Source organism: Lysobacter sp. Soil_C_15 (assembly GCF_057657315.1).
The window spans coordinates 1-57,671 of record NZ_JBDGIR010000011.1 but is presented as its reverse complement, the minus strand read 5'-3'; the positions used below and the strand labels follow the sequence as shown (position 1 = coordinate 57,671).

General features: G+C 70.7%; 39 protein-coding genes and 2 riboswitches. Of the genes, 28 read left to right on the top strand and 11 right to left on the bottom strand.

Annotation, left to right across the window (positions count from 1 at the left end):
• The first annotated feature begins 224 nt into the window (after positions 1–224).
• The gene (gene gap / locus AC3A57_RS20525; protein ID WP_221671453.1) at positions 225–1,229 is read left to right on the top strand and encodes a type I glyceraldehyde-3-phosphate dehydrogenase; all 1,005 of its coding nucleotides are present in this window, start codon (positions 225–227) and stop codon (positions 1,227–1,229) included.
• An 897-nt stretch (positions 1,230–2,126) separates the two neighbouring features.
• Here the strand turns inward: gap and metE are convergent.
• Entirely contained in the window at positions 2,127–4,406 is a 2,280-nt protein-coding gene (gene metE, locus AC3A57_RS20520; protein WP_487580596.1) for a 5-methyltetrahydropteroyltriglutamate--homocysteine S-methyltransferase, read from the bottom strand.
• A 189-nt stretch (positions 4,407–4,595) separates the two neighbouring features.
• Positions 4,596–4,849: riboswitch (cobalamin riboswitch) on the bottom strand.
• A 328-nt stretch (positions 4,850–5,177) separates the two neighbouring features.
• Here metE and AC3A57_RS20515 point away from each other — a divergent pair.
• Entirely contained in the window at positions 5,178–6,314 is a 1,137-nt protein-coding gene (locus AC3A57_RS20515; protein ID WP_487580595.1) for a COG3904 family protein, read from the top strand.
• Between the two features lie 23 nt (positions 6,315–6,337).
• Here AC3A57_RS20515 and AC3A57_RS20510 read toward each other — a convergent pair whose 3' ends face one another.
• The 4 genes from AC3A57_RS20510 to AC3A57_RS20495 form a co-directional block, all read right to left on the bottom strand.
• Complete coding sequence (locus AC3A57_RS20510; protein ID WP_487580594.1) at positions 6,338–7,384, bottom strand: aldo/keto reductase; 1,047 nt, start codon at positions 7,382–7,384, stop codon at positions 6,338–6,340.
• A 124-nt stretch (positions 7,385–7,508) separates the two neighbouring features.
• A complete protein-coding gene (locus AC3A57_RS20505) occupies positions 7,509–7,865 on the bottom strand; it encodes an acyl-CoA thioesterase (protein ID WP_487580593.1) in 357 nt (118 codons plus the stop codon).
• 144 nt (positions 7,866–8,009) lie between these two features.
• Positions 8,010–9,026 (bottom strand): ribonucleotide-diphosphate reductase subunit beta, encoded by a 1,017-nt coding sequence (locus AC3A57_RS20500; protein WP_487580592.1) that lies wholly within the window; start codon positions 9,024–9,026, stop codon positions 8,010–8,012.
• A gap of 132 nt (positions 9,027–9,158) precedes the next feature.
• Complete coding sequence (locus AC3A57_RS20495) at positions 9,159–11,510, bottom strand: ribonucleoside-diphosphate reductase subunit alpha (RefSeq protein WP_487580654.1); 2,352 nt, start codon at positions 11,508–11,510, stop codon at positions 9,159–9,161.
• A 416-nt stretch (positions 11,511–11,926) separates the two neighbouring features.
• A riboswitch (cobalamin riboswitch) is annotated at positions 11,927–12,229 on the bottom strand.
• 122 nt (positions 12,230–12,351) lie between these two features.
• Between AC3A57_RS20495 and AC3A57_RS20490 the strand changes: the two genes are divergently transcribed.
• The 9 genes from AC3A57_RS20490 (at position 12,352) to AC3A57_RS20450 (ending at position 25,189) form a co-directional block, all read left to right on the top strand.
• Positions 12,352–15,093 carry a DUF2339 domain-containing protein gene (locus AC3A57_RS20490; RefSeq protein ID WP_487580591.1) on the top strand — a complete coding sequence of 914 codons (2,742 nt, stop codon included), beginning with the start codon at positions 12,352–12,354 and terminating at the stop codon, positions 15,091–15,093.
• 17 nt (positions 15,094–15,110) lie between these two features.
• Entirely contained in the window at positions 15,111–16,487 is a 1,377-nt protein-coding gene (locus AC3A57_RS20485; protein ID WP_487580590.1) for a DUF3999 domain-containing protein, read from the top strand.
• A 797-nt stretch (positions 16,488–17,284) separates the two neighbouring features.
• Positions 17,285–18,460, top strand: coding sequence for a phosphoglycerate kinase (locus AC3A57_RS20480; protein WP_487580589.1), 1,176 nt, complete (start codon positions 17,285–17,287; stop codon positions 18,458–18,460).
• A complete protein-coding gene (locus tag AC3A57_RS20475) occupies positions 18,457–19,104 on the top strand; it encodes an HAD hydrolase-like protein (RefSeq protein ID WP_487580588.1) in 648 nt (215 codons plus the stop codon). The genes AC3A57_RS20480 and AC3A57_RS20475 overlap by 4 nt, the downstream gene beginning before the upstream one ends.
• A 579-nt stretch (positions 19,105–19,683) precedes the next feature.
• Positions 19,684–19,905 (top strand): DUF6289 family protein, encoded by a 222-nt coding sequence (locus AC3A57_RS20470; RefSeq protein WP_487580587.1) that lies wholly within the window; start codon positions 19,684–19,686, stop codon positions 19,903–19,905.
• 148 nt (positions 19,906–20,053) lie between these two features.
• Positions 20,054–20,275, top strand: coding sequence for a DUF6289 family protein (locus AC3A57_RS20465; protein ID WP_487580586.1), 222 nt, complete (start codon positions 20,054–20,056; stop codon positions 20,273–20,275).
• A 185-nt stretch (positions 20,276–20,460) separates the two neighbouring features.
• Positions 20,461–21,330: a PhzF family phenazine biosynthesis protein gene (locus AC3A57_RS20460; protein WP_487580585.1), complete on the top strand. Its 870-nt coding sequence runs from the start codon at positions 20,461–20,463 to the stop codon at positions 21,328–21,330.
• Between the two features lie 515 nt (positions 21,331–21,845).
• A complete protein-coding gene (locus tag AC3A57_RS20455) occupies positions 21,846–23,279 on the top strand; it encodes a collagen-like triple helix repeat-containing protein (RefSeq protein ID WP_487580584.1) in 1,434 nt (477 codons plus the stop codon).
• Between the two features lie 209 nt (positions 23,280–23,488).
• The gene (locus AC3A57_RS20450; RefSeq protein ID WP_487580583.1) at positions 23,489–25,189 is read left to right on the top strand and encodes a ShlB/FhaC/HecB family hemolysin secretion/activation protein; all 1,701 of its coding nucleotides are present in this window, start codon (positions 23,489–23,491) and stop codon (positions 25,187–25,189) included.
• Between the two features lie 61 nt (positions 25,190–25,250).
• Here AC3A57_RS20450 and recQ read toward each other — a convergent pair whose 3' ends face one another.
• Positions 25,251–27,068, bottom strand: a complete 1,818-nt coding sequence (gene recQ / locus AC3A57_RS20445) for a DNA helicase RecQ (RefSeq protein WP_487580582.1) — start codon at positions 27,066–27,068, stop codon at positions 25,251–25,253.
• Positions 27,069–27,398: 330 nt separating this feature from the next.
• Positions 27,399–27,965 (bottom strand): Dps family protein, encoded by a 567-nt coding sequence (locus AC3A57_RS20440; RefSeq protein WP_487580581.1) that lies wholly within the window; start codon positions 27,963–27,965, stop codon positions 27,399–27,401.
• 134 nt (positions 27,966–28,099) lie between these two features.
• Between AC3A57_RS20440 and hrpA the strand changes: the two genes are divergently transcribed.
• The gene (gene hrpA, locus AC3A57_RS20435; protein WP_487580580.1) at positions 28,100–32,230 is read left to right on the top strand and encodes an ATP-dependent RNA helicase HrpA; all 4,131 of its coding nucleotides are present in this window, start codon (positions 28,100–28,102) and stop codon (positions 32,228–32,230) included.
• Positions 32,231–32,416: 186 nt separating this feature from the next.
• On the opposite strand, the gene AC3A57_RS20430 is transcribed toward hrpA, so the two are convergent.
• Together AC3A57_RS20430 and AC3A57_RS20425 are read right to left on the bottom strand one after the other, a co-directional pair.
• Complete coding sequence (locus tag AC3A57_RS20430; protein WP_221671473.1) at positions 32,417–32,896, bottom strand: hypothetical protein; 480 nt, start codon at positions 32,894–32,896, stop codon at positions 32,417–32,419.
• A gap of 42 nt (positions 32,897–32,938) precedes the next feature.
• Positions 32,939–33,460 carry a hypothetical protein gene (locus AC3A57_RS20425; RefSeq protein WP_487580579.1) on the bottom strand — a complete coding sequence of 174 codons (522 nt, stop codon included), beginning with the start codon at positions 33,458–33,460 and terminating at the stop codon, positions 32,939–32,941.
• Between the two features lie 77 nt (positions 33,461–33,537).
• Here AC3A57_RS20425 and AC3A57_RS20420 point away from each other — a divergent pair, with 77 nt between their 5' ends.
• From AC3A57_RS20420 to AC3A57_RS20370, 11 genes are all read left to right on the top strand, one after another.
• On the top strand, positions 33,538–35,709 hold the full coding sequence (locus AC3A57_RS20420; RefSeq protein ID WP_487580578.1) for a RelA/SpoT family protein: 2,172 nt from the start codon (positions 33,538–33,540) through the stop codon (positions 35,707–35,709).
• A 131-nt stretch (positions 35,710–35,840) separates the two neighbouring features.
• A complete protein-coding gene (locus AC3A57_RS20415; RefSeq protein WP_487580577.1) occupies positions 35,841–37,418 on the top strand; it encodes a tetratricopeptide repeat protein in 1,578 nt (525 codons plus the stop codon).
• A gap of 190 nt (positions 37,419–37,608) precedes the next feature.
• Positions 37,609–38,724, top strand: coding sequence for a glycosyltransferase (locus tag AC3A57_RS20410; RefSeq protein ID WP_487580576.1), 1,116 nt, complete (start codon positions 37,609–37,611; stop codon positions 38,722–38,724).
• Entirely contained in the window at positions 38,724–39,725 is a 1,002-nt protein-coding gene (locus tag AC3A57_RS20405; RefSeq protein ID WP_487580575.1) for a glycosyltransferase family 2 protein, read from the top strand. Before AC3A57_RS20410 ends, AC3A57_RS20405 begins: the two co-directional genes overlap by 1 nt.
• A 244-nt stretch (positions 39,726–39,969) precedes the next feature.
• A complete protein-coding gene (mrcB, locus tag AC3A57_RS20400) occupies positions 39,970–42,372 on the top strand; it encodes a penicillin-binding protein 1B (RefSeq protein ID WP_487580574.1) in 2,403 nt (800 codons plus the stop codon).
• 3 nt (positions 42,373–42,375) lie between these two features.
• A complete protein-coding gene (locus AC3A57_RS20395; RefSeq protein ID WP_487580573.1) occupies positions 42,376–42,990 on the top strand; it encodes a hypothetical protein in 615 nt (204 codons plus the stop codon).
• Positions 42,991–43,000: 10 nt separating this feature from the next.
• Complete coding sequence (yoaA, locus tag AC3A57_RS20390) at positions 43,001–45,160, top strand: DNA repair helicase YoaA (RefSeq protein ID WP_487580572.1); 2,160 nt, start codon at positions 43,001–43,003, stop codon at positions 45,158–45,160.
• Positions 45,161–45,191: 31 nt separating this feature from the next.
• On the top strand, positions 45,192–45,602 hold the full coding sequence (locus AC3A57_RS20385) for a VOC family protein (protein WP_487580571.1): 411 nt from the start codon (positions 45,192–45,194) through the stop codon (positions 45,600–45,602).
• Positions 45,603–45,656: 54 nt separating this feature from the next.
• Complete coding sequence (gene tsaB / locus AC3A57_RS20380; RefSeq protein WP_487580570.1) at positions 45,657–46,376, top strand: tRNA (adenosine(37)-N6)-threonylcarbamoyltransferase complex dimerization subunit type 1 TsaB; 720 nt, start codon at positions 45,657–45,659, stop codon at positions 46,374–46,376.
• Positions 46,377–46,405: 29 nt separating this feature from the next.
• Entirely contained in the window at positions 46,406–47,554 is a 1,149-nt protein-coding gene (locus AC3A57_RS20375; protein ID WP_487580569.1) for a hypothetical protein, read from the top strand.
• Positions 47,555–47,665: 111 nt separating this feature from the next.
• On the top strand, positions 47,666–48,298 hold the full coding sequence (locus tag AC3A57_RS20370; protein ID WP_487580568.1) for a hypothetical protein: 633 nt from the start codon (positions 47,666–47,668) through the stop codon (positions 48,296–48,298).
• A 22-nt stretch (positions 48,299–48,320) separates the two neighbouring features.
• Here AC3A57_RS20370 and AC3A57_RS20365 read toward each other — a convergent pair whose 3' ends face one another.
• The gene (locus tag AC3A57_RS20365; RefSeq protein WP_487580567.1) at positions 48,321–49,202 is read right to left on the bottom strand and encodes an energy transducer TonB; all 882 of its coding nucleotides are present in this window, start codon (positions 49,200–49,202) and stop codon (positions 48,321–48,323) included.
• Positions 49,199–50,161 carry a glutathione synthase gene (gshB, locus tag AC3A57_RS20360; RefSeq protein ID WP_487580566.1) on the bottom strand — a complete coding sequence of 321 codons (963 nt, stop codon included), beginning with the start codon at positions 50,159–50,161 and terminating at the stop codon, positions 49,199–49,201. The genes AC3A57_RS20365 and gshB overlap by 4 nt, the downstream gene beginning before the upstream one ends.
• A gap of 346 nt (positions 50,162–50,507) precedes the next feature.
• On the opposite strand from gshB, the gene pilG reads away from it, so the two are divergent.
• From pilG to AC3A57_RS20335, 5 genes are all read left to right on the top strand, one after another.
• On the top strand, positions 50,508–50,906 hold the full coding sequence (gene pilG, locus AC3A57_RS20355; protein ID WP_031372856.1) for a twitching motility response regulator PilG: 399 nt from the start codon (positions 50,508–50,510) through the stop codon (positions 50,904–50,906).
• Between the two features lie 19 nt (positions 50,907–50,925).
• A complete protein-coding gene (locus tag AC3A57_RS20350) occupies positions 50,926–51,291 on the top strand; it encodes a response regulator transcription factor (RefSeq protein ID WP_064747629.1) in 366 nt (121 codons plus the stop codon).
• An 8-nt stretch (positions 51,292–51,299) separates the two neighbouring features.
• Complete coding sequence (locus tag AC3A57_RS20345) at positions 51,300–51,851, top strand: chemotaxis protein CheW (protein ID WP_487580565.1); 552 nt, start codon at positions 51,300–51,302, stop codon at positions 51,849–51,851.
• Positions 51,852–51,903: 52 nt separating this feature from the next.
• The gene (locus tag AC3A57_RS20340) at positions 51,904–53,922 is read left to right on the top strand and encodes a methyl-accepting chemotaxis protein (RefSeq protein WP_487580564.1); all 2,019 of its coding nucleotides are present in this window, start codon (positions 51,904–51,906) and stop codon (positions 53,920–53,922) included.
• 141 nt (positions 53,923–54,063) lie between these two features.
• Positions 54,064–57,671, top strand: a 3,608-nt coding sequence (locus AC3A57_RS20335; RefSeq protein ID WP_487580563.1) for an Hpt domain-containing protein, incomplete at its 3' end; no start/stop codon positions are given.

Sequence of the window (57,671 nt, the reverse complement as noted above, 5' to 3'; positions counted from 1 at the left end):
CCGGATTGTAATCTTGCTGAACGGGGCTTGTGCCACTGCGCACTCTAAAGACGGCCCCGAACATCAAACCTTGACTCCGATCCCAGTCCTTTCCGCCCCCTCGGCCGCCCGTCCGGGCGACCCTTCGCCGCCACGGGACGGGCCGTTCTGCGGGCGGTGGGCCGGGCTTGTTAGAATGATGGTTTCCCCATCGACCCGCCCCGGGGCGGCCGCAGGAGTAGTCAATGACGATCAAGGTAGGCATCAACGGCTTCGGCCGCATCGGGCGCAATGTCCTGCGCGCGGCCGTGCAGAACTTCGGCAACGAGATCGAAATCGTCGCCATCAACGATCTGCTCGAGCCGGACTACCTGGCTTACATGCTGCAGTACGACTCGGTCCACGGCCGCTTCAAGGGCACGGTCGCGGTCGAGGGCAATACCCTGATCGTCAACGGCAAGAAGATCCGCCTGACCCAGGAACGCGATCCGGCCAACCTGAAGTGGGACGAGGTCGGCGCCGAAGTCGTCATCGAGTCCACCGGCCTGTTCCTCGACAAGGTCACCGCGCAGAAGCACCTGGACGCCGGCGCCAAGAAGGTGGTGCTGTCGGCGCCGTCCAAGGACGACACGCCGATGTTCGTCTATGGCGTCAACGACAAGACCTACAAGGGCGAGGCGATCGTCTCCAACGCCTCGTGCACCACCAACTGCCTGGCCCCGCTGGCCAAGGTGCTGAACGACAAGTGGGGCATCAAGCGCGGCCTGATGACCACCGTGCATGCCGCCACCGCGACCCAGAAGACCGTCGACGGTCCGTCCAACAAGGACTGGCGCGGCGGCCGCGGCATCCTGGAGAACATCATCCCGTCCAGCACCGGCGCGGCCAAGGCGGTCGGCGTGGTGATCCCGGAGCTCAACAAGAAGCTCACCGGCATGTCGTTCCGCGTGCCGACCTCGGACGTGTCGGTGGTCGACCTGACCGTCGAACTGAACAAGGACGCCACCTACGCCGAGATTTGCGCCGAAATGAAGGCGCAGTCGGAAGGCGCGCTGAAGGGCGTGCTGGGCTACACCGAGGACAAGGTCGTGGCGACCGACTTCCGCGGCGACGCGCGCACCTCGATCTTCGACGCCGAGGCCGGCATCGCCCTGGACGGCACCTTCGTCAAGCTGGTCAGCTGGTACGACAACGAGTGGGGCTATTCGAACAAGTGCCTGGAAATGGTCAAGGTCGTCGCCGGCAAGTAAGCGGCGTACGCCGGCGCCATCGGCGCCCGGCAGCGATCCGGAAGAGCCCCGCATTCGCGGGGCTTTTTCTTTGTCCGCGGGACGCGCAGAGGAATCAACGCCTTCGTCATCGATCGAAGCCCGATCCCATCGCGCCTGGGGTAGGAGCGGCGCTCCACAGGGATTTCCTTCGGTCACAAGCCGCGACCGCCATCTCTCCCGTTCGCCGCGTCTTTGTCCTGCACCCCCTGTAGGAGCGGCGTAAGCCGCGACCAAGGGACGCGCAGAGGAATCAACGCCTCCGCCATCGATCGAAGCCCGAAACCATCGCGAAGGGTAGGAGCGGCGCCCCACAGGGATTTCCTTCGGTCACAAGCCGCGACCGCCACCTCTCCCGTTCGCCGCGTCTTTGTCCTGCCCCCCCTGTAGGAGCGGCGTAAGCCGCGACCAAGGGACGCGCAGAGGAATCAACGCCTCCGCCATCGATCGAAGCCCGAAACCATCGCGAAGGGTAGGAGCGACGCCCCACAGGGATTTCCTTCGGTCACAAGCCGCGACCGCGCTGTTGCAGTCTCGCGGCGTATGTCGTTCGGCGGCTTCAAAAGCTATAAAGCTCCAAAGGCCAAAGCTTCCGTCCGCAAGCGGCCGGGTCACTTTCTTTGTCCAAGGCGACAAAGTCCCACGGGATTTCCGGCGGTCAAAAAGTAACCAAAGAAAACGCCATTCCTGTTTCGGATCAAGAGCCACTATGGAACGAGGCTCGCGCGGGGCTGCTCCGCACAGGCCCTCCATGGCCTGGCTGCGCACGGCCCGCATCCCTGCGGGCCGCCCTCCGGGGCTGCTTTTGTTCTGGCGAGTCCGTCGCGACGCCAAGCTCAAAAGCAAAAGCAAAAGCAAAAGCGCAAGCTTGCGGGTCGCTCAGGCCGGCGCGGCGAGCGATTCGCGCAGGCCGCGCGCGGCCTGCACCATCGCCCGCAGCGCCGCGCGCACTTCCGGCCAGCCGCGGGTCTTCAAGCCGCAGTCCGGATTCACCCACAACTGCTCCGGCGCCAGCACTTCCAGCGCCTTGTCGAGCAACTCGCGCATTTCCGTCTCGCTCGGCACCCGCGGCGAATGGATGTCGTACACGCCCGGGCCGATGCCGTTGGGATAACGGTAGCGGGCGAAGGCGTCTAGCAGTTCCATCCGCGAGCGCGAGGTCTCGATCGAGATCACGTCGGCGTCCAGCGCGGCCACCGCCTCGATGATGTCGTTGAACTCGGCGTAGCACATGTGGGTGTGGATCTGGGTCGCGTCGCTGACCCCGCTGGCGGCGAGGCGGAAGCTGTCGCCGGCCCAGGCCAGGTAGGCCGGCCAGTCGGCGCGGCGCAGGGGCAGGCCTTCGCGCAGCGCCGGTTCGTCGATCTGGATCGCGGCGATGCCGGCCGCGTCCAGGTCCTGCACCTCCTCGCGCAGAGCCAGGGCGATCTGCCGGCAACTGTCGGCGCGCGGCTGGTCGTCGCGCACGAACGACCACTGCAGGATCGTCACCGGGCCGGTCAGCATGCCCTTGACCGGGCGCGCGGTCTGGGTCTGGGCGTAGCGGGTCCAGCGCACCGTCATCGGCTTGGGCCGCGCCACGTCGCCGTACAGCACCGGCGGTTTGACGCAGCGCGAGCCGTAGCTCTGCACCCAGCCGTGGGCGGTGAAGGCGAAGCCGTCGAGCCGCTCGCCGAAGTACTCGACCATGTCGTTGCGCTCGAACTCGCCATGCACCAGCAGGTCCAGGCCCAGCGCTTCCTGTTCCTTCAGGCAGTCGCGGGTTTCCTGCTCCAGGAAGCGGCGATAGCCGGCGTCGTCCAGGCGCCCGGCCTTGTGTTCGGCGCGCGCGCGCCGCACCTGTGCGGTCTGCGGGAACGAGCCGATGGTGGTGGTCGGGAACGGCGGCAGCCCGAGGCGCTTTTGCTGCAAGGCGATCCGGCGCGGATACGGCGAGGCGCGCCGGCTCATTTCCGGACGCACGTCGGCCAGGCGCCGGCGCACCTGCGGATTGCGCAGCAGCGGCGAGGCCAGGCGCGCGGCGCGCGCGCTGGCGGCCGCGGCCAGCTCGCGCGCCGCGCCCTCGTCGCCGGCCAGGGCGTCGGCGAGCAGGCGCAGCTCTTCGATCTTCTGCCTGGCATAGGCCATCCACTGCCGCAGCGGTCCGGGCAGCTTGCGTTCCAGTTCCAGATCGGTCGGCACGTGCAGCAGCGAACACGACGGCGCCAGCCACTGCGCGCGCGCGCCGGCGCGGCGGGCCAGGCTCAACGCGGCGTCGAGATCGGCGCGCCAGATGTTGCGGCCGTCGACCACGCCCAGGCTCAGCGCGCGCTCGGCCGGCAGCAGGGCGAGCAGGCTTTCCAGTTGCTGCGGCGCGCGCACCAGGTCCAGGTGCAGGCCCTGCACCGGCAACTGCGCCGCCAGCGCGGCGTTGTCGCCGAGCCCGCCGAAGTAGGTGGTCAGCAGGCGCTGCGGCGCGTCGGCCTCGGCCAGCGCGGCGTAGGCGCGGCGGTAGGCGGCGCGGTCGGCGTCGTCGAGGTCGAGCACCAGCGCCGGCTCGTCGATCTGCACCCATTGCGCGCCGGCGGCCTTGAGCCGTTCGAGCAACTGCGCATACGCCGGCAACAAGGCATCCAGCAGTTCGCGCGGGTCGCCGCCGTCGCGGCGCTTGCCGAGCTTGAGCCAGGTCACCGGGCCCAGCAGCACCGGCCGCGCCTGCAGCCCCAGGGCCTGGGCCTGGGCCAGTTCGGCCAGCGGCTTGTCGGCGCGCAGGGCGAAGCGTTGGCCGGGCTCGAACTGCGGCACCAGGTAGTGGTAGTTGGTGTCGAACCACTTGGTCATTTCCAGCGCGCGCAGATCGCGCCGGCCGTCCTGCACGCCGCGGGCGAGGGCGAAGTAGCCGGCCAGCGGGTCGTGTTCGTACAGCTCGCGATGGCTGGCCGGAATCGCGTCGAACAGCACCGACGTGTCGAGCGCCTGGTCGTAGAGGGAGAAGTCGTTGCACGGCACGCTGTCGGCGCCGGCGGCGCTGGCCAGGCGCCAGTGGCGCTCGCGCAGCGCGGCGGCGCTGGCGTGCAGGGCGTCGGCCGCGGTCTCGCCTTTCCAGAACGATTCCAGGGCCTGCTTGAGCTCGCGCCGCGCGCCGATGCGCGGGAAGCCGAGATGGGTAACGCTGATCATGATGAGTACCTGCGATGCGTGGGCATGACGCAGGGCAACGAAGGAGACCACGGCGGCGCCGACCCGGCGTTGCGCGCCCGGTTGCGGTCTGCCCTGGTGTCGACCTTCGCCCCCGCGGGCGAACCGGATCCGCGCAGCGGCCGGCACCGCGAGGCGCGCGACCGGCGCACGGCCGGAGTCGGACGGAAGGCGAACCTTCCGGTCGCGGCAGGTCTTCGGGCTCGGGACTTGAAGCCGGGAACGAGTGCGGAGAAACGAGGAACGAGTAGTCGCTCGTTCCCGGCCGCTCTTTTCTCGCCTCCGGCGTCTCCTACTCAGGCCGCTTCCCAGGCGATCGCCCAGTGCCAAGGCCCGTTCGTTTCCCATACCGCTGCGGGGCAGCTCCGGATTCGCACCGGATTCCCTCTGGCCGCCGCCGGCGGACCGGTGGCGGCGTGTCGCATCGCTTTATCTTTATGAAGCGATGTTCACCGTAACGGTGCCAAGTTACGCAGCGCCGCCGACGGAGTCAATCGGCGCGTGCGCGGGACGTGCCGCTTTGCCCGGTCTGCCGGCTGCGCATCGCCGGCGTCGGCGACCGGCGCGCCGGGCGGATTTCGCCGGCTGGCGTTCATGCGCCGGCGACGAAGATGAAGCGCGCAGCACAGGCGGCCGCCGGCGGCGTCGCGAGGCCGTTGAGTCGGATAATGGCTGCGGCTAACGTGGCAGCGTCGCGACGCTGCGCGATGCGGGCCCGGGACGGCCCGCGATCCCGAATTCGATGGGTGGAACATGTTTTACAGATGGTCGCTTGCGCTGGGATTGTGTCTGCTGGGCCTGGCGGGCTGCGGCAAAGACGCCGCGCCGGCTCCGGCCCGCGCCGAGAGCGTGACCCTGGGCAGCCAGAACGATCCGGCGCGGGCGATGCCGGCGACCGCCTCGGCGCCGCCGAGCGACGCCGAGGTCCTGCGCGGCACCTATTGGCCGCCGGCCAAGCTCGACAACGGCACGGCGCGGATCAGCTGCGGCTACGACTACCTGGCCGACGGCGACGGCGAGCCGCTGAGCGGACTGGATTTCTTCAGCCTGGTCGACGCCTTGGCGCCGTGCCAGTCGGCCGGGGTGGTGCGGGTGCGCTACGAAGGCAAGATCGGCGCCGGCTTCACCGCCCTGGTGCAGCGGGTCGCGGCGATGGCCGCGCGGATGGAGATCCCGGCCCGGATCCTCGACATCGACTCCAGCGGCGGCCACGTCGAAGAGGCGATCCGCGCCGGCGATTCGATCGCCGAGTCGGGCTGGTCGATCTGGGTGCGCGAGGGCGCGGTCTGCCACAGCGCCTGCGTGCTGGTGCTGGCCGCCGGCGACACCCGCTCGGCCGAGGGCAAGGTCGGCATCCACCGGCTGATGCGCGATCGTTCGACCGCGACCTCGCGCGCCGAACTCAGCCGCGAGCTGCGCGCGATCAACCGCGAAGTGCGCGACTACCTGGAGCGCAACGGCGTCGCCACCGCGGTCGCCGACCTGATGATGACCGTCGCCAACCGCGACCTGCGCATCCTGACGCCCGACGAACTGACCCTGTACGGCCTGGACGGCAGCAACGCGGCCCAGGACGACCTCGACCGGATCCGCCTGACCCGCAAGTGCGGCGAGGATTTCGTGCGCCGGCGCGAGCAGGTGCGGCGCGAGGTCGACGCGCAATGCATGGCCTCCGGCAAGCACTTCGGCGCGCTGCCGGACTGCGCGCGCGAAGTGCAGTCGCGCCACGGCTTCCCCGACCGCAGCTGCCCGCACGACAGCCCGGCCGATCTGTACCTGCACGAGCCGGCGCTGCCGCCTCTGGCGGCGGCGGTGGCGGACGACGAGCCGACCGCGGGCGGGCCGGCCAAGCTCAGCGCGCGCAAGGCCGGCGGCAAGCGCCGCGAATAGGGCGCCGGCCGCGGCCGGGCGGATCACCAGCCGCGCTGGATCGGCCGCGCGCCCAGCATGGCCTGGCGGATGCCGGGCATGGCGAGGAAGTCGTGCGGGAAACCCAGGCGCACCGCGCTGGCCTCGTCCAGGCGCTGCAACTGCGCCGGCTCGAACACGACCTCGAGCGCCTCCAGATTCTCCAGCAACTGCGCCGGAGTGCGCGCGCCGATCACCGGCACGATCGGTCGCGGGCCCTGCAGCAACCAGGCCAGCGCGACCTGCGCCGGGGTGCGCTGCATGTCCTGGGCGACGGCTTTGACCACCTCGGCGATGTCCAGCGCGCGCTCGGTCAGCGCGCCGTTGCCGATCGCCACCGCATGCCGGCCGTGGGCGCCGGCCGGATCGAGGTCGGCGCGGCTGTACTTGCCGCTCAGCACGCCCGAGGCCAACGGCGACCAGGCGGTGACGCCCAGCCCCAGCGCCTGCGCCATCGGCAGCAGTTCGCGCTCGCCGTCGCGCTGGGCCAGGCTGGCTTCGATCTGCAGCGCGATCAGCGGCGACCAGCCGCGCAGCTCGGCCAGAGTCTGCATGCGCGCGGCCTGCCAGGCCGGCAGATCGGAGACGCCCGCGTAGAGCACCTTGCCGGCGCGGACCAGGTCGTCGAAGCCGCGCATCACCTCCTCGGCCGGGGTGGTGTCGTCCCAGGCGTGCAGGTACAGCAGGTCGATGTAGTCGCTGCCGAGCCGGCGCAGGCTGGCCTCGACCGACCGCTGCAGGTTCTTGCGGTGGTTGCCGCCGGCGTTGGGGTCGGCCGGATCCATGCTCAGCGAGTACTTGGTCGCGATCACCAGCGCGTCGCGACGGCCGCGGGCGAACTCGCCGAGCAGGCGCTCGGAGCTGCCGCCGGTGTAGAAGTTGGCGCTGTCGAAGAAGTTGCCGCCGCGCTCGAGGTAGAGATCGAACACTTGCCGCGCTTGTTCGCGGTCGCTGCCCCAGCCCCAGTCGTCGCCGAAGGTCATCGTGCCCAGGCTGACCGGGCTGACGCGCAGGCCGGAGCGGCCGAGGGTGCGGTAATGGTCCAGACGCATTCGCAGTTCCTGATGGGGAAAGTGCGCGCAGTCTAGGAAGCGGGGCGCAGGCGGAATATCCGCAGCTTGCGCTGGCGAGCCGTGCGCCGGCGCGGGCCGCCGAAACGCGGCCCGGAGGCTCCGCTCAGCGGGTCAGCGGCGGCACCGGCGTCGGCGCGCCGTTTCCGTCGAGCGCGATCATGGTGAAGCGACCGCGGGTGGCGAGCTGCGACTCGCCCGACAGCAGGTCTTCCTTGTGCATCTCGACTTCGACCTGCATCGAGGTGCGGCCGGTTTCGACCACCCGCGCGACCAGCTCGACCAGCGCGCCCTTGGGCACCGCGGTATGGAAGTCGATCTGCTCCGAACGCGCGGTCACCACGGTGCGCCGCGCATAGCGCGAGGCGGCGATGAACGCGGCCTTGTCCATCCACGCCAGCGCCTGGCCGCCGAACAGCGTGCCCAGATGATTGGTGTGGTCGGGGAATACGATTTCGGTCATGCGGGCTTCGGTCATGGCGGCGGGCGAGTAAGGAGGAGCGAGTGAAGAGGAGCGAGGAGTGAGCCGGATGGGGATAGGAGGGGAGCCTTGCGGCTGCTCACAACTCACTCCTCTGCGCTCGCTTCTCTATGCTGGTTTCTCGGATCAGAACGCTTCGTCGAACGCGACTTCGCCCTGCACGCCGACCTGGTAGGCCGAGACCCGGCGTTCGAAGAAGTTGGTCACTTCCTGCACGTCCTGCAGGTCCATGAAGGCGAACGGATTGGACGCGCCGAAATGCTTGGGCATGCCGAGCTGGACCATGCGCTGGTCGGCGCAATACTGCAGGTACTGGCGCATGTCCTTCAGCGACAGGCCGACCACGCCGCCGGACAATACGTCCTGGGCGAACAGGCACTCGCATTCGACCGCTTCCTCGAACATCTTCACCACCTGCGCGCGCAGGTCGGCGTCGAACAGGTCGGGTTCCTCTTCGCGCGCGGTGCGGATGACTTCGAACGCGAACGCCATGTGGCAGCTCTCGTCGCGGAACACCCAGTTGGTGCCCGAGGCCAGGCCGTTGAGCAGGCCGCGCGAGCGCAGGTAGTAGACGTAGGCGAAGGCGGCGAAGAAGAACAGGCCTTCGATGCAGCCGGCGAAGCAGATCAGGTTGAGCAGGAACTGGCGGCGCTGCTCGCGGGTCTCGATCCGCTTCAAGTCCTGGATCGAGTCGATCCAGCGGAAGCAGAACTCGGCCTTGGCCCGGATCGAGGGGATGTTCTCGACCGCGGCGAAGGCCTTGGCGCGCTCGTTCGGATCCGGCAGGTAAGTGTCGAGCAGGGTCAGGTAGAACTGCACGTGCAGCGCTTCCTCGTACAGCTGCCGCGACAGGTACATGCGCGCTTCCGGCGCGTTGATGTGCTGGTACAGGTTCAGCACCAGGTTGTTGGCGACGATGCTGTCGCCGGTGGCGAAGAACGCGACCAGGCGTTCGACCAGGTGCCGCTCGGCCGGGCCGAACTTGTGCTTGAGGTCGTTGACGTCCTGCGAGAAATCGACTTCCTCGACGGTCCAGGTGTTGCGGATCGCGTCGCGGTACATCTCGTAGAAATGCGGATAGCGCATCGGCCGCAGGGTGAGATCGAAGCCGGGATCGAGCAGGCGGGGCGGAGCGATGGACATGGCGGTTCCTTGATGCTTTTCCCTTCTGCCGCGCGCGGCAGAAGGTGCCCGAAGGGCGGATGAGGGCGGTGCGGGCGCGCGGCCCTCACCCCAACCCCTCTCCCGCATGCGGGAGAGGGGCTTTGCGGCGCGTTACTGGCAGGCTTCGCAGGCTTCCGGGTTTTCCAGCGAGCAGGCGATGGCCTCGCTGGGCGTGTAGTCCGGCTTGGGCGCGGCCGCAGCGGCCGGGGCGCTGACCGTGGTCTTGGCGATCTTGGTCGCCGGGCGCGAACGCAGGTAGTAGGTGGTTTTCAGGCCCTTCTTCCAGGCGTACATGTACATCGAGCTGAGCTGGCCGATGTTCGGGCTTTCGATGAACAGGTTGAGCGACTGGCTCTGGTCGATGTAGGCGCCGCGGTCGGCGGCCATGTCGATCAGCGAGCGCATCGGCAGCTCCCAGGCGGTGCGGTAGACCTGGCGCAGCGATTCGGGGATCTCGTTCACCGCCTGGATCGAGCCTTCGGCCATCTTGATCCGGTCGCGCATGTCCGCGGTCCACAGGCCCAGGCGCTTGAGCTCTTCGACCAGGTACTTGTTGACCACCAGGAAGTCGCCGGACAGCGTCTCGCGCTTGAACAGGTTCGACACCTGCGGCTCGATGCATTCGTAGCAGCCGGCGATCGAGGCGATGGTCGCGGTCGGGGCGATCGCGATCAACAGCGAATTGCGCAGGCCGTGCTCGGCGATGCGCTTGCGCAGCGCGTCCCAACGCTCGGGCTGCGAAGGCGTCACGCCCCAGGCTTCGAACTGCAGCTCGCCGACCGAGGCGCGGGTGTCGGCGAAGGCCGGGTGCCGGCCGTGCTCCATCGCCAGTTCGTTCGACGCCGACAAGGCGTGGAAGTAGATCGCCTCGGCGATCTCCTGGGCGAGCTTGCGCGCCGGTTCCGAGTCGAACGGCAGGCGCAGCTTGAAGAACACGTCCTGCAGGCCCATCGAGCCCAGGCCGACCGGGCGCCACTTGAGGTTGGCGCGGCGCGCGGTCTCGATCGGGTAGAAGTTCAGGTCGATGACCCGGTCGAGCTGGCGCACGGCCAGGCGCACGGTCTCGGCCAGCTTGTCGAAATCGAACGCACCCTTGCCGTCCTCGTATATCTCGACGTGGTGCGAGAGATTGATCGAGCCCAGGTTGCACACCGCGGTCTCGTCCTGCGAGGTGACCTCGAGGATCTCGGTGCACAGGTTCGACAGATGGATGACGTTGCCGTCGCGCAGGGTCTGGTTGGACGCGCGGTTGGACTTGTCCTTGAAGTTCATCCAGCCGTTGCCGGTCTGCGCCAGGGTGCGCATCATCCGGCCGTAGATGTCGCGCGCCTTGACCTTCTTGGTCGCCAGGCCGGCGGCTTCGGCGGCGCGGTAGGCGCGCTCGAACGCCTCGCCCCACAGGTCGGTCAGCTGCGGCACCTTGGCCGGGTCGAACAGCGACCAATCGCCGTCGGCTTCGACCCGGCGCATGAATTCGTCCGGAATCCAGTTGGCCAGGTTGAGGTTATGGGTGCGGCGCGCTTCGTCGCCGGTGTTGTCGCGCAGTTCGAGGAATTCCTCGACGTCGGCGTGCCAGGGCTCCAGATACACGCAGGCCGCGCCCTTGCGCTTGCCGCCCTGGTTGACCGCGGCGACCGAGGCGTCGAGGGTCTTCAGCCACGGCACGATGCCGTTGGACAGGCCGTTGGTCGAGCGGATCAGCGAGCCGCGCGAACGGATCCGGGTATAGCTCAGGCCGATGCCGCCGCTGAACTTGCTCAGCTTGGCCACGTCCATGTAGCGCTTGTAGATCGCTTCCAGCGAATCGTCCGGCGAGTCCAGGAGGAAGCAGCTCGACAGCTGCTCGTGGGTGGTGCCGGCGTTGAACAGGGTCGGCGAGGACGGAATGTAGTCGAGCTGGGCCATGCGCCGGTACAGCGCCAGGGCGTCGCCGACGTCCTCGCTGAGCGCGCAGGCGATGCGCAGGAAGAACTGCTGCGGGGTCTCGATCACGGTGCGCGCGGTCGGGTGGCGCAGCAGGTAACGGTCGTAGAGGGTGCGCAGGCCGAAGTAATCGAAGCGGGCGTCCAGGCCGCGGTCGATCGCGTCGTTGAGCTTGCGCGCATGGGCCTGGACGAATTCGAGCAGGCGCTGGTTGATCAGGCCGAGCTCGTGGCCGCGCTGGATCGACTGCGAGAAAGCGTGGATCTCGACTCCGGCGACTTCCTTCTCGATCACCCCGGCCAGCAGGCGCGCGGCGAGGCGGCCGTACTCGGGCTCCTCGGCGGTCAGCAGGGCGGCGGTGCGGATCGACAGTTCGTCGAGTTCGCGGGTGGTCGCGCCGTCGTACAGGCCGGAGATGGTGCGGGTGGCCACGCGCATCGGGTCGACCGAGTACAGGCCTTCGCCGCAGCGGGTCACCGCGCGCACGATCTTGTTCAGGTCGACCGGTTCGCGGCGGCCGCTGCGCTTGGTCACGCTCATGGTGAGGTTGGCCGCGGGCGGCGTCAGGGCGAAGCCGGGCGCGGCGGAGGCGTCCTGGCGGGTCGGGGCGGCGCCGGCGGGGGCGGCGGCGACGGAAGGATCGGTGGCGAGCGTGGTCATGGGCGTCTCCGGGGCATGGGCGCACGGGTCGCCGTCCTTCCCGCGAAGGGCGGCGTGCGGAAAGCGCGGACGCGCCATCGCGACGGGCCGCGCGCGCGGCGTCGCCGATGGCACGGCCGTGCCCCCGCGGGCGCGGAAACTCGGGAGCGTGCTGGCAGGGTGTCGCACGCGCCGAGACGGGCGCGGCCCGTTCCGCGCATGGCGCCGAAACGGACGGACGCGGCGGCGGCGAGGCCCTCGCGTTGCGACACCGGCCGTCTTCCCCCGAAGACTCCTGGGCCGGTACCGCGCGGTGTGCAGGCGCGCGGCTGTCGGCAGGTCTTCGGGCTCGGGACTTGAGAGCGAGAAAAGAGCGCAGAGAAGCGAGGAGTGAGTAAAGCCCTTGGGGCCGCTTGTCTCACTTCTCGCTGCTCTGCGCTCCACTCCTCGCTCTTGCCTACTAAGGCCGCTTCCCAGGCGCTCCGCCCAGTGCCATGACCCGTTCGTTTCCCATACCGCTGCGGGGCAGCGCCGGCTTCGGGCGGCGTCCAACGCCTTGCCCCTACCGGCTTCCCTTTTCGGCCGATCTCGCGACCGGCACCGACGGGCACAACATAGTGTGGTTCGCTCGATCCGTCAACGCGATATATGGTGAGGCAGTGAGATGCGAGGAGAGTCAAGCCCCTTAATCGCCAAGCCCGGCATGGTGTAACGTGCGCGCCATAAGGACCGGGAAAGCGTGATGGAATCACTACTCGTGTTGCTGGCGCTGGCGGTGCTGCTGGTGCCGGTCTTGCTCGTGGTCGCCCTGGTCCAGATCGCCGGGCTGAAGTCGCGGGTGAGCGAACTGGAGCGCGTGCTGACCGGCCTGCGCAGCCAGGCCGAGACGCGCGAACCGACCCTGGCCGAACGCATGGCGGGCGAAGCGCCGCCGCGGCCGGTCCCGGCCACTGCGCCGCCAGCGGCCGTCGCGGCCCAGGACGGTCCGGCGTCCGCATCGCCGCCGCCGCCGCCGTTGCCGTCGGCCCCGCCGGTGGCCGCGCGCGCCGCGCCGCCGCCCTTGCCGCCGCGCCCAGCCGCGCCGCGGGCGCCGGCCGCACCTCCGCCGCCGGACGTGTTCACGCTCGGCTTGCGCTGGCTGCGGCGCTGGTTCAGCGAAGGCAACGTGCCGGTCAAGGTCGGCGTGCTGGTGTTGTTCGCCGGCGTCGCCGCCCTGCTGAAGTACGCCAGCGACCAGGGCTGGATGCGCCTGCCGATGGAATTGCGCCTGAGCGGCGTGGCCCTGGCGGCGATGGCCGGCCTGGTGTTCGGCTGGCGCCAGCGCGAACGCAAGCGGGCGTTCGCCTTGAGCCTGCAGGGCGGCGCGATCGGCGTGCTGCTGCTGGTGGTGTTCGCCGCGTTCAAGCTGTACGGGATGATCCCGGCCGCGGCCGCGTTCGGACTCAGCGTGGCCCTGGTGGCCGGCGCCGGGGTGCTGGCGGTGCGACAGAACGCGCTGGCGCTGGCGGTGTTCGCGATCCTGGCCGGCTTCCTCGCGCCGATCTGGCTGTCGACCGGCTCGGGCAACCACGTCGCCCTGTTCGGCTATTACGCCGTGCTCAACGCCGGCATCTTCGCCATCGCCTGGTGGCGGCCGTGGCGGGCGCTGAACCTGCTCGGCTTCGCCTTCACCTGGGGCATCGGCACGCTGTGGGGCGTGCTGCGCTACCGCGCCGAGCACTTCGCCAGCACCGAACCGTTCCTGCTGCTGTTCTTCGCCTTCTATCTGCTGATCCCGGTGCTGTACGCACGCCGCCGCGCCGCCGGGCGACGCGACCTGATCGACGGCTGCCTGGTGTTCGGCACGCCGTTGATCGCGTTCTCGCTGCAAGCGGGTTTGCTGGAAGGCGAGCGCATGCCGCTGGCGTTCTGCGCGCTGGGCCTGGGCGCGCTGTACGCGCTGCTGGCCGCGGCGCTGCGCCGCGATGCGCGCTTCGTCGGCCTGGCCACGCCCTATGCCTTGCTCGCGGTGGGCTTTGCGACCCTGGCGATCCCCTTGGCCCTGGCGGCCGAAGCCACCGCCTGCGTGTTCGCCCTGGAAGGCGCGGCCTTGGTCTGGCTGGGCCTGCGCCAGCACCGCCTGCTGCCGCAGCTGACCGGCGCCGGCCTGCAACTGGCGGCCGCCTTCGCGTTCGCGATCGGCGCCAGCGATGCGGTGTGGGACGCGCAGCGTCCGCTGCTCAATGCCAGCTTCGCCGGCGCGCTGCTGATCGCCGTCGCCGGTTTCGCCAGCGCCTGGAGCCATCGCCGCAGCGCCGCGCCGCGACTGGCCTTGCCGTATTACGTTTGGGGGCTGGCCTGGTGGCTGGGCGCGGTCGGCAGCGAGATCGCCGAGTTTGTGATGGCGCGCGAACGCGTCGATGCGGTGCTGATGCTGATCGCTGCGACCGGCCTGGCCGCGGCCGAGGTGTTCCGCCGCCACGATTGGCGCGCGCTGTCGGCGACCGCGACCTTGGCCCTGCTCGCGGCGGTGCCGCTGGTGTTCGCCCAGGTCGAAGCGCACGGGCAGCCGTTTGCCGCATTGGGCGGGCTGGCCTGGGCGGCGTATGCGCTATGCGGCGCGCGCAGCCTGGCCGCGCTGCGCGAGCGCGCCGGAGCGGAACTCGGTTTCGCCCATGCCGGCTGGCTGTGGGCCTGGACCTTGGCGATCGGCATCGGCCTGCACCGCTGGCTGCGGCCCGACGGCCGCACGGTGCCGGTCGACGAGGTCTACGGCAGTGGCTGGGGCGCCGCGGCGGTGCTGTTGCCGGTGCTGGCGAGCGCGGCCCTGCTGCTGTGGCGTCCGCGCGCGATCGGCTGGCCGGTGGCGGCGCAGTTGCCGCGTTGGCGCGCGCCGTCGCTGGCCTCGTTCCTGCTGGCGGCGTGGCTGGCGATCGCGCTGTACGCTTTCGACCCGGCGCGGTCCTCGCCGCTGCCGTGGTTGCCGCTGTTGAATCCGCTCGGCCTGCTGCAGTGGGCGGCGCTGGCGATCGCCGGCGTGTGGCTGGCCTCGCCGCTGGTCGAGGCCGGCCTGGGCAGGCGCCGCGTGCCGTTGCTGGCGGCGGCCGGGTTCGGCCTGATCACCCTGGAGGTGCTGCGCGCTGCGCATGCCTGGGGCGCAGTGTCCTGGGGACCGTCGATGTTCGACACCAGCCTGGTGCAGACCAGCCTGACCGTGGTCTGGAGCGTGCTCGGCGTGGCCGGCTGGATCGCCGGCTCGCGCCGCGGCCAGCGCGGCCTGTGGCTGGCCGGAGCGGTGCTGATGGCGGTGGTGCTGGCCAAGCTGGTGCTGGTCGACCGCGGCCACCTCGGCAATCTGCTCGGCATCGCCTCGTTCATCGCCTACGGCCTGCTGTGCACCGTGGTCGGCTACTTCGCGCCGGCGCCGCCGTCCGCTGCGGCGCCGGCAGCGCGTTCTTCGTCCTCGACGGCAACCTCATCCGACTCCGCGGAGACCGGCGTTTGAACTTCCCGACTGTTGCGTTGCGTTCCCTGCCGCGCGCGTTCGCCGCGCTGTGCCTGCTGCCGCTCGCCGCCGTCGCCGCGCCACGCGACGACTACGCGCGCCAATGGCCGTTGCGGCTCGGCCGCGACGACGGCGGCGCCTACCGGGTGGTGCTGGACGAGTCGGTGTACCGCCAGGTGCGCGATGCGCGATTGCGCGACCTCGACGTGCTCGACAGCGCCGGCAGGCCGGTGCCGGCGGCGGTGTTCGCGCCGGAACAGCCGCTGGCGCGCGCGCCGCAACGCGCCAGCCTGCCGTGGTTCGCCTTGCCGGCCGCGCCGGCGGACGCGGCCGGCGCGGGTTGGGAGCTGATCAGCGAGGTCGAAACCGACGGCCGCCTGCGCCGGGTCGAAGCGCGCAGCACCGGCGGCGCGCGCGCGCCGCAGACCGCGTTGTTGATCGATGCCAGCCGGCTGCGCTCGCCGATTCTGGCGCTGGAACTGGAATGGGCGCCCGGCGCCGCGCTGGAGGCGACGTACCGGGTCGAGGCCAGCGACGATCTCGACCGATGGCGCGCGGTGCCGAGCAGCGGCCGGCTGATCGACCTGCAGCGCGGCGGCCAGCGCTTGCTGCAGCGGCGCATCGTGTTCGATCCGGTCGGCGAGCAGGCGCGCTATCTGCGCCTGACCCCGCAGGATCCGAACGCGACGGCGCCGATCAGCGCAGTGATGGCCGAACTGGCCGCGGACGCGGCGACCGCGCCCTTGCAATGGCGCGAGCTCACCGGGCGTCGGGTCGAACAGAGCGAGGGCCGGGTCGAGTTCGAGTTCGAGCTCGACGGACGCTTTCCGATCCAGCAGGCCGACGTGGCCCTGCCGGGCAATCACGCCCTGGAGTGGCGGCTGAGCAGCCGCGACACGGCCGAGGGGCATTGGGTCGCGCGCGCCGGGCCGTGGATGGCGTACCGGGTCGATGGCGAAGGCGCCGGCGACCGCTCGGCTGCGCGCCAGTTGGCGGCGACGGTGCGCGACCGCCACTGGCGGCTGCGCGCCAACGGCGCGGTGCCGGGCGAGCCGGTGCTGCGCCTGGGCTACCGGCCCGAAGTCGCGGTGTTCCTGGCCCAGGGCGAGCCGCCGTACGCCCTGGTCGCCGGCAGCGCGCGCGCGGCGCGCGCCGATTCGCCGTTGGCGGAGTTGATCGAGACCTTGCGCCAGCGCCGCGGCAGCGACTGGCAACCGGCCGAGGCCAGCCTGGGCGCCTCGGCGGCCTTGGCGGGCGAGGCGGCGCTGGTGCCGCCGGAGCCGAAGCGGGATTGGCGTTCGTGGGTGCTGTGGGCGGTGCTGGTGGCGGGCGCGCTGATCGTCGCCGGTTTCGCTTTCAGCCTGCTGCGCTCGGGCCCGCCGCCGGCGGCGTGAGCCGACCGTCGTCTCTGCACGCGCAGGAAACCCACCGCCGTTGTCGTGGACCGAAGCCCGAAACTGTCGCGTGGGGTAGGAGCGGCGTCCCACAGGGATTTCCTTCGGTCACAAGCCGCGACCACGGGACGCGCAGAGAAGCCAAGACCGTCGTCAGCGATCGAAGCCCGAAGCTATCGTCTGTAGGAGCGGCGTCCCACAGGGATTTCCTTAGGTCACAAGCCGCGACCACGGGACGCGCAGAAAACCCAAGACTGCCGTCAGCGATCGAAGCTCGAAGCTATCGTCTGTAGGAGCGGCGCAAGCCGCGACCGCGTTCTTGCGGTCGCGGCGTTAGTCGTTCGCAGGTCTCTGAAGCTCCAGAGCTCAAAGCTCAAACCAAAGCTTCCGCCCGCAAGCGGCCGGGTCACTTTCTTTGTCCAAGGCGACAAAGAAAGTAAGCAAAGAAAACGCCATGGCTGTTTCGAGTCAAGAGCCACTATGGGACGACGTTTGCGCGGGGCTGCTCCGCACAGGCCCTCCCTGGCCTGGCTGCGCACGGCCCGCCTCCCTGCGGGCCGCCCTCCGGGGCTTCAGAGCGTTCTCGCGAGATCCAAGCGGCGCCAAGCTGTTCACGGCAAAGGCGGCGGCTTTGACGTCCTAATCCCGAATCCGAATCCCCATCCCCATCCCCATCCCCGCCATTCAGCCCCGAAGGTTCCTTTCGGCTCCCCGCGCCGCGACAATAGCCGGCCCAGCGCCGGCTGCCGCCGGCCGCGTCCCCCGCCCGCATTCCCCGCATCGCCCCAGGAGGCCCCGTGTCCATCGTCCGCATGACCGATCTCGATCTCGCCGGCAAGCGCGTGCTGATCCGCGAAGATCTCAACGTGCCCATCGACGATGGCCGGATCACCTCGGAGCAGCGCATCCTCGCCGCCCTGCCGACCTTGAAGCTGGCGTTGGAGAAGGGCGCGGCGGTGATGGTCACCTCGCACCTGGGCCGTCCCAAGGAAGGCCAGTGGAGCCAGGCCGATTCGCTGGCGCCGGTGGCCCAGCGCTTGTCCGAGCTGCTCGGCATCGAGGTGCCGCTGGTCAAGGATTGGGTCGGCGGCGTCGACGTGCAGCCGGGCCAGCTGGTGCTGCTGGAGAACTGCCGCATGAACGTCGGCGAAGGCAAGGACGACGAAGCCCTGTCCAAGCAGTACGCGGCGCTGTGCGACGTGTTCGTGATGGACGCCTTCGGCACCGCGCATCGCGCCCAGGCCTCCACCCACGGCGCGATCCGTCATGCCAAGGTCGCCGCCGGCGGCCCGCTGCTGATGGCCGAGCTGGATGCGCTGGCCAAGGCGCTGGACAACCCGGCGCGGCCGCTGCTGGCGATCGTCGCCGGCTCCAAGGTTTCGACCAAGCTGGAACTGCTGTCCTCGCTGGTGTCCAAGGTCGACCAGTTGATCGTCGGCGGCGGCATCGCCAACACCTTCATCGCCGCGATGGGCTTTGCGGTCGGCAAGTCGCTGGTCGAGACCGACCTGATCGACACCGCCAGGAAGATCATGGCCGATGCCAAGGCGCGCGGCGCCGATATCCCGGTGCCGACCGACGTGGTGGTGGCGCCGGCCTTCGCCGCCGATGCGCCGGCCACGGTCAAGGCGGTCGATGCGGTCGATGCCGACGACATGATCCTCGACATCGGCCCGGACACCGCCGCGCGTTACGCCGAGCTGATCAAGAACGCCGGCACCGTGGTCTGGAACGGCCCGGTCGGCGTGTTCGAATTCGACGCCTTCGGCAAGGGCACCGAAACGCTGGCGCGCGCGATCGCCGCGTCGAAGGCGTTCTCGATCGCCGGCGGCGGCGACACCCTGGCCGCGGTCGACAAATACGACATCGCCGGCGAGGTGTCCTACATCTCCACCGGCGGCGGCGCCTTCCTCGAATTCCTGGAAGGCAAGGAACTGCCGGCGGTGGCCGCGCTCAGGCAGCGCGCGGCGTGAGCGCTCGGCGCGCGCTGTTCTTCGATCTCGACGGCACCCTGATCGATTCCTCGCTCGGCATCACCCGCTCGATCGCTTACGCGTTCGAGCGGCTGGAGCATCCGGTGCCCGACGACGCCGCCCTACGCGGCTGGATCGGGCCGGCCTTGCGCACCAGCTTCGCCCCCTTGCTCGGCGACGCGGCGCGGGTCGAGCAGGCGGTGGCGTTGTACCTGGAGCGTTATGGCCGCGAAGGCTGGACCGAGCACACCGTCTACGACGGCGTGTCCGAGATGCTGGATGCGGCGCACGCGGCGGGGCATCGACTGGCGGTGGTGACCGCCAAGAACGAGGACAATGCGCGCAAGATCCTCGCCCACCTGCCGTTCGGCGAGCGCTTCGACGACGTGATCGGCTCGACCGTCGACGGCCGCCTGACCCACAAGGTCGATCTGATCGGCGAAGCGCTGCGGCGTCTGGAAGTGCGCGCGCAGGACTGCCTGATGATCGGCGACCGGCGCATGGACATCGAAGGCGCGGCCGAGCACGGCATGGGCAATATCGGCGTGTTGTGGGGATTCGGCAGCGAAGACGAACTGCGCGAAGCCGGCGCGCAGCGCCTGGCGCACACGCCGGCGCAGCTGCCGGCGTTGTTCGCGGCCTGAGTGCGGCGCGAGCGAGGCGTCCCGCTTCGAAGAGGGTAGGGCGGGGGCTTGGTCGTTGTCACGACCAGCGACAGCAAATCCCCCGCGCGCCATGCGCTGCTCAGCCGTCGGTCTTGCGCCGGGCGCTGGCCCCCTTTTTCAAAGGGGGCGGTCGATGACGCGCTCGGTTCTCGGTAATCCGATGATCCGATGGTTCGACGGTCCGACGGTCCGACGGTCCGATGGTCCGATGGTCCGATGGTCCGATGGAGCTGCCTTTGCAGTTCCCCCCTTTGAAAAAGGGGGGCAGGGGGGATTTGCTCTTGCCGCTGCATCCAGTGCGCGGTTTCGATGTGCGAGCTCGTAATCGGCATGTGTTGCCAGTTCCGCGTCGCGGCTCACGCCGCTCCTACGGGCGGCGAGGCCGTGCTCCAGGCTGGGGCGACGGCTGCGTTTCGCCGCATTTCGCGGCAATCGCGATAGCAATCACGTTTGCGAAAAGTGGTCACAATCGCTTAACGCCGGTTTTATGCCGGTGCGACAGGGCTGGCCTATGGTGCGCGAGCGGCGAATGAGCGCCGCACCAAAGGGAGAGACTGCATGCGTCGTATCGGAATGTTCGCTGCCGTGTTCGCGGTGGCGCTGGCGGGTAGCGTGTCGTTCAATGCACTGGCCAACAGCTGGCAGGGCACCTGGTACTACTACGACGCCGAAGGCGCGCAGGTCGGCAAGTGGACCGCGGGCTGCGGCGCCGCCGACGGCCGCTGGGGCGTGGTCACCGAGAACAAGCGCTTCGTGCAGGGCTGCGCGGTCGAGAGCTGAGTCCCGCGCGCCGGACCCATGCCGGCCATTGCGACGGTCGCGTCGCCGGAGGGCCCGCCTGCGCGGGCCTTCCGTCCGCGCAAGCGGTCGCGCGCGCCGCATGGGCGCAGTCGTCTTATCGATCGTCGTCACGACAGGAGAGACTCACATGCGTCACTTGATCACCGCCGCGGCCGTGGCCGCGTTCGCCGGCGCGCTCGCGCTGGCCGGCAACGTCTTGGCCGCGCCGCCGGGCGAGGGTTATTCGATCACCTATTTCGGCCCGGACGGCGAAGTCGTCGGCGGCGCGACCGCGCACTGCAGCGGCGAATACCTGTCCTGGGGCGACCGCACCGCGACCTACGACAAGCGCACCTGGTACTGCGATTGAGCGACGGCGGACGGTGCGGCCGGGCCGTTAGGCCGCGCCGTCCCTTTTTGCCGCGAGGTGCGGCCGTTCGGCCGCGCCTTCCCTCTTGTCGCGCAGCGCGGTTTGGCTGCGCGGCACTTGAGCATGCAGCGCGTACCGATCGCCGATCTCCGGCGAGCCGCGGCGATAACCGTTAGGCTGCGCGCATGAAGCCGCGCCGCTATCTGCAACTGGACGTATTCGCCGAACGCATCGGCGCCGGCAATCCGCTCGCGGTGGTGCTGGACGCGGACGATCTGGACTCGGCGCGGATGCAATCGTTCGCCGCCTGGACCCATTTGCCGGAAACCATCTTCCTGTTGCCGCCGGGCCCCGGCGCCGACTACCGCGTGCGCATCTTCACCCCGACCCAAGAACTGCCGTTCGCCGGCCATCCCAGCGTCGGTGCGGCCTGGGCGGCGCTCGATGCGGGATTGGTGCCGGCCGATGCCGACAGCCTGTTGCAGGACTGCGCAGCCGGCCGCCTGCCGGTGCGCGTGCGGCGCGACGAGAACGGCATTCGCATCGCCGTGCGCGCGCCGCGTGCGCGGCCTTGCGCCGCCGACCAGGCGCGCCGATTCGCGCTCGAGCGGGCCTTCGCCGGCATCGCGCGCGGCGCGCTCGGCTTGCGTTTGTGGGACAACGGGCCGCGCTGGTGGCTGCTGGAACTCGCCGACGAAGCCGGCGTGCGCGGTCTGCGCGCCGACTTCGCCGCGATCCGCGCCGCTACCGACGGCGATGCGCTCGGAGTGGCGGTGTTCGCCCGCAGCGACGGCGCCGACGGCGCGCACTACACGGCGCGCGCGTTCTGCCCCAGCGACGGCATCGACGAAGACCCGGTCACCGGCAGCGCCAATGCGGCGATCGCCGCGGCCCTGCTCGACGCCGGACGCATCGCTTCCGGCAGCGCGTATCGGGTCAGCCAGGGCCGCGAAGTCGGACGCGACGGTTGGGTCGAGGTGCGCGTGGAAGACGACGGCGAGGTCTGGATCGGCGGCGCGGTGCAGGCGACGATCCGCGGCGAACTGGTGTGGTGAGCGCGGCCGTCCGTGCCGCGGTGAGTAAAGCGATTGCCGACGATGCGTAGTTGATGCGCAAATTGCGTAATGAATGCCTGGAAAGTTTCGCTGTGCCGCTTCGCGGGCGGCGTTGCGGCCTGCCTGCGTACGTACACGCATGGAGCACGTTCGGGTGGTCGTTGATCCGCCGACGCTCGACGCGGGCCGAGGGCTAGGGATCCGGCCGAGCCTCTGCCGTCCCGACGGTGTCCTGTCGCCCGGGAAGTTCGCGTTTCAGCGCGTGAAAATGAACGAAAATCACCTTCGCTCACGACAAATGCCGGCTGTCAGAAAGCGAAGTGCTTCTATCTATAAATGTGGCTTTCGTCACGTTTTATTTGCGATGAATGGGAGCAGGCTAAATCGCGATACACACCTAAAAGCACCCCGAACGTGTGTTATCGATGCCTGGCCCGATGACGTGCCCCCAGCGAGCGCGGCCTGGCTGACCATCTCAGGCACGAGGCGGCCGCACGCCGCCACAGGAGGACGTGATGGACTCTCAGACCTTGCTCAAGGCCCTTTCCTATAGCCTGCTCGCCGCGTGCATCGCGGCGGCGACGGTATCGACCACCGGCTGCTCCGGTTCCGGCGGCGTCAAATCGAGTTTCAACCCCGGTGCGGGCGGCGGCGACGGCAGCGGCTCGGGCGGCGGCGGCTCCGGTGGCGGCGGTTCGGGCGGTGGCGGCTCCGGTGGCGGCGGTTCCGGCGGCGGCGGCTCGGGCGGCGGCGGTTCCGGTGGGGGTGGCGGTGGGGGTGGCGGCGGCGGGACCCCCGGCGGTCCGGGCAGCCCCGGCACGGGCACCTCGGTGCCGGGCAATCCGATCGGTTCGGTCGCGACCACCGGCGGCAACCTGCTCAACAGCGTCGGCGGCGCGATCAGCGGCCTCAGCGGACAGATTCCCAACCAGGCCCTGCTCGGCGGCAGCACCCCGACGACCAACGGCTTGGCCACGGTCGTCGACGATCTCGGCAAGACCGTCAGCAGCCTCGGCACGGCGACCAGCGGCGGCCTGGGCCAGACCGGCAACATCGCCAATCCGGTCGGCGCCACCGCGGCCGGCCTGGATACGGTGGTGATCAACGCCGGCACCACGGTCGACGATCTGGGCAAGACCGTAGCCACGGTCGGCGCCTTCCAGGGCTCGCCGATCCAGCCGCTGACCAGCGCGGCCGGCAGCCTGGTATCGACCGCGGGCGGTGCGATCAAGACCACCGGCGGCAAGGTCGGCGGCTTGGTCGAAGGTCCGACGGGTACGGCCCTGACCGGTGCGGTCAGCGGCATCCTCAATCCGGTCGCCGGCATCGGTCAGGCCAACGGCGGTACCACCGGCGGCAACGGCGGCGGCAATCTGGTCGCCAATGTCTCGCGCAGCGTCGGCGGGGTGACCTCGGGCGTGGCCGCCGCCGGCGGCACGCTCGGCGGCCAGATCGCCGCGGCGCCGGTACCGGGCGGCGCGGCCGGCCTGGTCGGCGGCGCGGTGCAGGGCGTCAGCGGCAACCTCGGCACGGTCGGCGCCGGCATCACCGCGGGCATGGGCAATGCCGGCAGCATCGCCAATCCGGTCGGCATCACCGTCGGCTCGGCAGCCGGCGGCGTCGCCGGGGTCGGCGGCACGGTCGGCAACCTCGGCGCCGCGGTCGCCAGCACCGGCGCGTCGACGCCGTTGGCGCCGGCGACCAGCGCGCTCGGCGGTGCGGTATCCAGCGTCGGCGGTGTGGTGACCACGGTCGGCGGCACCGCCGCGGCGGCGACCAACGGCGGCGTGCTGCAGCCGGTGACCCAGGCCTTGAATACGGTGGTCAACGGCGCGGCGGCGGCGACTCCGCTCAACAACCAGAACGGCGGCCTGCTCGGCGGCGCGGTCAGCGGCACCGACGGCAAGGGCGGCCTGCTCGGCACCGGTCTGTTGGGCCGCAAGAAGTAACGAATGAGCAGGGGAGCGTGCGCGCGGGAACGGATGCCGAGTCCGTTCCCGCGTCGCGACGCCGGCATCACGCTCGCTCGGGAACGATGCGATGCAGCCATCGGCTGCATCGCGACGGCGCCGCAAGGACCACGACGCGGCGTCGCGCACGAGGAAGGTGAGGGCGGCACGGCATAGCCTGCGCCCGGCGCAACGAACAGGGGTCGTGCATGCGGACGAGTGCGTGGGAGCGGCATTGCTTACTCGCGTTGGCGCTGGCGGCAGGCGGCGCAGCCCCGGCGTATTCCCAGACCCGATTGCCGACCGGCAATCCCTTGCAGACCCTGCCCCAGGCGCCCGCGCCGCGCGCCGAACCGGCGGTGCGCACCACCGTGGCGCCGCAACAGAACCCGGAAATGGAGGCCTTGCTGGCCTTGCAGCTCACCCCGAGCCGGTTCGACGTGTCCGGGGTCAAGTCGGTTCCGGCCGACAGCATCGCCGCCTTGTTCAGCCCGCTCGCCGGCAAGACCGTCACCGTCGCGCAACTGCTGACGGCCGCGCAGTCCTGCAGCGATCTGTACCGCAAGCGAGGCTATGCGCTGTCGTTCTGCTACGTGCCGACCCAGGATTTCGCCGACGGCGTGGTGCGGATCATCGCGGTCGAGGGCTATGTCGCCCAACTGCGCCTGAGCGGCAAGCCGGGCAAGCTGGAGCGCAAGATCCGCGCGATCGCCCAGCGCATCCTCGACGACCGTCCGCTGCGCCAGGCGACCTTCGAGCGCTACACCCAGATTCTCGGTTTCCTGCCCGGGGCGACCCTGGGCATCAACGTGCCGGCGCCGACCACCACCGACGGCGCGACCACGCTGGAACTGAACGTCGCCGCCAAGCGCTACGACGCGACCTGGGCGCTGGAGTTCAACCATCCCGGCACCCAGGGCCTGGTCAATCTCAGCCTCAATGCGCTGACCCCGCTGGCCGAGCAATGGACGCTGTCGGCGCTGTACCCGGACGGGCGCGGCGACGAGCGGTTCTACGGCGCGGGCTATTCGCAATTGTTCGGCAGCGACGGTTGGACCGGCCGCGCCGACGCCTCGCGCTATCGCGGCGAGCCGGCCACGCGCAGCCCGCTGCCGGCGTTCCTCGATCATCGGGTCGAGCAGGACCGGCTGGCGCTGGGCGCGCGCTATCCGATCCTGCTGCGCACCGAGCGCTCGCTGTTCGTCGGCGCCGGCCTGTACGGCGCCAACCAGTCCGACCTCTATCGCAACCTCGACAACGGCGTCTGGCTGGACCAGCGCTCGCGCACCCGGGTGGCGCAGGTGTCGCTGGACTACGCCCAGGCCAAGAAGGACCGCGCCAGCCAGGTCAGCCTGGCGGTCGGCCGCGGCTTCGACGCCTGGGGCGCGCAATCGGCGGCCCTGACCAACCTGCCCGGCGTGCAACTGCCGGCGCCCAGCGACGTGGCCTTCACCCGTTACAGCCTGGGCCTGGCGCACAGCCGCAGCTGGCAGGAGCAGCGCTACCTGGCGGTGCTGCGCGCGACCGGGCAGTACAGCCGCGACCGGCTGCCCTCCTCGGAACAGATCAGCTTCGGCGCCTCGCGTTTCGCCCTGGCCTACGACCCCGGCGAAGCCACCGGCGACAAGGGCTGGGGCGCATCGCTGGAGTTGAGCCGCAACTTCCGCCCGCAGGCGCGTTGGATGAAATCGGTGGTGCCGTACCTGGTGGTGCAACACGCGCGGGTGTCGTCGAACGCGGGCACGCCGCCGATCGACGACCTGGGCTCGGTCGGCCTGGGCGTGCGGCTGTCGGACAACCGCCACTACAACGTCGATTTCGCCTACGCCAAGCCGACCGCGGATCTGCCTTTGGAAACCGACGACCGCAAGCCGCGCTGGAACCTGACCTTCTCCTACCGGCTGCAGTGAGCCCGCGAAGGGACGGGGTTAAGCCCTGCTTAACCCCTCCGTCCCCTTAGCCTGCTTAGCCTCAGCTGTGGTCGAACAGGTGCTGCAGCACCGCATCGCCGTAGCGCTCGAGCTTGCTGGCGCCGATGCCGGGGATGCGGCCGAGTTCGTCCAGGTCTTCCGGTGCGTGTTCGGCGATCGCGCGCAGGGTGGCGTCGTGGAAGATCACGTAGGCCGGCACGTTCTGCTCGCGCGCGGTGCTCGAGCGCCACTCGCGCAAGGCGTTGAAACGCACCATGGCGTCCTCGTCCAGTTCCATCGCCGCGGCCGCCGCCGCGCCGCCGCCGTTGCGCGAGCGGCGCGCGCCGCCGCTGGCCTTGGCGGTTTCGGCGCGGAAGCGCAGGCTGCGCTCGCCGCGCAGCACCGGCGCGCTGGCCGCGGTCAGGCGCAGCGCGCCGTGACGTTCGATGTCGGCCTCGAGCAGGCCGGCGGCGACCAGTTGGCGGAACACGCTGCTCCACTGGCGCGCGTCGAGGTCGCGGCCGATGCCGTAAGTGCTCAGCGACTGGTGGCCGAAGCGCGAGATCTTTTCGTTCTCGACTCCGCGCAGCACGTCGATGACATGGCCGGCGCCGAAGCGCTGGCCGGTGCGGTAGACGCAGGACAGGGCCTTGCGCGCGGCTTCGGTGCCGTCCCAGCTGCGCGGCGGATCCAGGCAGTTGTCGCAATTGCCGCAGGCGCCGGCGTGGGCTTCGCCGAACCAGCCCAGCAGCGACTGCCGCCGGCACTCGGTGGACTCGCAATAGCCCAGCAGCGAGTCGAGCTTGCGCAGCTCCAGGCGCTTGCGTTCCTCGCCGGCCTCGCCCTGCTGGATCAGCTGGCGCAGGTTGACCACGTCGCCCAGGCCGTAGCACAGCCAGGCTTCGGCCGGCTCGCCGTCGCGGCCGGCGCGGCCGGTTTCCTGGTAATAGCCTTCGATCGACTTGGGCAGGTCGACGTGGGCGACGAAGCGCACATCGGGTTTGTCGATGCCCATGCCGAAGGCGATGGTCGCGACCATGACCACGCCGTCCTCCTGCAGGAAGCGGCGCTGGTTGCCGGCGCGCAGCGCCGCGTCCATGCCGGCGTGGTAGGGCAGGGCATGGATGCCGGCGGCGACCAGTTGCTCGGCGACGGTTTCGACCCGGCGCCGCGAGAAGGCGTAGACGATGCCGCTTTCGCCGCGGTGGCCGGACAGAAAGTCCAGCAACTGGCGGTTGCCGTTGTCCTTGTGCACCACCCGGTAGCGCAGGTTGGGGCGGTCGAAGGAGCTGACGAAGCGGCGCGCATCCTCCAGGTTGAGGCGCTCGGCGATCTCGCGCTGGGTCGGCGCGTCGGCGGTCGCGGTCAGGGCGATGCGCGGGATCTGCGGCCAGCGCTCGTGGAGGATGGTGAGTTCGCGGTACTCGGGGCGGAAATCGTGGCCCCATTGCGATACGCAGTGGGCCTCGTCGATTGCGAACAGGGCGATCCGGGCGCGGTCGATCAGGTTCAGGCAGCGCGCGCCCAGCAGCCGCTCGGGCGCGACGTAGAGCAGGTCGAGCTCGCCGGCCAGCAACTGCCGTTCGACCTCGGCCGCGGCGGCCGCGTCCAGGGTCGAGTTGAGGTAGGCCGCGCGCACGCCGAGCTGGCGCAGCGCCTCGACCTGGTCCTGCATCAGCGCGATCAGCGGCGAAACCACCAGGCCGCAGCCCTCGCGCAGCAGCGCGGGCAGCTGATAGCACAGCGACTTGCCGCCGCCGGTGGGCATCAGCACCAGGGCGTCGCCGCCGTCGGTCACGTGCTGGACGATCTGCGCCTGCTCGCCGCGGAACGCGGTATGGCCGAAGACGCGGTGGAGCCGTTCGAGTGCGGGGGACATGCGCGCTAGTTTAACGGCTGCTCCGGCGGCGCCGGTCGGCACCAGGCGCGCGGCGGGGTCGGAATCCGGCCCGATCCGGCGTCGGTGCGGGCTTCGGTTCAGGCTGGGGGCAGCGGATGGGGTGCCGCGGCCGGGCCGGGCGAAGCCTTAAACAACGACGGACACGGCCGGTTCGCGGCCGGTATGATGCGCGGCTGCCGGCCGGCGCGAGGCATGGCCGGGCCCGATGGGGTGTCCGGGGCGCCTGCGATGCAGGCGCCGGCGGCCGCGATCGCGGCCGCCGGCAATACGCTGCGCGGTCCCGTTGCCGCGACGGCGGGATTACTGTGATTACTGCAGCAGCGAGCGCAGCATCCAGGCGTACTTCTCGTGGGTCTGCAGGCGCTGGGTCAGCAGGTCTTCGGTCGGCGCGTCGTCGACGTCGTCGGCCTGGTCGAGTACCTTGCGCGCGGTGCGGCACACGGCTTCGTTGCCGACCACCAACTGGCGGACCATTTCGCGCCAGTCGGCGGCGTCGGTCAGGCCCGGTTCTTCCGGAATCGAGCTCAGGCGCACGAATTCGGCGTACGAGCCCGGCGCGTTGTAGCCCAGGGCGCGGATGCGCTCGGCGATCTCGTCCAGCGCGGTCCACTGCTCGGTGTACTGGGTTTCGAACATCACGTGCAGGCTGTTGAACATCGGCCCGGTCACGTTCCAGTGGAAGTTGTGGGTCTTCAGGTACAGGGTGTAGCTGTCGGCCAGGAAGCGCGACAGGCCTTCGGCGATCGTCTTGCGATCGGCCGCGGAGATCCCGATATCGATCGAGGGCGCGCCATCGCCCGGGGCCGGCGAGGGGGCGGGGGTGGCGGCCTTGGTTTTGCCGGATTTGGTCTTGTCGGACTTGGTGGACTTGGCCATGCGGGACTCCTGTTCCGATGCGGATGGGGTGGACGCTTGCCGGATATGGTGCCGGCATTAGCGGCGACAATAGGCGCTGTCGCCGCGGATGTGAAATGGTTTGTTTCTAGCGCTGCGATGCAGACGATCTATCGATGAATACCGAGTCTTCCAAACAGTCTAGTCATGGCGATGCGAGCGCCGCGTTACGGCAGGCGCGGCGCGCGATCGACGGCGCGCTGAGCCGCGACCGCAGCCGCCTGCACGGACTGTGGTCGCGCTGGAGCGGCAAGCCCGGCGATGCCGCCGCGCAGGCGGCGTTCGCCCAGGCCCTGGCCGCCTCGGTCGCGCAGCGGCAGGCGCGCGCGGCGGCGTTGCCGCAGGCGCCGGTCGACCCGTCGCTGCCGATCGCCGCTCGGGCCGACACCATCGTCGAGCTGATCCGCAAGCATCCGGTGGTGGTGATCGCCGGCGAAACCGGTTCGGGCAAGACCACCCAGTTGCCGAAGCTGTGCCTGGCCGCCGGCCGCGGCGCCGCCGGCCTGATCGGCTGCACCCAGCCGCGCCGGATCGCCGCGCGCGCGGTCGCGCGGCGCGTGGCCGAGGAGTTGAACACCCCGCTCGGCGGCGCGGTCGGCTACCAGGTGCGCTTCAACGAGAACGTCGGCGAACGCACCGCGGTCAAGTTCATGACCGACGGCATCCTGCTGGCCGAAATCCAGTCCGACCGCTGGCTGTCGGCCTACGACACGATCCTGATCGACGAGGCGCACGAGCGCAGCCTCAATATCGACTTCCTGCTCGGCTATCTGAAGCAGCTGCTGAAAAAGCGTTCGGACCTGAAGGTCATCGTGACCTCGGCGACCATCGACACCGAGCGCTTCGCCGCCCACTTCGGCGGCGCGCCGGTGGTCAGCGTCGAGGGCCGCGGCTATCCGGTGAACGTGCGGTATCGGCCTTTGGACGAGGCGGGACTCGGGACTCGGGACTCGGGACTCGCAGAAGCAGATCGTCGCGGCTCTTCGAGTCCCGAGTCCCGAGTCCCGAGTCCCGCGCGAAGCGTCAACGACGGCATCGTCGCGGCCTGCGACGAAATCACCCGCGAGGATCCGCGCGGCGACGTGCTGGTGTTCCTGTCCGGCGAGCGCGAGATCCGCGACGCCCACCAGGCCCTGGAGCGGCGCAAGTACCGCGAGACCGAAGTGCTGCCGCTGTACGCGCGCTTGTCGGTGCGCGACCAGGACCGGGTGTTCAACCCCGGGCCGAAGCGGCGCATCGTGTTGGCGACCAACGTCGCCGAGACCTCGCTGACCGTGCCGCGGATCCGTTACGTGGTCGACCCGGGCCTGGCCCGGGTCAAGCGCTACAGCCCGCGCGGCAAGCTCGACCGGCTGCACATCGAGCCGGTCAGCCAGGCCAGCGCCGATCAGCGCAAGGGCCGCTGCGGCCGCATCAGCGAAGGCACCTGCTACCGCCTTTACAGCGAGGCCGATTTCGAATCGCGGCCGCGCTACACCGACCCGGAAATCCGCCGCGCCGCCCTGGCCGGGGTGATCCTGCGCATGCTTTCGCTGGGCCTGGGCCAGATCGAGGAGTTCCCGTTCCTGGAACCGCCCGACGGACGCGCCATCGCCGACGGTTGGCAGCAGTTGAGCGAACTGGGTGCGGTCGACGAACAGCGCAAGCTGACCGCGATCGGCCGCGCCATGGCGCGCCTGCCGGTCGACGTGAAGCTGGCGCGCATGCTGGTGGCGGCCGACCGGCACGGCTGCCTGCGCGAGATGATCGCGATCGCCTCGTTCCTCGGCATCCAGGACCCGCGCGAACGCCCGGCCGACCAGCGCGCCGCGGCCGACAACGCGCACGCGCTGTTCGCCGACCCGCGCTCGGAATTCGTCGGCATCCTCAAGCTGTGGCAGGCCTACCAGGCCGCGCATCAGGAACTGACCCAGTCCAAGCTGCGCGCTTGGTGCGACAAGCACTTCCTCGGCTTCCTGCGCATGCGCGAATGGCGCGAGCTGCATCGGCAGTTGAAGCTGGTGTGCGAGGAGACGGGACTCGGGGTTCGGGACTCGGGCCTCGCAGAAGCGGACCGTCGCAGCTCCTCGAGTCCCGAGTCCCCAGTCCCGAGTCCCGAGGCATACGCCACTTTGCACCGCGCCCTGATCGCCGGCCTGCCGACCCAGATCGGTTTCCGCGGCGACAAGGGGCTGTACGACGGCCCGCGCGGACGCAAGTTCGCTCTGTTCCCCGGTTCGCCGTTGGCCAAGAAGCCGCCGCCGTGGGTGTTGTCGGCGACCCTGCTCGACACCGAGCGGGTGTGGTCGATGACCAATGCCGCGATCGAGCCGGATTGGGCGATCCAGGAATTGCCGCACCTGCTGTCGCGGCGCCACCACGACCCGCGTTGGGCGCGTTCGCAGGGGCGGGTGGTCGGCAGCGAGCAGATCGGTCTGTTCGGCCTGGTGCTGGCGCCGAAGCGGCCGGTGCACTACGGCGCGCTGTATCCGGAAGAAAGCCGGGCGATCTTCGCCCGCGACGCCCTGGTGACCGGCGAGATCAACACCCGCGCCGGGTTCCTGGCGCGCAACCTGGCGACCCTGGCCAAGGCGCGCGAGGAGGAAGCCAAGCAGCGCCGCGCCGGCCTGGTGGTCGACGAGGAATGGATGGCGCAGTGGTACCTGGACCGGTTGCCGGCGCAGGCGCACAACGTGCAGGCGCTGGACGCGTGGTACGGCAAGCTGCCGGCGGCGGAGAAGGCGGCGCTGGAATGGTCGCTGGACGATCTGATGATCGGCGGCGAGAGCGAGGCCGCGCGCTTCCCGCCCTATCTGCAGTTGGGCAACGCGCGGCTGGCGGTGCGCTACCGCTTCGAGCCGGGCGCGGCCGACGACGGCATGACCCTGGCGGTGCCGCTGCACCTGCTCAATGCGCTGGACCCGGCCCAGCTGTCGTGGCTGGCGCCGGGCTTCGTCGCCGATAAGGCCGCGGCGCTGATCAAGTCGCTGCCGAAGATCCTGCGGCGCAACTTCGTGCCGGCGCCGGACTTCGCCAAGGCCTTCTACGAGGCCCATCCCAAGCCGGAGGCCGACGACCTGGCCGGGACGCTGGCGCGGTTCCTGCGCAAGCTCACCGGCGTGGAGGTGGCGGCGACGGATTTCGAACCCGACGCGATCGAAGCGCATCTGCGCATGAACCTGCGCCTGCTCGACGCGCCGGGCGGGCGCGGCAAGGGCGAGGGCGCGGTACTGGCCGAGTCGCGCGACCTGGACGAGTTGCGCGCGCGCTTCGGCGAACGCGCCGCGCGCGCCTTCGCCGCGCGCGCCGCCGACGGCCTGGGCCAGCGCGGGCTGACCGCCTTCCCCGAACAGGCGATACCGCTGTCGGTGCCGGGCGCGGCCGGCGTGCCGGCCTTCCCGGCCCTGCACGACGACGGCGACAGCGTGTCCCTGCGCGTGCACGCCGAGCGCGACGCGGCGCAGCGCGCCCACCCCGACGGCGTGCGCCGGCTGCTGACGCTGGCCCTGGGCGACAAGCTCAAGCAGGCGCGCAAACAACTGCCGGTGCAGCCCAAGACCGGCTTGTTGTATGCCGCGATCGAATCGGCCGCGCCGCGCCAGGAGCGCGTATCGGCGACCCGCGACGCGCAGGCCATTACGCCGCAAGGCCGCGCCGCGCAGGACCGGCCGCGCGACGGCGACCGGCTGCGCGAGGACCTGGTCGACGGCGCCCTGCAATCGCTGTTCGGCAGCGACGAGGAACTGCTGGCGGTACGCGACGCGGCCGCGTTCGAAGCGCGCCGCGAAGCGGTGGCCAAGCGACTGTTCGGCGAGGCGATGGAGCGGCTGAAGCAGGCCGAGGGCATCCTGACCGCGGTCGCCGAGGTGCGCGCGCGGCTGGAATCGCCGTTGATGGGCTGGGCCAGCGGCAACCTCGACGACATGCGCGCGCAACTGGCGACCCTGACCCCGCCGGGCTTCCTGCGCGCGGTGCCGACCGCGGTATTGGCCGAGTACCCGCGCTATCTGAAGGCCTTGTCGGTGCGCAGCGAACGCGCCTTGCGCGATCCGGTGCGCGACCAGGCGCGCATGCTCGAGCTCAAGCCTTTCGTCGATGCCTACGCGCAGGCGGCGGAGCAGGGGCGCGAGCAGCAGGCTGGCTGGCAGTCGCTGCGCTGGGACATCGAGGAGCTGCGAGTATCGCTGTTCGCCCAGGAACTGGGCGTGCGCGGCGGCGTCTCGCCGAAAAAGCTGGCGCAGCGGCTGGCGTCGCTGCGTTCAAGCTAGGGATTCGGGATTGGGGGCTTTGTAGCAGCGGCGTAAGCCGCGACAACCGCAGCGACATACCCAAGCGTGGTGGTCCAAGCCCGGACGCTGCGGGCTTCGGCCATCGGCGCGGTATCGCACCGCTGCGCTTGTCGCGGCTCACGCCGCTCCTACACAAGCCGTACGATTCCCTATTCCCGTCTCAAATCAATCCAGCCGCTTGACCTTGGCCTTCGGGATCTGGCCTTCGACTTCCAGGTACCAGGCGCCCATCATGCCGGGACGGATGGTGACCTTGGGCGCGCTGACCGGCTTGCCGATGTACAGCGAGCCTTCGATCACCCGCCAGCGCTGGCCGTTCTCGAGCTGGATCACGTCGCCGTTGGCGAAGCCGCGGAAGTCGCCCTTGACGGTCGAGCTGACCGGGTCGGCCTTGACCTTGGAGAACGGGTCGTTGCGTTCGGCCAGCACTTCGCGCTTGGCTTCGGCGACGACCGCGGTGCGCTCCTGGCTCAGCAACTGATTGAGCAGGGCCAACTGCTCGGCCGACAGGCCGTCCAGGCCGGTGGCCTTCATCTGCTCGGCGCTGAAGCGCTGTTCGACCGGGACGTACTGACGTTCGGCGCCGACCGCGCCGGCGGAAACGGCGAGCAGGACGGCAAGGCTCAACGAGGACAGCGCACGCATGGGAAGACTCCAGAAGACGGGCGGAAGGAAAGCGTCGCGGACTTACTTGGTGCGGGTGACCTTGGCGCGGGTGTTGTAGCCCTGCACCGCCAGGTACCACGCGTTGCCGATCAGGCTCGGGGTGATGCGCACCTGCGGCGAGTCCAGCTTGACCCCGGGCAGGTTGGCGTTGTCGTCCTGGCGCCATTCCTGGCCGTTGTCTAGCACATAGGTCTGGCCGCGCTCGAAGCCGGTGAAGGGGCCGGTCATGCGCGCTTCGACCGGCTCCCTGGAGCCCGAGCCGAGGAAGCCGCGGTTCTCGTGCTTGACCTGCTCGCGGGTCTCTTGCTTGGCCTTGACCACGGCCTTGCTGGTCTCGCTGTCGAGGGTGCGGTTGAGCCAGGCGTTCAGGTTGGCCAACTGTTCCGGGCTGAGCCGGTCCAGGCCGGCGGCCTTGAATTGTTCGGCGCTCATCTGCTGCTCGATCTTGGCCTGCGCGAACGCGGCCGGCGCGGCCAGCGCCAGGGCCGCGGCGATGCAGGCGGCGAGCAGCGGGCGCGTCAGGGCGGAGTGAATCGCGGACATCTGTGCTGTTCCTCGGGACGGATGCTCGCTAGTGTAGTCGCTGGTCCCCCTGGCTTCGCACCCGAGCCGCTCCCGTTGTGAACGCGTCCGCCGCCGAACCCCGTCCCGTCCCCGCCGATGTCCTGGCCCTGCCTGCCGCGCGCAGCCTGGCCGCGCCCTTGCGTAAGGCGCTGACCGCGGCGGCGGCCCAGGCGCAGGCGGGCGAGGGCGCGCTGGATGCGCCGGAGGTGGTCGTGGCGACCCTGGACGCGCTGGCCATGCTCGACGCCGACAGCGACACCGTCGCGGCCGCGATCCTGCACGCCTTTCCGGGCTGGGCGGCGGCGCTGGGGCCGGGGCTGGAGCGCGACTTCCCGGTGGTCGCGGCGCTGCTCGACGGCCAGCGCGCCGCCGGCCAGGTCTGGGCGCTGCACGCCGAACAAGGTCGCCGCTCCGGCACCGAGGGCCTGCGCCGGCTGCTGCTGGCGATCGTGCGCGACCTGCGGGTGGTGCCGATCCTGCTCGCGCGGCAGCTCGCGCGGATGCGCCATGCCGACCGGCTGGCGCCGGACACGCGCCGCGAACTGGCCGCGCTGACCCGCGACATCCACGCCCCGCTGGCCAACCGGCTCGGCATCTGGCAGCTCAAGTGGGAGCTGGAGGACCTGGCGTTCCGCTACCTGGAGCCGCAGACCTACCAGAAGATCGCCCGCCTGCTCGACGAGAAGCGCGGCGACCGCGAGCGCTACATCGAGCAGGTCAAGCGCACCCTGCGCGAAGCGATGGCGGCGCAGGGCGTGCAGGCCGACGTCGCCGGCCGGCCCAAGCACATCTACAGCATCTGGAAGAAGATGCAGCGCAAGGACGTGCCGATCGGCGAGCTCTACGACCTGCGCGCGGTGCGGGTGCTGGTCGACGACCTGGCCTCGTGCTACGCCGCGCTCGGCGTGGTCCACGCGCAGTGGACGCCGATCCCGAGCGAGTTCGACGATTACATCGCCCGGCCCAAGCGCAACGATTACCGCTCGCTGCACACCGCCGTGGTCGGGCCGGAAGGCAAGACCCTGGAAGTGCAGATCCGCACCCACGAGATGCACCGCCAGGCCGAGCTCGGCGTGGCCGCGCACTGGAAGTACAAGGAAGTCGGCAGCCACAGCGCCGACGCCGCGTTCGACCGCAAGATCGCCTGGATGCGCCGCCTGCTCGACGCCAAGGGCGGCGACGAGGCCGCGCTGGCCAGCGAGCTGGACACCGAACTGGTCGAGGACCGGGTCTACGTGCTCACCCCCAAGGGCGAGGTGATCGACCTGCCGGCCGGGGCCACGCCGCTGGACTTCGCCTATCACGTGCATACCGAGGTCGGCCATCGCTGCCGCGGCGCCAAGGTCGACGGCCGGATCGTGCCGCTGGACCACAAGCTGCGCAGCGGCGACCGAGTCGAGATCCTCACCGCCAAGACCGGCGAGCCGCGCCGCGACTGGCTGGTGGCGGCGAACGGCTTCCTGGCCAGCAACCGTTCGCGCGAGAAGGTGCGGACCTGGTTCCACAAGCTCGACCGCTCGCGCAACGAGAGCGCCGGACGCGAACTGCTCGACAAGGAACTGCGCCGGCTCGGCCTGCTCGGCGCCGATCTGGCGCCGGCGCGCGAGCGCTTCAATCTGGCCAACGACGGCGACCTGTACGTGCAGGTCGCGCTCGGCGACCTGGGGCCGCATCAGGTCGGCCGCGCCCTGCTCGAGCACGAACGGGCCCTGGCCGCGCCGGGCACCGGCGCCGGCACCACGACCGTGCTGACCCCGCCGGCGCCGCGCAAGACCGCCGGCAAGAGCACCGACTTCACCGTCGAGGGCATCGGCAACCTGCTGGTGCAACTGGCGCGCTGCTGCCAGCCGCTGCCGGGCGAGCCGATCGTCGGCTACCTGACCCGCGGCCGCGGCGTCAGCGTGCATCGCCCGAGCTGCGCCGCGTTCGAGCGCCTGGCCGCGGCGCAACCGCAGCGGGTGCTGCCGGTGGAGTGGGGACGCAAGGGCAGCGGCTACGAAATCGACATCGAGGTGCTGGCGCTGGACCGCAAGTGGCTGCTGAAGGAAGTCAGCAACGTGATCGCCCAGGGCAATGCCCACGTGATCAGCATTCGCAGCGACGTCGAGCGCAACGGCGCGCAGGTCCGGCTGCGGCTGCGGCTGCGGGTGGCCGACTACGGCCAGTTGTCGACCCTGCTCGGCAAGCTGTCGGCGCTGCCGGGCGTGGAGTACGCGCAGCGGCACTGAACCGGCGCGACCGCCGGCACGAACCGTCGCTGTGACCCGCGTCGACGAGACCGCGGTGCGGCCAGTGCGCCGCATCGCACCGGCATCGCGATCGCGACGCGGCGGTCATGCGCCGGCGCTATCCTGTGCCGGTGAATCCGGATCCGCCGTCGCCCGCCTCTCCCGTACGCATCGAGCCGTCGCCGGGCGACTGGAGCCGGTTGCGTTTCGACGACCAGGCGCCGCCGCGCGAGACAACGCCGCGTCTGCCGCAATGGGGCTTGCGTGCCGGCATCGCGCTGGCGGCGGTGGCGATGCTGGGCTTGATCCTGGAGCGGCAGGCGCTGTCGGAATGGCTGTGGCCGGACACTCGCGCCCAGGTCTTGCGCGAGCAGGCGGCGCAGGCGCTGGCGCAAGGACGGCTCAGCGCCGCCGACGGTCGCGGCGCGCGCGAACTTTACGAAGCCGCGCTGGCGCTGGACCCGGACCGCAACGACGCCCGCGCCGGCCTGGCCCGGGTCGGCCTGGCCGCGTTGGCCCAGGCCGAGACGGCGATCGCCGCCGGCCGTTTCGACCAGGCGCGCGAGCGCCTGAGCCTGGCGCGCGAACTGGCCACCCCGCGCGACCGGGTCGAACCGCTGGCGCAAAAGTTGCGCGAGCGCGAAGCCGCGCACGCCGGGCTGGACCGGCTGGTCGCCGCCGCTGCCGCCGCGCGCGCGCAAGGCCGGCTCGACGGCGAGCCCGACGCGGCGCTGCCGTTGTACCAACGCGTGCTGGAACTGCAGCCGCAGCACGATGCCGCCCTGGAAGGACGCGACGACACCCTGGCCGATCTGCTGCAACAGGCGCGCGCCGCCCTGCAGCGCGGCGAACTGGCGCGCGGCGCGCAGGGGGTGCAGCGGGTGCAGGCCGCCGATGCCGGCCATGCCGACCTGCCGGACGCGCTGGCGCAGCTGGAAACCCAGGTCGAGCGCCACCGTCGCGACAGCGAGCGCGCGCTGCGGCGCGGACGCCTGGAGCAGGCCGCGGCCGGTTACCAGGATCTGCTCGCGGTGCATCCGGACGATGAAGCGGCGCGCCGCGGCCTGATCCAGGTGGCCGAAGCGCACGCCGCGCGCAGCGAGCGCTACGCCGCCGACTTCCAGCTCGCCCAGGCCCAGATCGAGCTGTCCCGCGCCCGCGCGCTGGCGGTCGACGCGCCCGCGGTGGCGAGCGCGCGCCAGCACCTGGAGCGCGCGCGCGAATCGCGCAAGCGCCTGCAGCAGGAACCGCCGGTCCTGCGCCGGCAGTCCTTGCAGCGGCTGTTGGCCGAGGCCGCGGCGGCCGAACAGCGCGGCGACTTGCTGACCCCGCCCGGCGACAGCGCCTACGACAAGCTGCGCGCGGCGCAGGCGATCGCGCCGCAGGACCCGGCGGTGCGCGCCGCCGCGGCGCGCCTGCTGCCGGCGGCGCGGCGTTGCTTCGAGCGCGAACTCAGCGGCAACCGGCTCTCGCGCGCCGGCGAATGCCTGGCCGCGCGCCGCACCCTGGAGGGCGGCGGCGGCGCGGTGCGCGAGGCGGCCGCGCGCCTGGCCCAACGCTGGGTCGCGGTCGGCGACGAGCGCCTGGGCGCCGGCGAACTGCGGGCGGCGCGGGCGGCGGTCGACGCCGCGCGTGCGCTCGATGCCGCCACGCCGGGTCTGGGCGAACTGGCGGCGCGGGTGCGCAGCGCCGAAGCCGCCTCGAACTGAGCGCCCTGAGTCCCAAACTGCTGGACTCGGGCGTCCTGGACCGCGGCTGAACACGCGTCGCCGGCGCGCTGGGCGATAATGCCGGCCCCGACCCGCCGCGAGTCCCGTCCGCCGTGCCTGCCGCCCGTACTCCATTGGCCGTTTCTGCGCCGTCGCCGCTGCGCGCGCGGGCGGGTCGCGGAGCCGGGCGATGAACCGCTTCGACAGCCACGCCGATCCGGCGCTGCGCGTCAACGTGGTGCTGTGCACCTACAACGGCGCGCGCTACCTCAGCGCCCAGCTCGACAGCCTGCTCGCCCAGGAGCGCACGCCGGACCGGGTGACGATCGCCGACGACGCCTCCAGCGACGCCAGTTGGACCCTGCTCGAAGCCTTCGCCGCGCGCGCCCGAGCGCGCGGCATCGAGGTCGATCTGCAGCGCAATCCGCGCAACCTGGGCTACCTGCGCAACTTCGAGGCGGCGCTGGCCCGAGCCGGCGGCGGGCTGGTGTTCCTGTGCGACCAGGACGACGTCTGGCATCCGAACAAGATCGCCGACTTCGTCGAGCGCTTCCGCGCCGAGGCCGATCTGATCGCCTTGTACAGCGATTCGCGGGTGATCGACGGAGCGGGGCGAGACCTGGGCAAGCGCGTGTTCGATGCCCTGGAGGTCGCCGAGGCCGAGCTGCAGGCCCTGCACCAGGGCCGCGGCTTCGAGGTGCTGCTCCGGCGCAACATCGTCGCCGGCGCGACCATGGCGGTGCGGCGCGAGCTGATCGACCGCGCGTTGCCGATTCCTAACGGATGTGTTCCTAACGGGTGTGTTCCGAACGGGTCTGTTCCTAACGGGTCTGTTCCGAACGGGCCAGCGCCCAACCTGTCGGCTGGGCCGGGACCCGGCGCCGGCCGCCTGAGCGGAGCCCACCACGAATGGCTGGCGCTGATCGCCGCCGCGACCGGCCGCATCGACTGCATCGAGGCGGCGACCATGGATTACCGGCAACACGGCAGCGACCCGATCGGCGCCCACCCGCGCAGCCTGGCCGAGCGCCTGCGCGGCGGCAGGCAGCGCCGCGAGCGCATGCGGGCGACGGCGGCCAAGCTGGAATCGTTGCGCGCGCACCTCGACCGCGCCGGCCTGGCGGTCGACCCCGGCAAGCGCGCCGTACTGGACGAGCGCCTGAACCACCTGCAGCTGCGGCTCGGCCTGTCGCGGCGTTTCCTGCAGCGCTGGCCGCTGATCCGCGACGAATGGCGCCACGGCCGCTACCGGCGTTACTCGGCCGGCCTGGGCTCGCTGGTCGGCGACCTGCTGGGGCTGCGTTGATGGTCGCCGCGGCCGCGCATCCCAACGTCATCGACGCGGCCGCCGCCGGCGCCCGCGGTGCCGACGTCAGCGCCGTCATCGTCACCTATCACCCGCAGACCGACCTGCTCGACGGCGTCGTCGCCGCGGTGCAGGGCCAGGTCGGGCAGTTGCAGATCTTCGACAACGCCAGCCCCGACCCTGCTTTGGACGCTTACTTCGAAGGGCTGCGCGCGCGCGGCATCGAGGTGTTCCGCTCGCCGCGCAACGTCGGCCTGGGCAGCGCGATCAACCACGCCGCGCGCGCCGCGGGCGAAGCCGGCTACCGCCATGTGCTGTTGATGGACCAGGACAGCACGGTCGATCCGGACATGGTCGCGCAACTGCGCGCCGCGCTGGATCGCCTGCGCGCGCAAGGCCCGGTGGCTGCGGTCGGGCCGCAGTTCCGCGACGCCCGCACCGGCGCGGTCGCGCCGTTCGTGCGGATCGGCTTCCCGCTCAACCGCAAGCTCTACGGCGGACCGGGACAGACGGTGGACTGCGATTTCCTGATCACCTCCGGCAGCCTGCTGCCGCTGGACGCCCTCGGCGCGGTCGGCGGCATGGACGAAGGCTTGTTCATCGACAACGTCGACATCGAATGGAGTTCGCGCGCGCGCCATCGCGGCTACCGCCTGTACGGGGTCTGCGACGCCGGCATGCAGCACCGCATCGGCGACCTGATGCCGCTGGCCTCGTGGTTGCCTTGGCGCACTGTGGTGCACAGCCCGACCCGGCTGTACTACATGATGCGCAACCGGGTGTTGTTGTATCGCCGCACCGAAGTGCCGCGGCGCTGGGCCGCGCAGGATCTGCCGCGGCTGCTGCTGAAGTTCGTCGGTACCGCGGTGTTCCTGCGCCCGCGCCTGGGCTATCTGCAAGCGATGCTGCGCGGACTGCGCGACGGCCTGTGCGGGCGCGATGGACCGATGCCGAGCGACCGGGGCGGCCACCAGGGCCGAAGCCCGGATCCGAAGCGATAGACCCGCGCCCCGGCCGCCTGCCGGGAAGCTGGGTCTGCTCCCGCACTGCTGCCGTGTCCCCCGGCTGGGATCGGCACGCAGACGGCTTTGCCCATCCTGGCGACACCCCGGCCGACCCCTCGCAACGCCCCGCCGCGCGCGCCCGCGCGGACCGGTCTGAACGCCGCCGCACCGCACCGTCGGCCCCGGCCCGGCCCGCGAACGCCTGCGCTAGACTTGCCGCGACTCCCCGTACGGTAAGCCCGTGGCCCGCATCGATTACGACGAAGACCAGCACGACGACGACAGCGACGACGGCCACGCGCCGACCTGGCGTCGCCGGCTGGTGACCTGGGGCCTGGCCGCCGCCGGTCTGGGCCTGGGGTTCCTGATTCCGTACACGCTCTACCTCAATCATGAAGTCGGGCAGCGTTTCGGCCAGCTGCGCTGGCAGATCCCGACCCGGGTGTATGCGCGCCCGCTGGAACTGGCGCCGGGCCTGGCCCTGGACGCGGCCACGCTGAAGACCGAACTGGACGCCGCGTCCTACCGCGAAGACGGCGGCGCCCGCCCGGGCACCTATGCCCGCGACGGCGGCCGTTTCACCATCGCCAGCCGCGGCTTCAACGACGTCGACGGCAAGGTCGCGCCGCGCCGGATCGAAGTCACCGTGTCCGGCGGCCGGGTCGCCGCGCTGCGCGACCTGACCACGCGCAAGGCGCTGCGGGTGGCGCGCCTGGATCCGGCGCGGATCGCGACCCTGTACGGGCAGAAGCAGGAAGAACGCCGGCTGGTGCGGATCGAGGAAGTGCCCGAGTTGCTGGTCACCGGCCTGCAGGCGGTGGAAGACCGCGACTTCAACCACCACCTCGGCATCGATCTCAGCGGCATGGCGCGTGCGGCGTTCAAGAACGTCGCCGCCGGCCGCGCCAAACAAGGCGCCAGCACCCTGACCCAGCAGCTGGCGCGCAGCGGCCTGCTCGGCATCGGCCAGGAGCAGACCCTGACCCGCAAGGGCAAGGAAATCATCTACGCCCTGCTGATCGAGGCGCGCTACGACAAGCGCACCATCCTGGAGGCGTATTTCAACCAGGTCTATCTCGGCCAGCGCGGTTCGCAGGCGATCCACGGCGTCGCCGCGGCCTCGGAGTTCTGGTTCGGCCGCGACCTGCGCGATCTCAACACCGAGCAGATCGCGCTGTTGATCGGCATCGTCCGCGGCCCCTCGTACTACGATCCGCGGCGCAATCCCGAGCGCGCGCTGGAACGGCGCAATTTCGTCCTCGGCGAAATGCACGAAACCCAGCTGATCGACGACAAGGAATATCAGCGCGCGCTCAAGACCCCGCTCGGCATCAGCCAGAACCCCGGCAACATCGCCGCCAACCGCTTCCCGGCCTACGTCGACCTGGTCCGCCGCCAGTTGGCCCGCGACTATCCGGCCGACGCGCTGGCCGGCGCCGGCCTCAGCGTGATGAGCGGCATGGCGCCGTCGGCGCAGGCCCAGGCCGAGGGCGCGGTGGCGCGCACGCTCAAGCGCCTGGACAGCAAGCGCCGTCCGCCGCTGCAGGCCGGCCTGGTGGTCACCGACGTGCACAACGGCGAAGTGGTCGCGGTGGTCGGCAGCCGCGAGTTCACCCAGCACGGCTTCAACCGCGCGGTCGAGGCGCAGCGCCCGGTCGGTTCGCTGCTCAAGCCGTTCGTGTACCTGTTGGCGCTGGCCCAGCCGGGCCAGTTCAACCTGGCCTCGTGGGTCGACGACTCGCCGGTGACGGTCAAGCTCGGCCGCGGCCGCAACTGGAACCCCGGCAATTCCGACGGCCGCAGCCACGGCATGGTGCGGATGGTCGATGCGCTGGCCATGTCCTACAACCAGGCCACGGTGCGGATCGGCATGCAGGTCGCGCCGGAGCGGATCGCCGACCTGATCAAGACCCTGGCCGGGATCGAGGCGCCGAACAATCCGTCGCTGATCCTGGGTGCGGTCGACCAGAGCCCGTACGCGATGGCGCAGCTGTACCAGTTCCTGGCGTCCGGCGGCGAGATCCAGCCGCTGCACGCGGTGCGCGGCGTGCTCGACGCCAGCGGCAAGGCGGTCAAGCGCTACGACAAGGAACCGGCGCCGGCGCAGGAAGGCGACGCGATCGCCGCGCGCCTGATCACCATCGCCCTGCAGCAGGCGGTCAGCAACGGCACCGGCCGCCAGCTGATCGGCGACGGCCTCGGCCGGCTGGCGCCGGCCGGCAAGACCGGCACCAGCAACGACGGCCGCGACAGCTGGTTCGCCGGCTGGACCGGCGATCACCTGGCGGTGATCTGGGTCGGCAACGACCAGAACCAGACCACCGGCCTGTACGGCGCCACCGGCGCGATGCGGGTGTGGTCGTCGATCTTCGCCCGCCTGCCGAGCGCGCCGTTGAAGGTCACCGACAAGGGCCTGGACTGGCAGTCGGTGATCGGCACCCACGTCACCGACGCCAGCTGCGCCGGCGCGCGCCGCTTCCCGTTCGTGACCGGCTACGCCCCCGAGTACGCGCCGTGCCCGGCGCCGCAGCCGGAAGGCGGCGAAGAGTCCGGCGGCGGCTGGCGCGAATGGTTCGGCCTCGGCCGGGACAAGGACGAACCCGCGCAACCGGCGCCGTCGGATTCCCCGCCCCCGGAGCAGTAAGTCATGAGCCGTAACCTTTTGCGCGCCGTCCCCCGCGGCGCGGCGCTGGTCGCGCTGAGCGCGCTGGCCGCAGCCTGTTCGGTCGCGCCGCCGCAGCCCGGCGCGCTGGCCGAAGCCGGTTTCAACGGCGAAGCGGCCGTCGCCGCGGTGCGCGCCGCCGGCGGCGCCGCCGCGCGCGAACTCGACGTGCAGCCGATCCGCGACGCCCAGGTCGAGGACCTGCGCCAGCAGGCGGCGCAGTTGGAGCGCGCGCGCAAGTACCCCGAAGCCGCGGCCGCTCTCGATCAGGCGCTGCAGCTCAACCCCAGCGACCCGGCGCTGCTGCAGGAACGCGCCGAGGCCGCCTTGCTGCTGCACCGGCTCGACGACGCCGAGCGCTACGCCCAGCAGGCGTTCGACGGCGGCTCGCAGGTCGGGCCGCTGTGCCGGCGCCATTGGGCGACGATCGCCCGCGCCCGGCAGGGCAAGCTCGACGGCGTCAACGCGGCGATGAAGCTGGCCCAGCGCCAGGAGCATTACGATGCGCTGCTGCCGCAACGCACCCAACTGACCCAGGCCGGCAAGCAGGCCCAGGCCCGCATCGACGCGTGCACGGTCGCCGCGCCTCCACGCTACTGATCTTTCGTCTATGGAAACCAGCCGCCTTGGCGTAGCCAGTCGTGCCGCGCTGAGCGAAGGCGGCGACCTGGCGAGCAAGCTCGCCGCCTTCGCCCCGCGAGCGGCGCAGCAGGACCTGTCGGTCGCGATCGCCGACGCCTTCGAAGCGCGTTCGACCCTGCTCGCCGAGGCCGGCACCGGCACCGGCAAGACCTTCGCCTACCTGGTGCCGGCGTTGTTGTCCGGGCTCAAGACCATCGTCTCCACCGGCACCCGCGCGCTGCAGGACCAGCTCTACCATCGCGACCTGCCGCGGGTGCGCGATGCGCTCGGCACCGGGCTCAAGACCGCGCTGCTCAAGGGCCGGGCCAACTACCTGTGCCGCTACCGCACCGAGCAGGCCAAGGGCGAGCCGCGCTTTTCCAGCCGCGAATACGCGGCGCAGTTCCAGCGCATCGTCGCCTGGTCCGGCCGCACCCGTTCGGGCGACCTGGCCGAACTGGAGGCCTTGGCCGAGGACTCGCCGCTGCTGCCGATGGTCACCTCGACCGCGGAGAACTGCCTGGGCAGCGAGTGCCCGATGTACGCCGACTGTTTCGTGGTGCAGGCGCGCCAGCGCGCCCAGGCCGCCGATCTGGTGGTGGTCAACCACCATCTGCTGCTGGCCGACCTGGCGCTGAAGCAGGAAGGTTTCGGCGAAATCCTGCCCGGGGCGCAGGCGTTCGTGGTCGACGAGGCGCACCAGTTGCCCGAACTGGCCGGGCAGTTTTTCGGCGAGGCGATCAGCGCCCGGCCCCTGGTCGAACTGGCGCGCGACGCGCTGGCCGAATGCAAGCAGGTGCCGGGCACGCTGGCCGCGATGCAGGCGCCGGCGCGCGAACTGGAGCAGTCGGTGCGCGCCTTGCGCGCGGCGATGGACGAATTGCCGGTGCGCGCGACCCGGCGCCGCGCCGCCGAACTGCCGGCGGTGGAGGAGGCTTTCGACGGCCTGCAGGCGGCGCTGCTGACCTTGGAGGAAGCGCTGGAACCGTTGCGCGCTTCGGCCCCCGGCTTCGAAAGCTGCCACGCGCGGGCGCGCGACTTCTCCGCGCGGTTGCGGCGTTGGCGCGGTTTTCCGCCGGCGCTGCCGGCGGTGGCCGAGGGCGCGGATGCGCCGGCTGCCGACGAGGCCGCAGGCGAGGGCGATGCGCCGGCGCGCGCAGCGCAGCGTGCGCCGAGCCAGGTTGCGGCCGCCGGCGACGACGACCCTGGCGAGACCGAACCCGGCGCCGGCGGCAAGCGCGAACGCCCGCGCGGCGGCGGCAGCGTGCGCTGGTACGAGCTGACCGCGCGCGGCTTCCGCCTCAGCCGCACCCCGCTGGACGTGTCCGGGCCGTTGGCCGAGCACCGCGAACGCTCGCGCGCGGCCTGGGTGTTCACCTCGGCCACGCTCGCGGTCGGCGGCCAGTTCCAGCATTACGCGCGCAAGCTCGGCCTGGACCAGCCGCGCACCCTGCTGGCGCCGAGTCCGTTCGATTGGCAGAACCAGGCCTTGCTGTACCTGCCGCCGGGCCTGCCCGACCCGACGGTGCGGCACTACAACGACAGCATGGTCGACCGGATCCGGCCGGTGCTGGAAGCGTCCGGCGGCCGCGCCTTCGTCCTGTTCGCCTCGCACCGCGCCCTGCGCGAAACCGCCGAGCTGTTGCGCGACGGCCCCTGGCCGCTGTTCGTCCAGGGCGAGGCGCCGCGGCACGTGCTGCTGGAACGCTTCCGCGCCTCCGGCAACGGCGTCCTGCTCGGCGCGGCCAGCTTCCGCGAGGGCGTCGACGTCGCCGGCGAGGCGCTCAGCGTGGTGGTGATCGACAAGCTGCCGTTCGCCGCGCCCGACGATCCGGTATTCGAGGCGCGCCTGGAAGCGATCCGCCGCAGCGGCGGCAACCCGTTCCGCGACGAGCAGCTGCCGCAGGCGGTGATCGCGCTCAAGCAGGGCGCCGGCCGGCTGATCCGCAGCGAGACCGACCGCGGCGTGCTGGTGCTGTGCGACCCGCGCCTGACCACCAAGACCTACGGCAAGACCTTCCTCGACTCGCTGCCGCCGTTGCCGCGTAGCCGCCGGATCGAGGACGTGGCCGATTTCTTCGCCGGCCGCCCGCTGGCCCTAGAATCGGTTTCGTCCGCGCCGGACGGCGAGGACTATTACTACCGCTGAAGGCGGTCGCGACCAACCTGGGAGACGGGCCATGAGCGAGCAGGAAGCGACGGCGCGCAAGCCGCGCGTGCACGGATTGGGCGGGGTGTTCTTCAAGGCGCGCGATCCGGCCGCGCTGGCGGACTGGTACCGGCGCCACCTGGACCTGGACGTGCAGCCCTGGGGCGGCGCCCTGTTCCGCTGGCAGCGCGCCGGCAGCGGCCAGGACGCTTGCACCGTGTGGGCGCCGTTCGGCGAGGACAGCGCGTACTTCCAGCCCAGCGACAAGCCCTACATGCTCAATCTGCGGGTCGACGACCTGGCGGGCACCCTGCAGGCGCTGCGCGAGGAAGGCTGCACGGTGCTGGAGCGCTACGAGGAGTCCGAGCAGGGCAAGTTCGGCTATGCGCTGGATCCGGAAGGCGGGCTGCTGGAGCTGTGGCAGCCGGCGCCGGGGTATTGAGCCGGCCGTGGCGGCCTCGCCCCGCCGCGACGCCGCTCGGGCGATAATCCGCCGATGAAACTTCTGGCCTTCGAAACCTCCACCGAAGCCTGTTCGGTCGCCCTGTGGCTGGACGGCGAGGTGCGCGAACGCTTCGAGCTGGCGCCGCGCCGCCATGCCGAACTGTCCCTGCCCTGGGCCGAGGCCTTGCTGGCCGAGGCCGGCATCGCCCGCAGCGAACTCGATGCGATCGCGCTCGGCCGCGGCCCCGGCGCGTTCACCGGCGTGCGCCTGGCGATCGCCGTCGCCCAGGGCATCGCCCTGGCGCTGGACCGGCCGCTGCTGCCGGTGTCGACCCTGGCCACCCTGGCCCTGCGTGCGCCGGCCGCGGCGGGCGAGGGCGCGCCGCGGCGGGTCTATGCGGCGATCGACGCGCGCATGGGCGAGGTCTATACCGGCGCGTTCGAGCTGCGCGGCGGCGAGGCGGTCGCGCTCGACGGCGAGCGCGTCTGCGCGCCGGAGCAGGCGCTCGTGCCCGGCGACGACCCGGATTGGCTCGGCGTCGGCACCGGTTTCGCCGCTGCCGACGGCGCGCTGGCCCAGCGCCTGGCGCCGCGTTTCGCCGCGATCGACGCGCAGGCCCTGCCGCACGCCGCCGACCTGGCCCGGCTCGCCGCCGCCGCCTACGCGCGCGGCGAAGCGATCGCGCCGGAAAAGGTCGAGCCGGCCTACCTGCGCAACCACGTCGCCCTGACCATCGCCGAGCAGGCGGCGTTGCGCAGTCGCGGCGGGTGAGGCCGCGCCGCCCAGGAAGGAGAACGAACATGTCGCGCAGCACCGTTTGGACGATGGCGCTGATCGCCTGCGCCGCGCCGGCCTGGGGCCGGGCCGAAAGCCGCGCCGAAGTCTGGCAGGGCGAGGTCGGCAAGCTGCCGGTGGTGGTCGAGTTGAGCGGCGAGCACACGCTCGATGGCCAGTACTTCTACCGCAAGCATCTGCGCGACTTGGAATTGCGGGGCGTGCGCGACGGCAGCGGCGTGCACCTGCAGGTGCGCGACCGCGACGACCGCATTACCGAGCGCTGGGAACTGCGCGAGCGCGGCGATGCGCTGGAGGGCCAGTGGCGGGCTGGCCAGCGCAGCCTGCCGGTGCGCCTGCAACGGGTCGACCTGGCCGCGCTGCGCGCCGGCAAGAACGGCGAGCGCTACGATCGCGCCGGCGCCCAGGCCGGCGCCTACGATGCCTTGCGCCTGAGCGAGCTGAGCCTGCAGCCGGGACGCAGCGAGGACTTCCAGGGTCATCGCCTGCAATGGTGGCGCGAGCCGCGCAGCGGCATGGACTTGTTCACGGTCGAGTCCGGCTACGACCAGGCCACCCGTTCGCGCTTGAACCGGATCCTGCGCCAGCGCCTGTGGCGTTCGGCGCTCGACGCGCTGCAATGCCGTTCGGCCGAGAACAGCGATTTCGAACAGAGCGTGACCCCGCGCCTGCTCGACCGCCGCTTCCTCAGCGTCAGCCTGATGAGCAGCTACTACTGCGGCGGCGCGCACCCGGATTTCGGCGATTCGCCGCTCAACCTGGACGTGCGCGACGGGCGCGAGCTGACCCTGCAGGACGTGCTCTGGCTCGGCCAGGGCCGGCCGCCGGCCGCCGAGGCCGAGCGCCGCGACTACGACGACCCCGAGTACCAGCGCTTGCGCGACTACCGCGACCACACCCTGGCGCCGTGGATCGTCGCCACCCTGGGCCAGCTGCGGCCGCAGGACATGGCCGCGCCGGCGAAGCCGGACGAGGGTTGCGATTACCGCGACACCCAGGTCTGGAACCTGCCGATCTGGCATCTGCGACCGGAAGGGCTGTATGTCGGGCCGTACTTCGCCCGCGTCGCGCGCGCTTGCGAGTATCCGGAGTGGTCGGTGATTCCGTGGCCGCAAGTCGAACGCCATCCGGGTGCGGCGCTGAAGGCGAAGTAGGCCGTCCGGGCATGCCGTCGATGGCGGTGCGGTCCGGCGCGCCGCCGATGAGGGCGCGAGCGGGGGCATGAAGTCAGAACGCGAAACCGGAACGCGAACTCGGAGCGGACCATGCAAGCCAGGCATTGGATGCTGTTGTTGGCGGCAGTCGCGGCGCAGCCCGGGTTCGCGGCGCGGGCCGAGGTGCCACCGGCGCGGGTCATGACGGTCGCGACCGCGTCCGGGACGAACTGGAGCGGGCTGGTTCACCAGCGCCAGCGGCTCGGCGAACGCTGGGTGCTGAAATTGAGGCGCGCGCAGGGCCTGCGCATCGACGGCCGGCCGATCGGCGCGCCGGTCGGCGCGGACGCCTTCGCCGAAGCGCTGGACGCCGGCCTGCGGGCGGTCGCCGACAGCGGCGGCGCGGTCGACGCGATCCAGGTCGATGCCTTTCTGGTGCGCGAAACGCGCGCGGACTGGATTGCGGCGGTCAAGCATGCGGCGGGACGGCAGACCGGCATGGTCGGCGCGCGCCCCGCGGTCGATCGCGCGGTGTGGCTGGCCCTGCGCGACACCGCCCAGGTCCGCCAGGCCTGCGTCGTCGCCCAGCGCTACGGCTGGCGTTGCGCCGAACCGGCGGTGGCGACCGATCCGGTGGTCTATCGCCTCGGTTTCGTCGGCCAATCGTGGCGGCGGGTGGCGTCCGACGCCGGCGCCGGCCTGGCCGAGACGATGTGGTTCGAGATCGAGTTGAGCCGGCCGTGAGCGCGAGGTGGCCGCAACGCGATCACTCGTCGACCAGCGCCCCCGCCGGCAGGAAATTCCAGGTGCGGGTCACGTGCAGGATGTCCGGGTCTTCTTCGGTCTTGGGCAGGGGCGGGTAGGGCTCGGCCAGGCGGGCGATGCGCAGGGCCGAGGCGTCGAGCAGGGCGATGCCGCTGCTGCGGATGATGTCGGCGCGCTCGACGCTGCCGTTGCGGCGCACCGCGACGCTGATCACCACCTGGCCGGCGAGGCGGCGGCGGCGGGCTTCGTCGGGGTAGTTGAGGTTGCCGACCCGTTCGACCCGGTCGACCCACTCGCGCAGGTAGCCGGCCCAGGCGTACTCGGTGGTGCTGGCGGAGACGAACTTGCGCGTCGGCCGCTTGGCGTAGCGTTCCGAACGCATGTGGATCTCGGCGGCCAGGCGCGCCATCTCGATGTCGTGCTCGATCTTGCGCTCGCCCGGCGGCAGCGGCCGTTCGGCCGGGGTCGGGGTGTTGCGGTCGCGCGGAGCGACGGTTTCGCCGCGGGTGCTGCTGACCACCCGCGCCACCGGCTGCGGCTGCGCGCTCGGCGACTGCGCGCGCAGCGCCATCTGCGCCACCCCGGCCTCGGCCTGCGGCGCCGGGCCGGACTGGTTGTCGCGCGGGCGGGTGCTCTTGTCGTGCTCGCCGCCGCCCTGGTTGTTGGCCTGGGCCAGGAAATCGGCCTGCTTGGGGGTCAGCGCGGTCTGGGTCTGGGTCAGGATCACGTCCAGGGTCGGCACCACCGGCGCGGCCTGCTCCAGGGTGTAGCCGACCCCGAGCAGCAGGATGCCGTGGACCAGCACCGACAGGACCATGGTCGCGCCGAAGCGTTGCGGCTCGCCCAGGCCGGTGCCGGGAAGCGTAGGGGCGGCGGCGCTCATGCGGCGCGGGCGGCGGCCACGCGCGATTCGATCGCGTCGAACAACAGGCCGGCGATGTTGAGGCCGAACTGGGCGTCGAGCTCGCGGATGCAGGTCGGCGAGGTGACGTTGAGCTCGGTCATGTAGTCGCCGATCACGTCCAGGCCGACGAACAGCATGCCGCGCCGCTTCATCTCCGGGCCGACCTGGGCCGCGATCCAGCGGTCGCGCTCGCTCAGCGGCCGACCTTCGCCGCGGCCGCCGGCGGCGAGGTTGCCGCGGAACTCGTCGCCCTGCGGAATCCGCGCCAGGGCGTAGTCGACCGGCACCCCGTCGACCAGCAGGATGCGCTTGTCGCCGTCGCTGATCTCCGGCAGATACTTCTGCGCCATGGTCAGGTGGCGGCCGCCCTCGGTCAGGGTCTCCAGGATCACGTTGACGTTCGGCTCGCCGGCGCTGAGCCGGAAGATCGAACGCCCGCCCATGCCGTCCAGCGGCTTGAGCACCGCCTGCTGGTGGAAGGCCAGGAATTCCTTCAGCTCGGCCGCGCTGCGGGTGACCAGGGTCGCCGCGCAGCACTGCGGGAACAGCAGCGCCGCCAGCTTCTCGTTGTAGTCGCGCAGGCCCTGCGGATCGTTGACCACGAAGGTGCCGGCGCGCTGGGCGATGCTGAGGATCTGGGTGTCGTGCAGGTACTCGGCGTCGACCGGCGGGTCCTTGCGCATCAGCACGATGTGCCGGCCATCCAGCTCAATATGTGACCACGATCCCAATTTGTACCAGCCGTCGGCCTCGTCGCGCACCTGCAAAGCCGCCACTTTGGCCATCGCATGCCCGCCGTGCAGACTCAAACCGCCCGGCTGGACATACCACAGACGATGTCCGCGGCGCTGCGCTTCCAGTAGCATGGCGAATGTCGAGTCCTTGGCGATCTTGATCGACCCGATCGGGTCCATCACGACGACGATGTCCAACGGCATGGGAACGAAATCCTGAAAGATTGACGGCGATGGTAGCAGGGAGGTCGCCGGTATCTGTCATGATGTTGGGGTCGGAAACGGTCGCGCTGCGTCCATTTTCGACACGCGGCGATCAGGCCACCGCGCCATGCGACCCGACGACGATACGCTGGCCGACGGAAGCGGCTGGATCGGTAGCGGGCGGCGCGCAGGGGACTGGGGTCCGGCCTTAACCGGTCACGAAAACGCCGCGTATTCAGCTTTCCAGGCACGGAATGCGCGCTTGACAGCCTGCGTGCGGCTTGGAATAAAGACGGCTTCGCGGCGCCTGGGGAAAACAAGGCGTTCGCAATGGGGGATACAAAGAATGCTCGACGAGGTTCGTAGCGGCAGCCTCGATGGTCTCAGGGTCATGGTGATCGACGATTCCAAGACCATCCGTCGAACCGCCGAGACGCTGTTGAAACGCGAAGGATGCGAGGTGGTCACGGCCATCGACGGATTCGAAGCGTTGGCCAAGATCGCCGATCAGCAGCCGCAAATCATTTTCGTGGATATCATGATGCCGCGTCTGGACGGTTATCAGACGTGCGCGCTCATCAAGAACAACCAATTGTTCAAGGGCACGCCGGTCATCATGCTGTCGTCCAAAGACGGCCTGTTCGACAAGGCCCGGGGCCGGATCGTCGGTTCCGAGCAATACCTGACCAAGCCATTCACGCGCGAGGAGCTCCTCGACGCGATTCGCAAGCACGTACACGCCTGACCGGGGGGTAGGGCACAGCATGGCACGCATCCTGCTTATCGAGGATTCGCCGACGGATACGGCGGTCCTGACCCAGTTGCTCAAGCGCAACGGGCATGAGGTTTCAACCGCAGGAAGCGCAGAGGACGGCATCGAGGCGTGCAAGCGCGAGTTGCCGGACCTGGTGATGATGGACGTGGTGCTGCCGGGCATGAACGGGTTCCAGGCTACGCGCGCGCTCAGCCGCGACGCGCAGACCAGCGCGATCCCGGTCCTGATCGTCAGCACCAAGGGCATGGAGACCGACCGCGCCTGGGGCATGCGCCAGGGCGCCCGCGACTACATCGTCAAACCGCCGCGCGAAGACGAGCTGATCGCACGCATCAACGCACTACTTGCCGGGTAACAGAGACGATGACGTTCAAGCCGCCGTTCGATGTGCTGACCGATTACGAGCGCCGCAGCCTGGCGCACGTGCCCGGCCTGCCCGAACAGCTCGATGCGCCCGGCCTGTGGCGCGGCGTCGGCTACCGCATCGGCACGCGGCGGCTGGCGTCCACCTTCTCCGAGGTGGTCGAAATCCTGTCGCTGCCGCAGCTCACCCACGTGCCCGGTTCGCAGCCGTGGATGCTGGGCCTGGCCAACGTGCGCGGCAGCCTGCTGCCGATCGTCGACCTCAAGCAGTTCCTGGAGGGCGAGCGCACGGTGCTGCACGAAAGCCAGCGCGTGCTGCTGGTGCGCCAGCCCGGCGGCGACGTCGCGGTGCTGATCGACGAACTGTTCGGCCAGCGCAGCTTCCACGACCAGCAGCAGGTTTCCCTGGAGGACGTCGCCGAGCAGGGGCTCGCCGACGGCCGCTACGCCCATTTCATCGACCGGGCCTACCGCCTGGACGATCAGCCGTGGGGCATCTTCAGCCTCGAACGGCTGGCCCGCACGCCCGAATTCCGACAAGCAGCGGCCTGAAGCCGCTCTCCAATCAGCCCGTAATTAGCCAGTACACCGAGGTTCGCGAACCATGAGCACTGTGATGGACAACGCCGGCAAGAGCCGCCTTCTGGGCGCCAATACCTGGCTGATCGTGCTGGGCATATCGGTGCTGGTGTTCGGTCTCAATACAGGCTATGCGACCTGGAAAGCGGCGCGCCTGGGCGGCGCCAGCTCGGCCGCGTCGAGCCTGCAGGTCAACTCGCAGAAGCTCGCGGTGCAGGGGCGCGAGGCGGTCGGCGGCAACAAGGACGCCTTCACCGAATTCAAGAAGACCAAGTCGGCCATCGACAGCGACATCCGGCAGCTCAACGACAACTTCGGCAGCACCGCCGGCGTGTCCGGCCCGATCGAGACGGTGACCAACGGCTGGGAGCCGATGGGCAAGAGCGCCGACCAGGTGATCGCCTCGGAGAAGGCGGTGCTGGCCCTGGCCGGCAACGCCGACAGCTTCTCCAGCCGCGTGCCGCAGCTGCAGGCGCGCCTGGACGAACTGGTCCGGGCGATGTCGGCCTCCGGCTCGCCGTCCTCGCAGGTCTACATCGCCCTGCGCCAGGTGGTGCTGTCGGCGACCATGGCCCGCCGAATCACCGAAATCCGCGCCGGCGGCAGCGGCGCCGGCATGGCCGGCGAAGCCCTGGTCCGCGACGCGACCGTGTTCGGCAACGTCCTCACCGGCCTGCGCAAGGGCGACGCCTCGTTCGGCGTGACCGCGCTGTCCAACGGCGGCGCGCTCGCCGCGCTGGGCCAGGCCGAGGCGCTGTGGCTGGAAATGAAGAAGGACCTGGACGCCATCTCGGCCAGCTCGAAGGAGCTGTTCCAGGCCCAGGCCGCGGCCGAATCGATCACCGGCGGTTCGGAAAAGCTGCTCGGCGAGAGCGAGACGCTGTTCAGCGCCTTCACCGCCTTCGGCTCGCTGCGCGACAAGAGCTTCTTCGGCAACATCTGGCTGTCGATCGTGTCCGGTCTGGCCGCGCTGGTCGCCATCGCCGGCTTGCTGTTCTCGCTGAACTACGCCCAGCAGCGCCGCTACCAGACCACCAAGGAACTCAACGACCGCAACCAGGAGGCGATCATGCGCCTGCTGGACGAAATGGGTTCGCTCGCGGAAGGCGACCTGACGGTGAAAGCGACGGTCACCGAAGACATGACCGGCGCGATCGCCGACTCGATCAACTTCGCCGTCGAGCAACTGCGCAGCCTGGTGCAGACGATCACCGACACCTCGGTGCAGGTGGCGTCCAGCGCCCAGGAGACCCAGGCCACCGCGATGCACCTGGCCGAAGCGGCGGAACACCAGGCCCAGGAGATCAACTCGGCCTCCGACCGCATCAGCGAAATCGCCGCCTCGATCGACCAGGTCTCGAAGAACTCGGCCGAGTCGGCCGACGTGGCGCAGCGCTCGGTGCAGATCGCGACCAAGGGCGCGGGCGTGGTGCGGCAGACGATCCAGGGCATGGACTCGATCCGCGACCAGATCCAGGAAACCTCGAAGCGAATCAAGCGACTGGGCGAAAGCTCGCAGGAAATCGGCTCGATCGTCGAACTGATCAACGACATTTCCGAACAGACCAACATCCTGGCGCTCAACGCGGCGATTCAGGCCGCCTCGGCCGGCGAAGCGGGCCGCGGCTTCGCGGTCGTGGCCGACGAAGTGCAGCGACTCGCGGAACGCGCGTCCAACGCAACCAAGCGAATCGAGACGCTGGTCCAGACAATTCAGTCCGACACCAACGAAGCTGTCAGCTCGATGGAGCAGACGACCTCCGAAGTGGTCGCGGGCGCACGACTGGCCGAGGACGCGGGTACCGCGCTGGGCGAGATCGAAAAGGTGTCGTCGGACTTGTCGAACCTCATTCAGGGCATTTCCAGCGCCGCGCAACAGCAGTCCAGCGCGGCCTCGAACATCACCCAGACGATGAACACGATTCAGCAGATCACCTCGCAGACCTCGCAAGGCGCCAACCAGACGGCGGCGTCGATCGGAAACCTGGCGCAGTTGGCGGCCGACCTGCGCCGTTCGGTCGCCGACTTCAAGCTGCCGGCCTGATCGGGGCCGGACGCTACGGCTCAGGCATTGCGGTTCGAGACGGATCAAAAGAAGGGTTGTACCGAGGATGAAGCTTCCGACACATCGCTGGCCGAGCCAGGAGACGGGTCTGCAGAACCCCGCTGACGGGCGGGTGTGGGCATGACCGCGTTGCGCGAAGCGATCGACACCACCACGCTGGGCTGGATCAAGCCCGAGCTGGACGAGACCCTGCGCCAGGCGCGCCAGGAGATCGAAGCGTTCGCCGAAGAACCCGGCGACGCCTCGCGCATGCGGGTGTGCGCGAACCATCTGCACCAGGTGCACGGCACCTTGCGCATGGTCGAGTTGTACGCCCCGGCGATGGTGGCCGAGGAAATGGAGCGGCTGGCGATCGCCCTGCAGCAGGGCCAGGTCGCCGACCGCGACGAGGCCTGCGCGGCGCTGATGCGCGGCGTGGTGCTGCTGCCCGATTACCTGGAACGCCTGCAGGGCGGCCACCGCGATATCCCGATCGTGCTGCTGCCGCTGTTGAACGAACTGCGCGCGACCCGCGGCGAGTCCGGCCTCAGCGAGAGCGTGCTGTTCGCCCCCAACCTGGATCGGCCGCTGCCGGCGCACCTGCCGCCGCCGTTGCCGGTCGCGGCCGCCGCCGGCCGCAATGCCAGCGCGCCGCACCTGGCCGCGCTGCGCGACGCCCTGGCCGCCTGGCCGGAAGAGGGCGCGCCGGCCCATCCGAACCAACTGGCTTCGGCCATCGACGGCCTGCTCGCCGACGTGGTGCTGGAGCCGGTGCGGCGCATGCTGTGGGTCGCCTCGTCGGTGGCCCATGCCGTGCGCGACGGCGCGCTGGAACCGACCCGCGCCCTGCGCCAGGCCTTCGGCGGCGTCGAGCGCGAAGCGCGCCAGTTGCTGTCCGACGACGGCTTCAGCGCACCGCGCGGCGAGCCCGCGGCCGAACCGACCCGGCAGCTGCTGTACCACGTCGCCCATAGCGACGGCCGCCATCCGGCCCTGGACGACCTGCGCCAGACCTTCGAACTCGCCGCGCACCTGCCCAGCGAGTCCGAGCTCGAACACGCCCGCGGCAGCCTCAGCGGCCGCAACCGCGCCCTGCTCGACACCGTCGCCGCGGCGATCAAGGAAGACCTGCTGCGGGTCAAGGACGCGCTCGACCTGCATCTGCGCACCAACCAGACCGATCCGGGCGAGCTGCGGCCGCAGGTCGAGGCCCTGGCCCGGGTCAGCGACACCCTCGGCATGATGGGCCTGGGCATGGCCCGCACCGTCGTGCTGCAGCAGCGCGACGCGATGAGCGAGATCGTCGACGGACGCCGCGCCGCCGACGAAGGCACCCTGCTCGATGTCGCCGGCGCCCTGTTGTACGTCGACGCCTCGCTGGACGACCAGGTCACCCGCCTGGGCCTGCCCGACGAGCGCGGCGACGAGGACCTGCTCGCCGGCGAGGCGCGCAAGGTGCTCGACGTGGTCGCGCGCGAAGCCATCGCCAATTTCGGCGACGCTCGCCAGGCCTTCGTCGCCTTCGTCGAGACCAAGTGGGATCACGAAGAACTCAACGAAGTGCCGCGCGTGCTCGACGAAGTCGCCGGCGCCTTGCGCATGATCGAGCTGCCGCTGGCGGCCGATTACCTGACCGGGATCAAGCGCTACACCGAAGTCGAACTGATCGGCCGCCGCCGCGTGCCCAGCGGCCAGCAGCTCGATACTCTCGCCGATGCCCTGGCGAGCCTGGAGTACTACCTCGAAGCGCTGCGCGAGCAGCGCCCGAACCGCGACGACATCCTCGACATCGCCCGCCAGAGCCTGGAAGCGCTGCGTTACTGGCCGCTGCCGGACGTGGTCCGGGTCGAAGCCGCGGCGATCGCGCCGGTCGAGGCGACGCCGGCTGCGGCCGCATCCGGCGCGCTCGCGCAGGACCCGGTCGCCGAGGCGCAAGACAGCGTCCGGACCGAAGCCGTTGCCGCCGATCCGGCGCCGAGCCTCGATGCGGCCGGGATCGCCGCCGTCGATGCCGACCCGGCCCGGGACGAGGTCGTGGCGCAGGCCGCCAGCGTCGAATCCGCTGCGCAAGCGGTAGCCGGAACTCCGGCCGCAGAAACCCCGATCGCCGAAGCCTCGGTCGCCGAAGCCCCTGCGGTCGAAGCTCCTGCCGTCGAAGCCGCTGCGGTCGAGACCGCACCGATCGACGTGGGTTCGGTCGCAACCGGCGCCGCCGAGCCCGTGCTCGCGGCGACCCCGGTCTACGGCGGTTTCGAACAGGTCGACGACATCGACGACGAGGTTCGCGAAATTTTCCTCGAAGAGTTCGAGGAAGAGATCGGCAACCTCGACCAACTGCTGCCGGCCTGGCGCGAAGCGCCGGAAGACCTGGCGCGGGTGCAGCCGGTGCGGCGCGTGTTCCACACCCTCAAGGGCAGCGGCCGCCTGGTCGGCGCCAAGACCCTGGGCGAGTTCAGCTGGAAGATCGAGAATCTGCTCAACCGCGTGCGCGAGCACGGTCGCGCCTCCAGTCCGGAAGTGATCGATCTGGTCGAGCACGCGCATCGCGCCCTGCCGGGCTTCTACGCCGCGCTGCGCAACGAAGCGCCGCTCAGCGTCGACGTGTCCGGTCTGGAAGCGCACGCCGATCTGCTCGCCAGCGGCGAGGAAGCCTTCTACCAGCCGCCGCGGTCCGCCGTCGCGGAGCCGGCCGAGCCGGAGGCGGTCGCCGAAGCCGAACCGCCGAAGCCGATCGTCGACGGTCCCTACGTGCCGGCCGCGGTCGATCCGGTGCTGCTGGAGATCCTGGACGGCGAAGTCGCCGGCCACCTGGTCACCATCGAAGCCTGGCTCAACGCCTCGCAGGCCCAGCCGCAGCGCGCCAGCGATGCGCTGCAGCGCTCGATCCATACCTTGAACGGCGCGTTCGCGATGACCGAAGTGCCGGTCATCACCGACGTCACCGCGCCGACCGAAGCCTACGTCAAGCGCCTCCTCGCCAGCGGCGCGTCGGCCAGCGCCGAAGGCGTGGCCGCGCTGGGCGCGGTCGCCGCGGCGATCCGGGTGACGGTGCAGGCGCTGAAGTCGCCGGCCCCGCACGTGCCGCTGTTCGTCGGCCTGCCCGAGCGCATCGAAGCGCTGCGCGACAGCCTGCCGGATGCGCGCGCGCCGATCGTCGTCGACGACGAGATCGATGCGGCGATCGACAACGACGCCGTTGCCGACGCGTCGACCGAACTGACCGCGGTGCACGACCTCAGCGCCTTCGGCGAGGACGCGCCGGCGCAGGAAACGAAGCAGGACGAGCCGGAGCACGCCGAGCCGTCGGTCGCCAACGGCATCGATCTGGACCTGGACGATTCCGCGCTGGAAATCGGCCTGGACCGCCTGCCGGGCGAGTTCGATCCGATCACCGCCCGCGCCCTGGGCCTGGTCGGCGGCAGTTCCATCGCCGCCGCCGAAGCGCAGCGCCTGGAAGCCGAGCGCCTGGCCGCGGAACGGGCCGAAGCCGAGCGCGTGGAAGCCGAACGTGTCGCCGCCGAGCAGGCCGAGGCCGAGCGTCTGGCCGCGGAACAGGCCGAAGCCGAGCGCGTGGAAGCCGAACGCGTCGCGGCCGAGCAGGCCGAGGCCGAGCGTCTGGCCGCGGAACAAGCCGAAGCCGAGCGCCTGGAGGCCGAACGTGTCGCGGCCGAACAGGCCGAGGCCGAGCGTCTGGCCGCGGAACAAGCCGAAGCCGAGCGCCTGGAGGCCGAACGTGTCGCGGCCGAACA

Bases quoted from the DNA above. Each gene is read 5' to 3' on its own strand.
- gshB (WP_487580566.1), bottom strand. From the start codon at position 50,161: ATGCCGTTGGACATCGTCGTCGTGATGGACCCGATCGGGTCGATCAAG.
- AC3A57_RS20370 (WP_487580568.1), top strand. From the start codon at position 47,666: ATGCAAGCCAGGCATTGGATGCTGTTGTTGGCGGCAGTCGCGGCGCAG.
- AC3A57_RS20395 (WP_487580573.1), top strand. From the start codon at position 42,376: ATGAGCCGTAACCTTTTGCGCGCCGTCCCCCGCGGCGCGGCGCTGGTC.
- AC3A57_RS20515 (WP_487580595.1), top strand. From the start codon at position 5,178: ATGTTTTACAGATGGTCGCTTGCGCTGGGATTGTGTCTGCTGGGCCTG.
- AC3A57_RS20410 (WP_487580576.1), top strand. From the start codon at position 37,609: ATGAACCGCTTCGACAGCCACGCCGATCCGGCGCTGCGCGTCAACGTG.
- AC3A57_RS20350 (WP_064747629.1), top strand. From the start codon at position 50,926: ATGGCACGCATCCTGCTTATCGAGGATTCGCCGACGGATACGGCGGTC.
- tsaB (WP_487580570.1), top strand. From the start codon at position 45,657: ATGAAACTTCTGGCCTTCGAAACCTCCACCGAAGCCTGTTCGGTCGCC.
- AC3A57_RS20460 (WP_487580585.1), top strand. From the start codon at position 20,461: ATGAAGCCGCGCCGCTATCTGCAACTGGACGTATTCGCCGAACGCATC.
- AC3A57_RS20450 (WP_487580583.1), top strand. From the start codon at position 23,489: ATGCGGACGAGTGCGTGGGAGCGGCATTGCTTACTCGCGTTGGCGCTG.
- AC3A57_RS20425 (WP_487580579.1), bottom strand. From the start codon at position 33,460: ATGTCCGCGATTCACTCCGCCCTGACGCGCCCGCTGCTCGCCGCCTGC.
- AC3A57_RS20385 (WP_487580571.1), top strand. From the start codon at position 45,192: ATGAGCGAGCAGGAAGCGACGGCGCGCAAGCCGCGCGTGCACGGATTG.
- AC3A57_RS20365 (WP_487580567.1), bottom strand. From the start codon at position 49,202: ATGAGCGCCGCCGCCCCTACGCTTCCCGGCACCGGCCTGGGCGAGCCG.
- AC3A57_RS20440 (WP_487580581.1), bottom strand. From the start codon at position 27,965: ATGGCCAAGTCCACCAAGTCCGACAAGACCAAATCCGGCAAAACCAAG.
- AC3A57_RS20465 (WP_487580586.1), top strand. From the start codon at position 20,054: ATGCGTCACTTGATCACCGCCGCGGCCGTGGCCGCGTTCGCCGGCGCG.
- yoaA (WP_487580572.1), top strand. From the start codon at position 43,001: ATGGAAACCAGCCGCCTTGGCGTAGCCAGTCGTGCCGCGCTGAGCGAA.
- AC3A57_RS20490 (WP_487580591.1), top strand. From the start codon at position 12,352: ATGGAATCACTACTCGTGTTGCTGGCGCTGGCGGTGCTGCTGGTGCCG.
- metE (WP_487580596.1), bottom strand. From the start codon at position 4,406: ATGATCAGCGTTACCCATCTCGGCTTCCCGCGCATCGGCGCGCGGCGC.
- AC3A57_RS20430 (WP_221671473.1), bottom strand. From the start codon at position 32,896: ATGCGTGCGCTGTCCTCGTTGAGCCTTGCCGTCCTGCTCGCCGTTTCC.
- AC3A57_RS20345 (WP_487580565.1), top strand. From the start codon at position 51,300: ATGACGTTCAAGCCGCCGTTCGATGTGCTGACCGATTACGAGCGCCGC.
- AC3A57_RS20375 (WP_487580569.1), top strand. From the start codon at position 46,406: ATGTCGCGCAGCACCGTTTGGACGATGGCGCTGATCGCCTGCGCCGCG.
- AC3A57_RS20500 (WP_487580592.1), bottom strand. From the start codon at position 9,026: ATGTCCATCGCTCCGCCCCGCCTGCTCGATCCCGGCTTCGATCTCACC.
- pilG (WP_031372856.1), top strand. From the start codon at position 50,508: ATGCTCGACGAGGTTCGTAGCGGCAGCCTCGATGGTCTCAGGGTCATG.
- AC3A57_RS20470 (WP_487580587.1), top strand. From the start codon at position 19,684: ATGCGTCGTATCGGAATGTTCGCTGCCGTGTTCGCGGTGGCGCTGGCG.
- recQ (WP_487580582.1), bottom strand. From the start codon at position 27,068: ATGTCCCCCGCACTCGAACGGCTCCACCGCGTCTTCGGCCATACCGCG.
- AC3A57_RS20340 (WP_487580564.1), top strand. From the start codon at position 51,904: ATGAGCACTGTGATGGACAACGCCGGCAAGAGCCGCCTTCTGGGCGCC.
- AC3A57_RS20495 (WP_487580654.1), bottom strand. From the start codon at position 11,510: ATGAGCGTGACCAAGCGCAGCGGCCGCCGCGAACCGGTCGACCTGAAC.
- hrpA (WP_487580580.1), top strand. From the start codon at position 28,100: ATGAATACCGAGTCTTCCAAACAGTCTAGTCATGGCGATGCGAGCGCC.
- AC3A57_RS20510 (WP_487580594.1), bottom strand. From the start codon at position 7,384: ATGCGTCTGGACCATTACCGCACCCTCGGCCGCTCCGGCCTGCGCGTC.
- AC3A57_RS20455 (WP_487580584.1), top strand. From the start codon at position 21,846: ATGGACTCTCAGACCTTGCTCAAGGCCCTTTCCTATAGCCTGCTCGCC.
- gap (WP_221671453.1), top strand. From the start codon at position 225: ATGACGATCAAGGTAGGCATCAACGGCTTCGGCCGCATCGGGCGCAAT.
- AC3A57_RS20505 (WP_487580593.1), bottom strand. From the start codon at position 7,865: ATGACCGAAATCGTATTCCCCGACCACACCAATCATCTGGGCACGCTG.
- AC3A57_RS20405 (WP_487580575.1), top strand. From the start codon at position 38,724: ATGGTCGCCGCGGCCGCGCATCCCAACGTCATCGACGCGGCCGCCGCC.